The following is a 52860-nucleotide window of genomic DNA, read 5'->3' as shown; positions in this document are numbered from 1 at the left end:
GTGAGCGAAACCGAGATTCCAGCGCAAGAAGTTATATGTCTGGTCGTAGATGGTTTGATACGCTAGCTCCTCCCACGTAAGCAACCTCTCAAGGAAATCGGCAATCTTACCTGCGTTGTTTTTGAGCACAGTAAGGTATCGGCCAGGAACATAATCACGTAGTTCACTGATAACCGTGTCAACGTTGTGGCGCAGATAATAAACCAGCTTACGGATGGCCGCCTTGATCGCCGCCGTCTTGACACCCTTAGCTTCTACCCGACCATCTTGCCCTGGCGCTGGCTGGACGCTAATTCCTTTTCCAGCAGGAACTACGATATTATTATTTGCTTCAGCGGCAAACGCACTTATACCAGGTAAGAACACATTAGCTAACAAGACGAGCACAAGTATAAGACATAGTTTCTGCTTAATCGATCTCATCTGAATACCTCCTTATCTCGTATACTTTGGTTTAGTAACCCAAAAGGTTCACGAATTGAATCTTGGATGTGTCTCTGAGATAATCAACCCAAGCTGGTCAGAATCGCCTGAAATCATCCCGAGACACAACACCAATAGCGTCTCTCGCTAAAGTCAATCTTCTCAACCGAGCCAGTTCACCGAAAACCCGTAAAACTTATCGCCCTACCTTGACCCCTACCACCTACCCTTACATTTCTTCCGCTACCTGCCAATTCCTCCTGTAAAATAACATAATAGCAAAAAAAACGCAACGGGTACCTTTTGTGGCTTTTTGTCGAACTGCTCAGCAAACAGGGTCAAAAATTTTGACCAGACACGGTAGCCACTCCTGCCGGACGGCAGTAATTCTCACGTAAGCGAACGGCTCCGCTCGGTAATTCAGCCTGCACTGGTGGACGAGCCAGCATTCCACCGCTTTTTACCTACCCGCCGGGTCTGGGTCTTGCGGCCGGAAACCAAAGGCTCACCGTAAAGTATGTCATGCAGGGCCTTAAACCCGGCGAAATCCAGGAATACTGTGTAAGCCGCCTGAAAAACGCCGGCCTGCACGAGGAGATCTTTACCCCGCAAGCTCTGGAGGCCATTTACACCATCACCAAAGGATTGCCCCGGCTGGTTAACAATCTGGTGACCAGCTGCCTGATCTGCGCATACGGCAGGAAACAAAAGCAGATTGACGAGGATGTGGTGTACCAGGCAAGCCAGGAGCTGGAAGTTTAGGTGAAGAGGCGGCTCATATGTACAAAAGACTCAGCCTGGAATATTACTTTGCCAGTCGGTTTTTATGATTTACTGCCACTGGCACTCCAAATGGCCAGGGAACTGCACTTTACCCCGGAGGAAATGATTGAGGCAGTCTGCAAGGTGGCCGATAAGGCCAGGCATTACCCGCCGACAAAAAATCGGGCTGCCTGGTTTGCCACCGTATTCCGGGAAAAATTAGGTGAAGCCCGGGCTGAAATGCTGGCCATTAAAAAAAGGCGGCTGCTTTAACCGGAACAATTGGTCGGGGTGCCTGAAAAATGAGGCAGCCCGGCTTTTTGTTTGCCAACGTTATTTGAGAATTGTATTTGGGTTTACCTTTTTAAAGTGATAATTTCTTTGGTTTTTGTGGCTGGCCGACCTAATTTAATGTGATAATTTTTTCCGGTTTATTTTGAGAATCGACATTAAGACGTCCCGCTCTGCATTTCCGCCGCACGAGGTTTCTCCCGTCCGCCGCAGGCTACTCTTAAATCGCCACCGCCGCGGGTTATTTATTTTTCAGCTTCTTTATTTTAATTTCAAGGTTCCCGAGTTCATCCTCGACGACCACACGCACCACGGTAATGCCCCGCTCCCCGGCCAGGTGCCGCTCGCGGCCGTCCGTTACCGGGGCGCCGCCGGCGTCGAAAAGGACGCGCACCCGGGGTTGACGGGACAGACCGCGCACGGTTTCCACCACCACCCCTATCTCGCCGCTGCTCAGGGCCACAACGGTGCCGACCGGGTAGGCCGCTACGTTGTAAAGAAAAGCCCGCACGATCCTGAAGTCGAAGAGAAAACCGCCCGAGCCCGCCAGCATCTCCCACGCCTCGTGCACCGGCAGGGCGCGGCGGTAAACCCGGTCGGCGGTAAGCGCGTCGAAAACGTCCGCCACGGCGACGATGCGCGCGAACGGGTGAATCTCGTCTCCCCGCAGGCCCTCCGGATAACCCTGGCCATCGTGGCGCTCGTGGTGCTGGAGGGCCACGCAGGCCGGCGCATGGCCGACACCGGACAGGCACTGCAGAAGTTCGTAACCGCAAACCGTGTGCTGCTTGACGACTTCGAATTCCTCCCCGGTCAGGGGACCCGGTTTGTTCAGGATCTCCTCCGGGACGCGGACCTTGCCGATGTCGTGCAGGACCGCCCCCATGCCCAGGCGGAACAGCTCCTCCCGGCCGTACCCCAGGGTAATGCCCGTAATCAGGGACAGGACGCAGACGTTCACCGAATGGCCGAAAGTATAATCGTCCAGCGACCTGATATCGGCCAGGTTTACGACCACGGACTCGCGGCTCAAGAGCTCGTCAATGATCTCGTTGACCGCCTGCGCAATTTCCTGCACCCTGATGAGCGCGCGGCCAGCGGGCGCCCCCTGCGGCTCCTCTTCCAGCAGCAGGCGGACCTGCTTCATGGCCTGCACGCGGACGTCATCAGAAATAACGTCCTCAACACAGACACCGGGCAGCAGGCCGTCGTCGATGTACACGGCAGGAACGCCGTGTGCTTTAAGCCGGCGGATGTAACCCCGGCCCAGCACGGTGCCGGCGGCGACGAGCAGCCGCCCGCGGGAGTTGTAGATGGAGCGCCAGACCTTCATGCCGGGCCGCAGGGAATCAACGGAGACCTTCCGCACTTTTCAGTACCCCTCTCCTCGCGTTCTACAACAGGGTTTCCGGTTTATTTCAACAAGATCAGGCCTCGCGGGGAAGCCCGCCTTCGCCGTACCAGCCCCGTACGTCAGACGGAAAATGCCTCTGAAAACCGGCAGGCCTGTCCTGTCGGAGGAAGGAGTCGTCGCCCGGAGGGCGACCGAAATCTTCCGGAACGGGCTTGCCGGGTGAACCCGGTACGCCCCCTCTCCCGGGCAGGGCCCCCCCTAAAAAACGACCGGGACGCCGGCCCCGGTGTCCCGCGGCCGCGTCCCGGATCCCGGCGGGGTCCTGCTCCCCTGCAAAATGGCGGAAAAGAGGGGGGAAGAACGGCGCAGCGACGTTAAATTGTAGTTGCTTCTATCGTCAGCGTTCCCTGGTAACTCTGGGAAGGGGTATTTGCCGGTACGCTCAACCTGTAGCTGAAAGTGTACGTCGACCCGGACCCCGTCGTAGCCGGTTGGTTGTTCGCAACTACCGTAGACGTACCGGGAACTGCAGCCCAGTTAGTGGGGGACCCGTTATTGATCGAAAGTTGGTACTCCATGTTGTTTATCGCAATTGACTGACTGGGATTTGTCTGTCCAGCCAAGTTTGTTCCTGATAGCGCTACGTTGTAGCTGAAACTCGGAGACTGGACGGTGGCCACAACGGGGTTGTCTGCCGGCTTACCGGTACTCCCTGCTGTTACCAGACCAAAGTTGATGGAGGTACGGTCCAGGGTTAACGCTAACTCCTGTCCGACCGTAACATTTGTGGTAACATTCTGGATGGCGGCGTAGGCGACAATGCCTGCCATGAGGCTCACCACGAGGGCCACCGCGACCGCCACAGCTAAACGCTTCATCCTCATCGTTCTCTACCTCCCTGTTTTGTTTTTCGTTCCGCGAGGGATTGCCATCTCCCCCGCTGGCCATATTTTCCCGTTACTCACCAGGCCACCCCGCCGGTGCTGGACGGCACCGCCGCACTCCCCCCGCACCCTTACTTTCCCTTCTGCTCCCTGCGCTGCCCGCACCACCTCCCTTCGATTTAATCGCTGGCCTGCCGGCCCGGTCCTGCAGGCGCGGCGTCCCGCGGTTTTTACGAGAACTCCCTTTCATCCCCGCCGTCACGGGCGCTTTCCCCACGGGCAGAAACTGCCGGGCGAAAGCGGCAAGCCTACTCCCTGCTCCGTACCTGCTCCAGCTCTTCCAGCATGCGCTTCTTCAGGCGGCGCACGTAGAGCTGGATGGACAGGAACACCAGCACAAACGTGAGCACCACTGCCAGCACAACAGTATTGGGCACGCGGACGAACCAGGTCCGGTAGCGCTCGTAGCGCTCTCCTCCGTCCAGGGTCACTTCAATTTCGGCCTGGAAGTACCCGAGCCGCTTCGGGTTCTTCCATTCCACCACCAGCTCTTTTGTCACTCCCGGGAGGAAGTTGGTATATAAAAGGGGCTCTTCTACTGTCTCGTTGTTCAGCCAGTCGTAAATTTTCAGCTTCCCCTCGGAGACAAGATGCACGTTGCCCGTGTTGCTCAGGCTGAGCACGTACCTGCCCCCGTTCCATCTGGCTCCTTTAACCCAGTTTAACTTCCAGTCCCTGACGACGTTCATATTTCCCTGCGGGTCGGTTACTTTCACGTAAAAGGCAACAGAGAGGCTCGTGTGGACTCCCATCCCCGTCCCCTGTACTTTCTCTTTTGGCTGCACCGTGCGCACATTAACGGCAGCGACGTGCTCCCCTACCTCTGCATCCCGGGGGACGCGCACGACCACCCTGGCCGTCACCCACTTGTTTGGGGGCAGGCGGATCGGCCCCCCGGGGGTTACCTCAGCCCAGGCGGCCACCGAAAATTTCGGGTCTCCCGGTTCTTCTAAAAAAACTATTTGATTCCCGTGCCTCTCAAAATCCTTCACCCGCATTTCCACTACCTGTTCTTCCTCTGACACGTTCCTCAACATGACCTCTGTTTCCACCGTTTCCCCCTGCTTCGCCGTTACCTCAATAACGGCGGGAGAGATACTGATCCCGCTGGCCTCCAGGGACCCCGCCGGTACGGCTTTTGCCTCAAATGCCGCGAACATGACTGCAGCAAATAAAATAATACCCGCATAAAATACCCGCACCTTACACCTTCTCCTTCTTTTTGTAATTCGCGTGCAGCACAACGACTGGGCGGTCGTCACCCCGTTAAGACCCGGGGATAAGACCCTTTATACTAAAGAGGCATAATCTGCCATCAAAAGGGCAATACTTTTCTCAGCCAGCACCGCGCTCCGCCTGTTTGGCTTACGCTGGACCCGGTGTTGCCTTTGTACGGGCTCCTGCAGGCTGCCCGCCGGGCCAGCCCGGACTGGGCAAGACCGGCCTGGAGCCGGGCCCTGCGCAAACAAGCACGCATCCGCCGCCTCCTGGTTTATGTGCTATTGTTTTCCCTATGTGCCTTATGGACACATTATATGTGTCCTATTAGAAACTTGTCAATAGCAATCTTGCAGGGCTAAAGTTTCTATTAGAAACCTGCCGGGGTGATTATATGATCCAGTTTGGAGATGCTTTAAAACGGCTGCGCCGGAAGCTGGGCCTCAGGCAAGACGACGTGGCCAGGATGGTGGGGGTGGAACGCTCCACTGTTGCCAACTGGGAACGCGGGGCAAAGCAGCCCGGCCTGGAGACTCTGGTAAGGGTGAGTGAGATTTTCGGGGTTTCTCTGGACGAACTGGTCGGCGCCGCCAGGACCACCGCCCCCCTGCCTCTGGCCTGCTATTGCTCACTGGTTTCGGATCCCCTGGTAAGGCTTTTGGCCGAGCGAACCGGCGTACCGGCAAAAACTATCGCCGCTTTCATCACGGCGCTTCAGATTCCGGAGGGCATTCGGGAGAATAATGGGGGAGAGGGTCTGAAGGACAAAGCGGGCAACCATGATAAAGACGCCAGGTAGTTCTGGATCCCGGCCAGGATCAAGCAGAAACTTACCAGTGTTCAACTGTCGAGAAGCCCCGGTTTTTTAACCCGGGGATTAGGCGGTCACTTGTCTTTCCGGATAATCAGTTATAGAATGGAAAGCGGAATACCAGGTACACCTTAAGGGGTTACGAATCTCCGTGTCCGGCGGCCGCAACGGATGGTGCAGCCGGGGCCAAAGGCGTTACGGGCAGATATTCAAGGCCCGGCTGCGTGGGGGGACATTAATGTTCCTGCGGGCTATTCAGGTTACCGGAAAGCGGGGTGCAGCCGGGAAAGGTTATCCTTTCAACATCCCGGCCTTCCGGAATGCCCGGTTCCTCATGGCCACCCACTCGCCCATCCTGCTGGCCTACCCCGGGGTAACGATCTACAGCCTTCCTGCTCGATGGCTATATTTCCCGGCAATCCGGTCAGCGGGTTGGCCCCCCTGACCCCCGGGAAAGGTGACCAGCCAGAATTTCATGAGCATACCCTTCCGCAAGCTGGTTAACCTTTAGGAATACAAGCTGGGAGAATTGGGCATAAAGGTGGAAAAAAGACGAGCCGCTTCCCGGCACCTCGCGCAGGCCGAGGGGGTATTCGCGCCCGAGAGGCGGACAGTACAGAGCCCCAACCCCTGGCAGCCGGATCAGGCCGCCGTGGCTGTAGCCTGAAAGCTGAAGTTGAATGCCCGCACTGGCTGCATGGGGCGCGAAGTCAGGGGTATGGACCAGGAGGATTTTGAAGTCCCCGGGCGGTATGGGAGCCATCGCCCTCACCAGGTCGGGCCACCAGAACTACTGAAGGGACTTATTGAGACCTTCCCGGATGATGTCCCGGCCTCTTCCAGGGTGTTGGCGGCAAACAATTCCTCCATTACCCCGTCCAGCACTTCCAGGCTGGTCATCTCCCGGACTTTCTGCTGCAGGCTGGCAGATGCATCACCGAACCTCCTTCTGAGGTATTTGCAGATGGCGTCTTGTGCCTTCTCAACCTTACCCCTGGCCTCGCCGAAAGCCTCGCCTTCAGCCCTGCCTTTAATTAACCCGCGCATTTCTGCCTGCTGCTCCATCTCTTCAAGGGCTATTTCCAGATTCGTAATCATCACATCCACCTCGCCTTCAGCACGTGCCCCAGCCAGGCGGCAAACTGCCTGAATTCGTCCCGGCTCAGGTTTCTTAACCCGCCGGCCAGCTTCCACAGCCGCCCCATCAATTCCGACGTGGGTTGGCTGCCCGACAATCAGTAACGCAATTCCCCTGCCTTCCACGGCCAACGGCAGGGGCTGCTTCTGTTTACTTTTATATTTTATAAACCACCTGAAGTTCTCCCCTTTTGGATCGGGAGTTCTTTCCAGCCGAGGGTAATGGATACAGGAAAATGTCAATCCTCATTTTAATTTAGATTAATTTAGCCCAACCCCGGCCCATTTTCGCAGATTGAACAATCTGCATCAACCGTCTCTTCTTCCCCATTTTTTCAGCCGGCGTTCGCACTCGGCACGAGGCAGGCGGCTTCCCTTCGCCCGCATCTTTTCCAGCGCTCGGGCCGCTTTTTGGGGCGTAACGATCCGCTGTCGAACCAGTTCGTCCAGTATCCAGAGCGTCCCGTGCACGGGTACCTTCTCCTGTTCCGCGGCTTTCCGCAGGTGCCTGTCACCGGTTAGCAAAACAGCGCCCCTTGCTTTGGCCAGCGCCAGGGTAAAAAGGTCCACGCGCGAAGGCGCGGGATACCGGCTTGCTATTTGAATGACTAGCCGGACCTCGTCGCCGGCAAGTTCCTCCTGCTGCAATCCGAGGGATACCAGGGCTCGTCCATCGGGCGCCTGTAATTCGGCAATAATCACATCAGGGGCGATAAACCGGAGCGGCAGTTGGAACGCTTCGTGAATAATCCCGCCGGCATACAGGTCGATCCAGATGTTCGTGTCAGTCACGTGGATCCGCCGGGAATCCGCCATGCCGCTCGGCCACCTCCCGCCAAAATTCGGCCAGGGATTTGGCAAGCAGTTCGGCGGCACGGGATTCTGAGATCAGATCCTCCGCAAGCGCACGCATCACCAGCCGTTCCATCCGCTTTGGTTCCTCGGGGGGCAGAGCATCGCCGGGTTCTTTCTGGTACCAACCACGGCGGCGAAATTCGCGGAACAAATTCGTGGCGAGCGCTTCCGAAATGATACCCAAATCCTTCGCCCGGTAAATCCAGGCCTGCATACTGAGGCCGTATTTATGCTTTAAAAGGTGCAGTTCGTAGAGGCTAAGCGCCTGCCGCCTTTCCCCCAATTCGCGGCGCGCCGCCGGTGCGGGAACTAAAAAAGCACCGGCAAACCGGTGCGCCGCTTTCTCTGCACTCGCCCCTTTTTCGGGCCGGAGAATAATGTGCCCTAATTCGTGGGCCAAATTGAAGCGCTGGCGGTCGCCGGGAAGACTACGCCGCATAACAATAACCGGGGTGTTGTCCTCCATCGTGAAGGTGCAGGCGTCAAAGCCCTCCGCACCGTCCACCAACCCAACTTTGATCCCTTTATCCTCAAGAAGTTCGGTCAGGTTTTCGATGGGAGCCAGGCCTAACTGCCAGGCCGCCCTTAGCTCTTCCGCCACCCGCTCCGCTTCTTCCGGCACGGTAATCCTGGAATTTACGCCCTCCGGTGAAGCAAAGCCGCGTGCGTCGTCGCCGGGCGGGAAAAGCGCTTCAATCTCGAGATATCGTTCAAGCCACCCCTGGATTTGGGCAAGGACCGTTTGTTCTTGCTTGCGGCGCAGGGCAGAATTTTTACGGTAAGCCGGCACGGAAAGTTTCACCCTACGCGTCCGGAAAAAATATTCAACCTTGACCCCGAGCGCCTCTGCCAGACGGAGCAGGACACCGGAACCTGGTATGTCCAGGTCCCGTTCGTACTTTGAAATGGCCTGAGGCGACACACCCACCCGGTTGCCCAATTCCCGCAAGCTCAGTCCGGCGGCCCGCCGGGCCAGCCTGAGTCGTTCTCCGATCATCACCTCTCACCTCTCCGGTTTACATTCTATCAAAAATATTGCATTTTGTAAACCGAAGAATAATTGGAAATCAGGGGGGACACCATACTCAATTATCTGCTCAGTTCCTCGTCCGCCGAGGTCCTTTGGCTCCGCTCTTGCGCGGCCTCAGGGTCCGCGGCACTGCTCAAGGGATACTGCCAGACCTCTTCTACCAGCCCGGCACGGACGGGATTACGCTCCGCCATCAGGTGCAGGTATGCTTTGTATCCTCTTCGCAAAAGAATGTTTGCTGCCGCCGGTTGCCCCGCTGCGTAACGTGGTGGGGCACGCCGGGAACCACTACTCGCGCTGCCCTGGCCATGCGTTTGTCATCATACTACGAGCACAGGTCTCAAAGGCGTAATTCAGTATGGTGTCCCCCGAATTAACCGAATTAACCAGGGGTACCTGGCCAGAAGCTTTTCCGCTTCCGGCGTGCCCTTCGCCGCATTGATGAGCGCGGCGTCGGCAACGCCCGGCCAATAGGCAAAAAGCCCGTTCCAGGCCACGGCGCCATAATAGACGAAAGTAACTTCCTCGGTCACGGGCTCCATCTTTTCCACTACCTGGTTAAGGCCGCTGCCGTTCGGCAACACCCTGGAAAAAACAACCGCCAGTCAAAAGCCCAACCGGCCGTAAATTTTATCCCTGTAAAACTGAAATGCGCTGTTGTTCATTTTCCTCTTTTCCATGAGCATATTGAACCGGAGCATTTTTTCGGTCAGCTTTTTCTTTAAACCGGTCTTCTGCTCTTCCTCGTAACAGCAGTCGATCAGTTGCTGCAGGGTGACCATTTCTTTTTTCAGCTGCATTTCTTCGGGCAGCACCCCGGCGTTTTTCAGTATAATGTACCCGGCCCGCAATTCTTCAGGTACATGGGACAGGTCGTCCACCTCCAGGGGCCGCCCTTTACCCGCAAGGTTTGCAAACTCCCCCCTTCTCATGGCTTCCCGGATTTTCTCTTCCGCCAGTACGGCCAGAATGTCCATGAAATCACTCCTCCCGGTGAGCAGGCTCCGGCGGCTCTTAAAAAGGCCACGGCCTGAATATCCGCCCTCACGGGCGCCCGGCTGCGGCGATCCATTTATAGATAAGCCCGGATGATCATCAGGGAAACTATACCGCAGAAAACCGTTAGAAAAATGTTTTTAAATTTCACCGCCACCAGAAATGTGGGCATGGCGGCCAGAAGATAATGGTTATCAAGCCGGAAAGCCAGTTGACCATTTTGCACCAGCAGGCTGGGAACCAGCAGGGCCGAAAGCACCGAAACGGGCACAAATTCCAGCCAGCGGCGCAGTCCCGGCGGGATATGCTTACGGGAAAGAACGAGCAGCGGCAGTACCCGGGGCAGATAGGTCACCAGGGCCATACCGGCAATTATCCACAGCGTCTGCGCCATTTTTCCCACCCCATTCCTAAAGACGCCGCTATGAGCGTGGCCAGAATGATGTTCCAGCTGCCCTGCATAAAGTGGGACAGGATTAGGGATACGAAACCGGATACCACGGCAGTGGCGGCCAGCAGCCGGTCCTTCACCTGGGGCACCAGCAGGGCGATAAACATGGCCGGCAGGGCAAAGTCCAGGCCCAGTTGCCCAATGCCACTGACCAGACCGCCCAGCAGGCCGCCGATAACAGAACCGCTAATCCAGGCCAGGTAGGGCATCAGGTGGATACCGGCCAGAAACACCGTTGACCTGGAGCCACGGGACAGTTCCACGATATCCAGGGAAAAGGCTTCGTCGGTCAGACCAAAACCCAGGGCGGCCAGGCGGCCCATCCCCACCCGCTGCAGGTACGGCGCCAGGGATGCGCTGTACAGCAGGTGCCGGATGTTGACCAGAAAAGTGGTGGCGATAATGGCTGCCCCGCCGGCCCCGGCCGCCAGCATACCCACGCCGATGAACTGGGCGGAACCGGCATAAACCAGAACGGACATGAGCACGGACTCCACCAGCCCCAGGCCGGCCTGCCGGGCCAGAATGCCGTAAGCCACGCTGATGGCCAGATATCCCACCACCACCGGCGTGGAAACCAGCACCCCCCGGAAAAAGTCCGCCGTCTTCCCCGTACTGCGCCCCAGCGCAGGCGAGATTACCGGCTCCATTTGATTCGCCTGGCTCCCCTGTCCGGACAAAAGAAACCATCTCCCCATATATGTAATAACATTATTCCAAATCCTGTTAAGAGCCGGGAGGCCCTCATTAAGTATCGGCAGGTGATGGCCCTTCAGGATGCTCCCGAAGGGCCTGGATATACCCGTAATTGTTCGATCAGGGATTATTGTAACATGGAACTGATTGCTATGAAAACAAAAAAGGACCGGTAGGCGGATTAAACAACCCCATTATGTACACGATAATGCCTGAGGTGAAATGCTTTGAACAGGAAACTGGATTCACCCCAACCCCTGCCGGGCCGGAAGAAGCCCCCCCGGCCCTGGGACGACCGCAAAAAAGAGGGCATGAGCCTGGGTGAGCTGTTTAAGGAAAGAATAGAAGATATGGGGGAAAAATAAGTTCCCTCTCTTCCAGGGGAATGCCACCGTCTCCTACCGGAAAATGCTATTTAAAAAATACTTTCCACCTGAACCGTCAATCCGGCGATTACATGGGATTGAACCGTCCCCTGCTGCTCCACTTCCCGGTCCAGAACAAATTTTCTTCCCTGCAGGCAAAAAACCTGGACCGATTTACTATGGGGATCAACGATCCAGTATTCCCTGACGCCGCTCTTTTCGTAAACCTTATACTTGCTCCGCAGGTCGTAATAACCGGTGCCGGGGGAAAGGATCTCCACCACCAGGTCCGGGGCGCCATTTATCCGCTTCTCTTCGATAATGGACAGCCTCTCGTTGGAAATGAAAATTATGTCCGGCTGGTAGGTTTCCGTTTCCTCCAGGTAGACGTCAACAGGAGCGTATAAAACAATACCCAGGCCCTTTTCCAGGACAAAGCCCGCCATTTTAAATACCAATTTCATGGACACCATCTGGTGATATGGTGTCGGCGAGGGCGTCATGACCAGTTCCCCCCCAATCAGTTGATAGGGTGACCCTTCCGGAAGGCGGCAGTAGTCTTCGTAGGTATACCTTTGCCGGCCGGCCGCCGGCTCATCCAGGACGATGCTCATTTTTCGCACCTCCATTTCTCTGGTACCGGTTTTGGCATTGATCTTTGCCCGTAGCTTTTTCTTAATTTTACCTGAGCGCTGCTTTTTGCGCAAACCACCTGAACTCCTGGTTAAAAAATTTATCAACGGGAAACGGGTAAGCCCCATGCTAAATAAACCACACATTCCACATGCTGCGTCCAGGGGAACATATCCACCGGCTGAACCTCCTCCACCCGGTATCCTTTGCCGGCCAGATAGCCCAGATCCCGGGCCAGGGTGCCGGGGTCGCAGGAAACGTAGACCACCCGGGGCACACCCATTTTCACCACCGCCTCCAGGGCTTCCCTGCCGCAGCCCCGGCGGGGCGGGTCCAGAACCACCACGTCCGGGCGCAGGCCACAGGCGGCCAGGGCGGGAAGCCGCTCTTCCACCGCCCCCGGGTGGAATTCCGCATTGTCTATCCCGTTCAACACCGCGTTAAGGCGGGCGTCCCCTACCGCCCCGGGCACCACTTCCAGGCCGTACACTTTTTTTGCCCGCCGGGCCAGGAACAGGGCGATGGTACCCACGCCGCTGTAGGCGTCCACCACCGTCTCCCTGCCGGTCAGCGCCGCATAGTCCAGTGCCTGCCGGTACAATACCAGTGTCTGGACGGGGTTCACCTGGTAAAAGGAAGCGGGCGATATGCGGAAGGTGAGGTGATCCAGGCGGTCGGTGATGCATTTCCGCCCCGCCAGGAGCCTGTTCTCCCGGCCCAGAATCACCCCGGCCGGGCCGTCATTGATATTGCGCACCACCGAAGTCAGGCCGGACCTTTGGGACAGCAATTCACCGGTGAAAGCCTTTTCCCCCGGCCACTGCCCGCCGCCGGTCACCAGCACGACCATTATTTCCCCGGTAAAGAATCCCTTACGCAGGACCACATGGCGAAAAAAGGGTTTGTGGCGTTTCCAGTCATTGATCCCGCCGGGAGCGCCGTGCCCGTATTTATTCAGCAGATTTTCTATGACTTTCGCCACTTCATTGAGATCCCGGTCCACCAGCAGGCAGCCGCCCGGGCCATCTTGAAAAATGGGAACCAGGTTGTGGGAGTCACCTGCATAAAAGCCCAGCCGGTAACGGCCTCCCCTTTCCCCCACCTGTAGAACGACCTTGTTCCGGTAGTGCCAGGGATTATCCATACCGGCGGTGTCCCGGACGGCCACCCCGGAAAGGCCGCCAATGCGGGCCAGGCTGTCCTTCACCAGGCCGGTCTTCAGATGGAGCTGCTCCGCATAATCCACATGCTGCAGGCGGCAGCCCCCGCAGGCTGAAAAACGGGCACACCGGGGAGGGCGGCGGCCGGGGGAAGGCTTTTTCACCGCCAGCAGGCGTGCCCGGGCATAGTTCTTTTTCCATTCCAGCACTTCGGCCAGGACCGTATCCCCGGGAGCCGTTTCAGGAACGAACACGGCCAGCCCCCGGTACCGCCCCACCCCTTCCCCGGCATGGGTCAGGCCGGTTATGGATAGTTCAATTTGCTCCATCTTTTTCAAGGGAAATTCTTTATTCATAGGTATAACATTCCCACTGATACATTTCTTTAGAATCCGGGCCAATTCCATGTTCGCCGGCCGGATGGCTTTGCCGGCCACCGTAACCAGGGACACGGGAAATTTCGCCGCCTGACGGCAGATTTCCAGCACACTTTTCGGGGTGGCGTCGTCGTCAACAATAAATCTTCATTTTCGCCCCATCCTGAGAAACAGCATTTTCTCAACTACGCAATATTTTGCACCCGCTATACGTTATAATTAAAAACGAAGGGCCGCAATTCCTTGCGGCACCTGGCTTTTTCTGGAGCTGGTGGTCGGATTCGAACCGACGACCTGCGCATTACGAGTGCGCTGCTCTACCCCTGAGCCACACCAGCATTATTCTGTTGTTTCACATGAAAGACCCGGCCCGTGCGGGCGACAGGACACCGAACAACCGGTGCACTAAATATATTACCGCATAGATTCGCTCCTGTCAATCGGTACCCCACCCGGCCAGTGCTGACGCACCCATAATAGCTGCAGGTTTTGTCTGCCGGGAAATCGGGCATGTGTTTTGCCCGATAAGGGTTTCAGAGCCTGATATCCCTCAATAATCTATGCAGTGCCGGGCCTGCCATTCATGCCCTCAGCCGTGTTACCCGCCCGGTGGACACCCCTTTCACTCCCCTTTCAACGAATAGCGCCCGGCCGGATCGGGCCGGCAGCCCTCCAGCTCCAGCAAACGCCTTTTTAAAGGCAGGCCGCCCCCAAAACCCCCCAGAGAACCGTCCCGGGCGATTACCCGGTGACAGGGAATAACCAGCGGCACCAGATTCGCCGCCAGGGCGTTACCCACGGCCCGGGCCGCCCCGGGGCGACCCACGGCGGCAGCCACCTGCCCGTAGGACCACAGCTGGCCGTAACCTATGTGCCGGACAAATTCCAGTACCCGGGCGAAAAATAACGGATAGGGGGAAAGGTCAACGGCAATATTCAAAAAAGACACCGGCCGGCCCTGAAAGTACCGCTCCAGCCCACCGGCCAGCAGGGCAACACTTCTTTCAATTATTAGCCGGTGACTTGTCTCCGTACCTTCCGGATGCCCGTCAGTTGTCCCCTCTGATCCGTATTCTGCACCTGATTCTGAAACCTGATCACTTTGGGATGGACAACATCCTTCCCCGGGCCGGGGGACTATGCCGGGGTTTTTCCGGAACCGTCGCCCGGCTGCAGGCAGCACTTCCTTAACGGCCACCCGGGCCTCTTCCCTGGTGGGCCGGGGGAAGGACAGGGCCAGCAGGCCCTGCCGGCTCCAGAGGGTGCCGATCCAGCCTTCAGCCGTGGATAATAGATGAAATTGTTCCACAACATCACCACCAGAATATCATGAACAGATTGGCCAGGCTGTAAGCACCTGGCATGGGGTGGATATACTCCTGATATAAGAGGTTGCCCAACATGACATATAAAAAGAACCATTTCCGATAAGCGGCTCCAATTCGGAAGGAACCGGAGCCGGCCGGACCGGAAGAGGGCGGCTAGATAACCGGCACCGGCAATGTTCAAGATTGTCCCGATATTGCGGTAGCTGCTGACACCACCAATATAGCATAAAAACCCAATTATTACGGTTCGACAAACCCGGAGGCTTCATTCCGCAAGGTATCTTATGCTATGGAAAGGCCATGCACATTTACGCCGGCATTAAAACCCCCGTGTTACTTCACCGCCGCCCGGATGAAAATAGCCAGACCCGTGATGATAACGGCGCCGCCAATTAACTGCATGGGCGACGGTATCTGGTGAAAAATGAAATATGCCAGGACGGTGGCCCCCACCGGTTCACCCAGGATGCTCACCGAAACCACGGCCGCTTTTACATAGCGCAGCGCCCAGTTGAAAAGGGTGTGCCCGAAGATGGTGGGCACCAGGGCCAGCAGGAAAAACCACAGCCAGCTCAGGGGCGGGTATGGATACAGGGGGGTGGCCGTGCACAGGCACCCCAGGAGCAGGGTCAGGGCGCTGGCGCCGTAGACCAGGAAAATGTATGGCACCAGGGACAGATGATTACGCAAACCGCGGCCGATGAGCACGTACCCGGCAATGAAAACAGCCCCGGCAAAGGCCAGGATGTCCCCCCACAGGGCCTGCCCGCCCACCTGGAAATCTCCTATACCAACGATTATACTGCCGGTCAGGGCCATGGCCGCCCCCAAAAGTCCGATCCGGGCAATTTTTTCTTTAAAAATCAGGTAGCCGCCAACAACCACAAACAAGGGCTGCATGGTCACCAGCACGGTGGAGCTGGCAATGGAGGTATAATTCAGGGAACTGATCCAGGAAGTAAAATGCAGGGCCAGCAAAATGCCCGACAGGCAGGCCAGGACCACGTCCCGCCGCCCCATGGCCCGCAGTTCCCTGCGCCCGCCGGAAAGGGCAAAGGGGGCGATCATGAGCACGGTAAAGCCCAGGCGGTAAAAGGCGATGACCATGGGCGGGGCCGCGGCCAGCCTGGTAAAGATGGAAGAAAAGGCGGCCCCCACCACACCCACCAGGATGGCCAGGTAGGGGTTGATCGGGGCTCGCTCCATATCCAACCCGGCCGGTGTTGAACCATTGATAGCCGGGCCGTCAATGGTAACCTTACGAATTGCCGTCATAAAACCCTCGTCCGATTATCAACGTAATCAGACATTCCCCTTTCTTCGGAAAAGTCGTCGGTCGTCAGTTATGGGGAACACCTGGCACAAATGGACCGGAACAGGGTGGTGCTTAAATAGCGGTCGCCCCGGTCGGGCAGGATGGTCACAATGTTTCCCGCATCCATCATTCGGGCTATTTTCAGTGCCCCGGCCACCGCCGCGCCGCTGGACATACCGACAAAAAGGCCCTCCCGGGTGGCCAGCATTCTGGCCATTTCAAAGGCTTCGTCATCTTCTACGGTAATCTTTTCGTCCAGCATTTCCGGGCGGTAAATGGCCGGAACAATGGCCTCTTCCATGTTTTTCAGTCCCTGGATGGCATGACCCTTCACCGGCTCAACCCCTACAATTTTCACCCCCGGATTTTTCTCCTTCAGGTATTTTCCCGTACCCATCAATGTACCGGTGGTGCCCATACCGGCCACAAAAACGTCCACTTCACCCCTGGTTTGGGCCCAGATCTCCGGCCCCGTGGTTTCGTAATGGGCCAGGGTATTATTTTCGTTCTGGAACTGGTTGGGCATATAATATCTGTCCGGGTTTTCGCCGATAATCTGGTGCGCCTTCCGGATAGAACCATCGGTGCCTTCTTCCGCCGGGGTGAGGATCACCTCGGCGCCGAAGGCCTGCAGGATGCGGCTCCTCTCCATACTGACGCAGGCCGGCATCACCAGGGTAACCCGGTATCCCCTGGCCGCCCCGATCATGGCTATGGCAATGCCCGTATTCCCCGACGTGGGCTCCAGGATGATCTTATCCCGGGTCAGCTCTCCTGCTTCTTCCGCTTTTTTAATCATGTAGTAGGCCGGGCGGTCCTTGATAGATCCACCCGGGTTGCTCCCCTCGAATTTGGCGTAAATTTTTACCGCAGGGTTGCCGTTGGAAATTTTTAATTGTACAAGTGGTGTATTTCCGATGGCGGATAATATGTCCATACTGTCATCTCCAGGAATTTGTGATATTTATTTGCTGACAGAAACGTTTTCGGAAGCGGGGCGATAATAGCTGGCAGTGGACAGGACCCGGCCTGGAGGCCGCTTGTTCACAGGCTGACACCCTCCTCGATACGCGCCTGGCTGTCCCGTATGCTTTGAACATCCCCTTTGAGAGTTGTAACATCCTTCTGGATATTTTTCTGGCCTTCCGCGAGGGATTGCAATTGTTGCAATACCAGCTCCTGGAACCTGTCCTGTTCCACACCCATTCTCCTTTCATACATATTACCTTTCGGAGGCAGGGGGAAAGGTTACTGGCAATGCCGCCCAGCCATGAAACAATTCTCCCTCGCCGGCCCGATCTCCTTCTGCCGGAATTCTCCAGTGTCCATAAAACATTTGTGTTTCCCCGATTTTCTTAAGTATGTCAGGACAAAATTCCCCCGGGAATTTCGCCTGATTCCCCGGGCATGTCAGGACTAAAAAATACCCGTGGACAGGTAGCGCTCCCCGGTGTCCGGCAGCAGCACCACCACAGTCTTGCCCCGGTTTTCCGGCCGGCCGGCCACCTGCAGGGCCGCCCAGGCGGCCGCCCCCGCGGAGATGCCCACCAGCAGTCCCTCCTCCCGGGCCAGGCGGCGGGCCGTATCCATGGCCTGCCCATCGGTAACGGTAATTATTTCATCCAGCAGGGAGACATCCAGCACATCCGGCACGAACCCCGCCCCGATGCCCTGTATTTTATGCGGTCCGGGTTGCCCGCCGGAGAGAACGGGCGAAGCGGCCGGTTCCACCGCCACCACCCTGACGGAAGGTCTTTTTCCCTTTAAAACCGAGGCCACACCGGTGACGGTCCCCCCGGTACCCACGCCGGCCACAAAGAAATCCACCTCTCCGCCGGTATCCCGCCAGATTTCTTCCGCCGTGGTCATCCGGTGGACGGCCGGGTTGGCCGGGTTTTCAAATTGCTGGGGCATAAAGGCGTTGGAGTAGGATTCCACCAGTTCCCGGGCTTTGCGCACCGCCCCGCCCATCCCCTCATCACCCGGCGTCAGCACAATTTCGGCCCCGAAAGCCTGCAAAAGCATACGCCTTTCCATGCTCATGGTTTCGGGCATGGTCAGCACCAGCCGGTAACCCCGCACGGCACAGACCATGGCCAGGCCGACGCCTGTATTACCACTGGTGGGTTCAATGATCAAAGTATCTTTGTTAATCAAGCCCTTTTCCTCGGCGGCGCGGATCATATTCCAGGCAATGCGGTCCTTTACACTGCCCCCGGGGTTAAAAAATTCCACCTTGGCCACCACGGTGGCGGGAAGCCCGGCGGCCAGCTTGTTCAACCGGATCATGGGTGTGGACCCGATCAAATCCAGCACGCTGTCAAAAACAGGCACGGAGGTCATCCCTTTCAAAAATATAGTTTAAGACCCGTTGCAACCGGCTAAACACCGGAGGAATTTTAAGCCATTTTCCTTATGTCCGGGTACCGCTTTTTTATTTTACCCTTTTCAAACCCAACCGGGCAACCCGGTTTCGAACTGAAGACATATAAATTATCTTGCCCTTTCCTTCCCGCCGGCAGAAACAATCTTTTTATCCTTTTGGCCGGCTGGTAAAGTTAACTTGAGTACTGATGTAAAGCGATGGATATATACACAAAATCAGCCGCACCGGCATGTAAAAGGGAGAAATATTGATATATTTATCCCCTTTTACCTTTTAATGGTTAATATAATCAGTAATAATTATTGACAGCATCCCGTCTCTGTTTTAATTTTTAATCAGGTTGACCAAAAAGGTCCGGACCTCTTAGCCACAAACAAAAACCAAAGGAGGATGAAAAAATGTCGCTGATCCCCTGGAACCCGTGGCGTGAATTGCAGGAATTGCAGGATGCCCTGGACCGTGCCTTCAGCAGCAGGCTCAGACAGCTGCAGTTGCCCGGTGTGGCCGCTTCCTGGAAACCGGCGGTGGATGTTATCGACCGGGAGGACAGGCTGGTAATCAAGGCCGAATTGCCGGGGGTGAAAAAGGAAGACATCGATATCCTGGTTACGGAGGACCATGTATCCCTCAAAGGGGAGATCAAACGGGACGAGGAGATCAAGGAAAAGGATTATTTCCGGTCGGAACGCTTCTACGGCTCCTTCACCCGGACCATCCCCCTGCCCACGCCCGTAGAAAAGGAAAAAACAAAAGCCACTTTCAAGGACGGCATCCTGGAAATTGTTCTGCCTAAAGCCGGCGGGGACAAGCCCAAACAAATTCAGGTGACCATCGAATAGACTGGTGCACAGGTATGAACCCGTTGCACTTAAAGCAGGCCTTGCCGGCCTGCTTTTTTAGTGCAGCTTAGCAAAAACTGTCCACCACTTCCTGCCGCCTTTCTATGGCCGGGAGAGGCTGGCGTACCAGCGGACCATCCTTTGCCCGTATGGAGTTGTCCAATCCACCGACCGGCACCAGGGCAGGCCAGTTGATATTCATCCAGATCCCTGGTCCCCCGGCCGCCGATGGTAGTTTGTTCACAATGTACAGGGGCAAGAGATAATGTCTTGCCCCTGTATTCCTTGACAGGCAGTTAGTTTTCTTCCGTTTCTTCGCACAGTGCTTCCCCTGGTGCCCCGCAATGCGTGCAGGCGACCCGATCGGTCCGTTCGCCGTTTTCATCCACAAAGCTACAGGAGGCGGCGCCCATTGCTTTTCCGGACGGGTTTTCCTTCTCAGGTTCATACACATGGACTCAAAGGGAACAAACCCATTTTTTTGCCCATGACCAGGCATCCCCTATGCCTGCCAGACCCCGTGCAGGTTGCAGTGTTCCCTGGCGGTTACTTTTTGGGCTTTGATGCAGAATTCCGCCTCGGGTTTTTCGCCGGGCTTCAAGAACTGGCGATATACCACCCCGTCGGCAATTACTTCAATCCACTCGATATAGTGCTTCTCTTCCATGGGATGGGGCACACTGCCCACCTTGACCAGGAAACCACCGTCCGTCTTTTCGATTACCGGAACGTGCTTTTCCCTGCTGGCATCCACGGTATTCACCTTCATCAGCTGCATGGGCTGGCCGCAGCAGACCAGTTCACCCACCCCGGTGTGAATTACTTCCACCATGTTACCACAAACATTGCACTTGTAAACCTGGTTCAGTTCAGTCATCAGGATTGCCTCCTTTATTCTTTTTCCTTTTTGTAAAGGCGCCCGTCGATCCCGCCGGAATCGGGGCCGCCGCATTCGGGAATGTAGCAGGAAACATCTACAAACTCACAGGCCTCGCCACAGGAAGGGCATTTGTCGGGAGGTTGTTTTTCAAAAAGGGTATAGCCGCAGTTGGCACACTTCCAGGTCATAGGACATATCCTCCTTTCTTCTTAATGATATTTATTATTACTACGTAAAAATTGTTTTTCCTTCCTGGTAATGAAAAAATTTTTCAGGCTTAAGAAAATAAGCATATTTTATCACCAAATCGTATTCTCAATGAACCTGACAAATATGCCGTGCCACTATCATCTAAATCAGGGGATGCACAGCTTGCGGGCAGTTTCCGCAACCTCTTCCAGGGCGCCTGCTTTTTGTAAAATGTCCCCGGCTTTATCCACCCCGGCGTAACACAGGGTGGCCGAAAGTTCAATTTCCAGCATTTTAAAAAAAGCCTTCACCACCTGAACGGATCCGTCAAAAACCCCGGGCATGGTGGTGCCGCCGCAACTGATAAAGATGCCCCGGCGCGCCGGTCGGTTTTTTATACCGGGAATCACCTCTTTTTTTAAAATGTATTTGGCAGCCCAAAACTGCTGGGCACGGTCGATGAGCATCTTGGCCTGGGCACAAATCCCCATGAAAAAAACCGGTGCGGCCAGGATTAAACGGTCGGCTGCCAGGATTTTTTCATAAATCAGGCCGGCGTCGTCCTGCAGCACGCACCTGCCGGTGGGAAAGCAGCCGTCACAGGCCCGGCACGGGGCGTACCGGTAATCGGCAAGGTGCAAAAGCTCAGTGCTGCACCCTGCCGATTCGGCCGCCGCCAGGGCCTGTCCGGCCAGAACGGCCGTATTACCGTTTTTCCTTGGGCTGCAGGCTAAAGCCAGAAACCGTAACTTCATCAAAACAAACCTCCTTTGGCGAATATGTCTTTTCCTGCCCCGCAAGGGGGACAAACCCATCCTTTAAGGAGTTTTTCAAAGGGTGTGCCTGAGGGAATCCCCTTTTCCCGGCCACCTGCTTTTGGATCAGGCGGTTTTATATTGTTTGCGAGGCAAAACAACCGGTAAACCCGGGCAGTTGCCAGAGAATTCAGGAGCCAGAACATATACAAAGAATATGATAAAAAACTAGTAATAATCATTATCATACTACGTTCAATTACCTTCGTCAAATCCGCAAGTCCTTTCAATATTAATATTAATATTAATTTTAATATTATTAAGTTGGTTTTAACATGTTAAAAATACCCTCATCACACCAGATATTAATATTTGTTATTACTGGCAAATCTACCGAAAAATTTGGGCAATAAATAGGTAGCCCATATTACAGAATCCGCACTTATCTATAACAATTGACTTGTCCGGTAAATGTGAAGGTGATAGAATAATGGTAAAACCTGAAGAGGAGTGAAAATATGCCCGACAGCGAACTGGATATTCTAAAAACAGCTATAGTCAATGAAATGGAAGCCCTGCAGTTTTATATCCTGGCTGCCCAGCTGGTAAAAGACCCTGAGACAAAAGAGGCTTTTACCTTTCTGGCCGATGAGGAAGAAATGCATAAGGACCGTCTCACCGGTCTCTACCGGAAAATTGCCCATAACCAGCCTGTGGGGGAAGTGTTGATAGAAGAAACCCCTTCCCCGCACATTTTTGAACCGGGCAAGGCAAAACCGGAATCAAGTTCGCTGGAGGTTTCCCTATTTCATATTTGCATACTGATGGAAAAGGCGTCCATAGACTTTTACCGCCAGGCTGCGGAGAACAGCCGGCGGGAAGAAGTCAAAGCCCTCTGCCGTCAGCTGGCGGACTGGGAAAACAGCCACCTGGAAATTTTACAGAGAATTTATGATCATCTGAAAGAAGAATGGTGGCGGCAACAGGGATTCTCCGCAGCATAGGTTTATGGCTGCAGGTCTTACTTTATGAAAAAACTTCCTCCGCGGTTCAAGCCTGGAGGAAGTTTTTCTTTAACCACTATTATTTAACCACTGTCACCGGCACCTTGACATCATGCAGCCCTTGATAGGTACACTGCCCAGAACCACGGCTCCCCGTGGCATTTTAGATTTGCTTCTCCGCCGCCTTTCGCTCCAGGCGCAAACCGCGGTCATCGCCCGTAAGGAAGATGGTGTCCCCCGGCAGCACCTCGCCTTTGACCATCAGGCGGCTCAAGGGTGTTTCCACTTCCTGCTGGATCAGGCGCTTCAAGGGCCGGGCACCGTAGGCGGGCTCGTAGCCCTTGTTGGCCAGGTAGTTCAGGGCTCCGTCGTCCCACTCCAGTTTGTTGCCGGTGCCGCCCTGGATACGGTCGGCCAGCCTTTGCAGCATCAAAGAGGCGATCTGGCGCATGTGCAACTGGTTCAGGGCGTGGAAGACCACGATTTCATCCACCCGGTTAAGAAACTCGGGCCGGAAGTGCCGGCGCAATATACCCAGCACCTTCTCCTTCATGGCGGCGAAGTCCCCGCCCCTTTCCTGGTGCTCCAGGATTTCCTGGCTGCCGATGTTGGAGGTCATGATCACCACCGTGTTGCGGAAGTTCACCGTGCGGCCGTGGCCGTCGGTGAGCCGGCCGTCGTCCAACAATTGCAGCAGCACGTTGAACACGTCGTGGTGCGCCTTTTCAATTTCATCCAGCAGGATCACCGAATAGGGCTTCCGGCGCACCGCCTCGGTGAGCTGGCCCCCTTCCTCGTAGCCCACATATCCCGGGGGCGCGCCGATGAGCCGGGCCACAGTGTGCTTTTCCATGTATTCGGACATATCCAGGCGAATCATGTTCCGCTCGTCGTCAAAGAGGGCTTCCGCCAGGGCCCGGGCCAGCTCCGTCTTGCCCACGCCGGTGGGCCCCAGGAAGATGAAGCTGCCGATGGGCCGGTTGGGGTCCTTGATTCCCGCCCTGGCGCGGACCACCGCATCGGCCACCGCCCGCACCGCCTCGTCCTGGCCGATGACCCGCCTGTGCAGCTCCTCGTCCAGGTGGATGAGCTTTTCCCTTTCCCCTTCCATCAACTTGCTCACCGGGATGCCCGTCCAGCGGCTGACCACCCGGGCAATGTCTTCCTCGTCCACCTCTTCCTTCAGCAGCATGCCGTGTTTCTGCTTGCCCGCCAGCAGTTCCTCCTCGGCCTTCAGGCGGCGCTCCAGTTCGTTCAGCCGGCCGTATTTCAACTCCGCCAGGCGGTTTAAATCATAGGCCCGTTCGGCCTCTTCCATCTGCTGGCGGGTTTCCTCGATTTCCTTCTTGATCTGGCGCACCCGGCCGATGGCCTGCTTTTCCACCTGCCACTGGGCCTTCATGGCATCGGCCTCGGAGCGCAGGTCGGCCAGCTGCTTTCTGATTTTCTCCAGGCGTTCGGCCGACGCCGGGTCGCTCTCCTTCTTTAAAGCCGCCTCTTCAATTTCCAGCTGCATGATCCGGCGGGTGATCTCATCCAGGGCCGCCGGCATACTGTCGATTTCCGTGCGCAGCCGGGCCGCCGCCTCGTCCATCAGGTCGATAGCCTTGTCCGGCAAAAAGCGGTCGGAAATGTAGCGGTCCGACAGGGTGGCTGCCGCCACCAGGGCCGCGTCCTTAATGCGCACCCCGTGATGCACTTCGTAGCGCTCCTTTAAGCCCCGCAGGATGGAAATGGTATCTTCCACCGAAGGCGGGTTGACGATTACGGGCTGGAAACGCCTTTCCAGGGCGGCGTCCTTTTCCACGTGTTTGCGGTACTCGTCCAGGGTGGTGGCGCCGATGGTCCGCAGCTCCCCCCGGGCCAGCATGGGTTTTAACAGGTTGCCCGCGTCCACCGCCCCTTCGGCGGCGCCGGCCCCCACCACGGTGTGCAGTTCGTCGATGAAAAGGATGATCCTTCCCTCGGACTGCTGCACTTCCTTGAGCACGGCCTTTAAACGCTCCTCAAACTCGCCCCGGTACTTGGCCCCGGCGATCAGCGCCCCCATGTCCAGGCCCACGATGCGCTTGTCTTTCAAGCCTTCGGGCACGTCCTGGGCCACGATGCGCCGGGCCAGGCCTTCCACAATGGCCGTTTTACCCACCCCGGGCTCGCCGATGAGCACCGGGTTGTTCTTGGTGCGCCGGGAAAGGATCTCGATCACCCGGCGGATTTCGTCGTCCCGGCCGATGACCGGGTCCAGCTTGCCCTCCCGGGCCAGGCGGGTGAGATCCCGGCCGTAGCGCTCCAGGGCTTCGTAGGTTTCCTCCGGGTTTTCCCCGGTCACCCGCTGGTTGCCCCGCACGGCCCTCAAGGCCGCCAGCAATCCCTCCCGGGTCAGTCCGGCCTGGGTGAACACCTCCACCAGTTCCCTTTCCCCTTCGGAAAGGAGGGCCAGCAGCAGGTGCTCCACACTGATGTAGTCGTCCTTCATCTCCCGGGCCTCTTCCTCCGCCCGGCCCAGCACCCGGGCCAGGGCGTTGGACAGCCGCAGGCTCCCTTCATAGCCGGTGACCACGGGAATCCGCCGTAAAAGCTCCTCCACCCTGCGTTCCAGGGAAGGTATATTCACCCCGGCGCTCTCCAGGAAGCGGGGGGCCATACCCCCCTCCTGGGCCAGCAGGGCTGCCAGCAGGTGTTTGCCGCTCACTTCCTGATGACGGCGCTGCGCGGCCAGCTGCTGTGCCGCCGCCAGGGCCTCCCGGGACTTTTGTGTATAACGGTTGATATCCATGAAAATATCACCTCCGAAATAAGGCTAGTGTGACAGGGGACGGTTCTTGTGTGACAGTGTGCATCTGTGACAGGGGACGGTTCTTTGACACATCTACCTGAGACAAAGAGATCGTCCCCACGGCTAGCCTGGTTGCCTCGCCCCCCTGGTTATCCTAACCACGGGGATCGTCCCCAATGGTTGTCCCAAAGCGTGACAAGGAACTGTCCCCTGACACACTGACACACCACCGGCCGCAACAACCCGCCGGTGGTTCGTCATAAAAAGGTTCTGCGCAGCCGCTCCAGCTCATCCTCCAGTTTTTCCATACGCTCCAGCAAATCCACGATGACGGCCGCGCCGGTGAGATTGACCCCCAGGGTGCCCCGGAGGCGAAAGATTTTCTGCAGCCGGCGCACCTGGTCCGGGGTAACCATACCCCGGCGCACTTCCAGGATGCCCAGGGCCACCAGCCTTTCCAGCATCTCCGGGTGCAGGCCCAGGCTGCCCACCGGTATCCCGGCCGGCTCCCCTTCCAGATTCAGGGTATGACAGTAAATTGAAAGGCTGTACTTTTTCATCATCTTTGCACCCCCCCGGTACGCAGGGCGGCCAGACGCCGGTAAAGATCCTTTTCTTCCTCCGTAGGCGCTGCGGGGATGTCGATGACCACCCGTACGTACAGGTCCCCCCGGACACCATTTTTCCCGGGCAGGCCCTTGCCCTTCAGGCGCAGGCGGGAACCGGACCTGGTGCCGGCGGGTACCCGCATGAGCACCGCCCCGTCCAGGGTGGGCACGGTCACCTTATCCCCCAGCACGGCCTGATGGGGCAGCAGGATGACACTGGTTTCCAGGTCGCTTCCCTGTACGGTATATACCGGATGGGGAAGGATATGCACCTTTAAGTACAGATCTCCCCTCTCGCCCCCGGCCAGCCCTTCGCCGCCCTGCCCCTTCAGGCGGATGCGGCTGCCCTCGTGCACCCCGGGGGGGATCTTGACGGCCAGGGTCTTTTCCCCTTCCCGGACACCGGTGCCGGCGCAGGCGGGGCAAAAGCCCCTTCCCCGGCTGCCGCTGCCGCCGCATTCCGGACAGATTTCGCGCTGGGAAATCTGGATGGTCTTTTCCCCGCCCCGGTAGGCCTCTTCCAGTGTCAGCTCCAGCCGGGCCTCCACGTCCTCCCCCCGCAGCGGGCCGGTGCGGAAACCGGTTCTGGCTACCCGGCCAAAGGGGGCGCCCCCGAAGAGAATGTCAAAAAAGTCGCTGAAGCCGCTTTTGGGGGTCCCTTCCCCGCCGCTGGTGTAAACAAAAAAGTCACCCATGTCCGGGGGCGGTTCGAAGTTATCCCCGGCCCGCCAGTTAGCCCCCAGACGGTCGTATTTGGCCCTTTTTTCCGGGTCACTTAAAACCTCGTAGGCCTCGTTGATCAGCTTGAACTTTTCCTCAGCTTCCTTTTTATCTTTACCCGTGTGCAGGTCCGGGTGATATTTCCTGGCCAGCTTCCGGTAGGCGGCCTTAATTTCCTTTTCGGTGGCCTGCCGGCTTACCCCCAGAATTTCATAGTAATCCTGAAATTGTACCCCCATATGTTTCACCTGCCTGAGGCTGCCGGGCTACCAGCACCCGGGCCGGACGCAAGATTTCCCCGCTAAAACGGTAGCCCCGGGAGACTTCCCGGGCCACATGTCCCGGCGGGTAATGGCCGTCGGGTATAAAACCCACCCCTTCGTGTTCCTCCGGGTTGAAGGGCCGGCCTTCACTTTCCAGCACCTCCAGGCCGTGGCGGCCCAGAAGGTCCAGCATCTGCCGGTAAACCATGGCCAAACCCCTGGCCACCCCCTCATCGGGAAGCTGGCCGATGGCCCGCTCCAGATTGTCCAGCACCGGCAGCAGGTCCAGTATAAGGGCCTTTTTCCCCTCCAGGCTCTTTTCCCGGACTTCCCGCTCCACCCGCCGCCGGTAGTTGTCAAAGTCGGCCAGGGTGCGCAGATGGCGGTTTTTTTCTTCCGCCAGTTCCCGGCGCAGTTCAGCCAGTTCCTTTTCCGGCATGCCGTTTAATACCTGTTCCTGCCCCGTCATGGGCATTCGCTCCTTTCCAGTAACGTCCCCTCCACCGGGGAGGGGACGTTACCCTACGCCAAACCGGACACTCAAACCAACAATAACAGAGTCAGACTCTGCTTGGGTGATGACGTTAGTTACGACATTGTCTGGCTCACTACCATGGTGGTTTACTTCTCCTCATACTCGGCGTCCACCACATCGTCGCCCTGCGAGCCTGCTCCACCGGAGCCGGCAGAAGCGGCGCCCCGGGAACCGGCGCCGGCCGGTCCGGTGGACCGGGCCGCCTGCAGGAGGGCCTGGGCGGCCTGCTGCAGGTCGCCGGAGAGGGAGCGGATGCGCTCGATGGGTGCGTTTTCCTTCAAGGCCGCCTTCAGGTCGGTCACCAGCTGTTCCGCCCGGGCTTTGATGTGCACCGGCACCCGGTCGCCCACTTCCCTCAGCTGGCGGTCCACCTGGTAGGCCAGGCTGTCGGCTTCGTTGCGCACCTCCACCTCCTGCTTGCGGCGCCTGTCCTCCTCGGCATACATCTGGGCCTCCCGGACCATCCGGTCGATCTCGCTCTTGTCCAGGTTGGAAGAACCGGTTATGGTCACCGTCTGCTCCCTGCCCGTGGCTTTGTCCCGGGCGCTCACTTTCAGGATGCCGTTGGCGTCGATGTCAAAGGTCACCTCAATCTGGGGCACACCCCGGGGAGCCGGGGCAATGCCCTCCAGCTTGAACTGGCCCAGGGAGCGGTTGTCCCGGGCCATTTCCCGCTCGCCCTGCAGCACGTGGATGTCCACGGCCGGCTGGTTGTCCTCGGCGGTGGTGAAAACCTGGCTCCGGCGCACGGGAATGGTGGTGTTGCGCTCGATAATTCTGGTCATCACGCCGCCCAGGGTTTCCACCCCCAGGGACAGGGGCGTCACATCCAGCAGCACCACGTCTTTGATTTCCCCGGCCAGGACGCCCGCCTGGATGGCCGCTCCCACGGCCACCACTTCGTCGGGGTTGACCCCCTGGTGGGGATCCTTGCCGCCGGTCATCTGCCGCACCAGCTGCTGCACCGCCGGAATGCGGGTGGAACCGCCCACCAGGATCACTTCATCGATATCCTTCTCCGTCAGTTTGGCATCGGCCAGGGCCCGCTGCACCGGCCCCCGGCAGCGCTCCACCAGGTGGTGGGTGAGGTCGTCAAACTTGGCCCGGGTGAGCTTCATCTCCAGGTGCTTGGGACCGGTGGCATCGGCGGTGATAAAGGGCAGGCTGATGGTGGTCTCCAGGGTGCTGGAAAGTTCGATCTTGGCCTTTTCCGCCGCTTCCGTCAGCCGCTGCAACGCCTGTTTGTCCTGGCGCAGGTCGATGCCGTAATCCTTTTTGAATTCCTCCGCCAGCCAGTCCACAACGGCCTTGTCGAAATCGTCCCCACCCAGGTGGGTATCCCCGCTGGTGGCCTTTACCTCAAAGACCCCGTCGCCCACTTCCAGGATGGAAACGTCAAAGGTACCGCCGCCCAGGTCAAAGACCAGGATGGTTTCGTTGGTCTTCTTTTCCAGCCCGTAGGCCAGGGCCGCCGCCGTGGGCTCGTTGATGATCCGCAGCACATTCAGCCCGGCAATCTTGCCGGCATCCTTGGTGGCCTGCCGCTGGGCGTCGTTGAAGTAGGCCGGTACGGTAATCACCGCATCAGTGACCTTTTCACCAATGTATTTGGACGCGTCGTCCACCAGTTTCTTTAATACCATGGCTGAAATTTCTTCCGGGGCGTAAGTCCTGCCCCTTGCCCGGAAGCGGACCGCATCATTGGGTCCGGGTTCCACTTTATAGGGCACCAGTTTGGACTCTTCGGTCACCTCGGAATAACGGCGGCCGATAAAACGCTTTACCGAATAAAGGGTGTTCTCGGAATTCAACACCGCCTGGCGCTTGGCCACCTGCCCCACCAGGCGCTCCCCGTCATCTTTGAAGGCTACCACCGAAGGGGTGGTTCTGGAGCCTTCCGCATTGATAATCACCGTGGGCTTGCCGCCTTCCAGTACAGCCACCACCGAATTGGTGGTCCCCAGGTCAATACCCACTGCCTTACCCATTATTCAACCCTCCATTCATTTGCCAGAATGATTATGCCAGAATTATGTTGTTAGGAATTATTACGATTATATTAACATAAGCTGGTCGGTTTTACAAGAGGCTGGCGAAAAATTTTCTTGCAAAATTTATGCCCGATGACAAAAAGTCCCCATGCAGGCATCTGGCACGGGGACTTCCCTTTAAGTCCTTTTACGGGCCCGTCTGATTTACATGGGAGGCATGCCGCCGCCCATGCCGGGCATATCTTTTTCCTTTTCCGGCTTTTCAGCCACCAGGGTTTCGGTGGTCAGGATCATGGCCGCAATGGAAGCGGCGTTCTGCAGGGCGGAACGGGTGACCTTGGCCGGGTCCACAATACCGGCTTCGATCATGTTCACATACTCGCCGGTGAGGGCGTTGAAGCCCACGCCGTCGGGCAGGGACTTGACTTTTTCCACCACCACGGAACCTTCCATGCCGGCGTTGTTGGCAATCTGCCGCAGGGGCTCTTCCAGAGCCCGGCGCACGATGTCCACACCGGTCTTCTCATCCAGGGTGGTGGTTTCAATGCCATCCAACCCCTTGATGGCTTCCACGTAGGCCACACCGCCGCCGGAGACAATGCCTTCCTCCACGGCCGCCCGGGTGGCGTTCAGGGCGTCTTCGATGCGCAGCTTCTTCTCCTTCATTTCCGTCTCGGTGGCCGCACCCACCTGAATGACGGCCACGCCGCCGGCCAGCTTGGCCAGACGCTCCTGCAGCTTCTCCCGGTCGAAGTCGGAAGTGGTTTCTTCGATTTGCTTCTTAATGGAAGCAATGCGGGCGTTGATCTTATCCTGGGATCCGGCGCCGCCCACAATGATGGTTTCTTCCTTCTTCACCCGCACCTTGGAAGCCCGGCCCAGCATATCCATGGTGGCCTTGTCCAGTTTCAGGCCCAGTTCTTCACTGATGACCGTACCGCCGGTGAGGATGGCAATATCCTCCAGCATGGCCTTGCGCCGGTCGCCAAAGCCGGGGGCTTTCACGGCGCAGCAGGAAAGGGTGCCCCGCAGCTTGTTCAGTACCAGGGTGGCCAGAGCTTCCCCTTCCACATCCTCGGCAATGATCAGAAGCGGCTTGCCGGACTGGACAATGCGCTCCAAAATGGGCAGCAGGTCGGTCACCGCGCTGATCTTGCGGTCGGTAATCAGAATGTAGGGATCGCTCAAGTTGGCTTCCATCTTGTCGGTGTCGGTGATCATGTACGGGGATATGTAACCCCGGTCGAAATTCATCCCTTCCACCACTTCCAAAGTGGTGCCGATACCCTTGGATTCCTCCACGGTGATGACCCCGTCCTTGCCCACCTTTTCCATGGCTTCGGCAATCAGTTCACCAATGGAAGGATCGTTGGCGGAGATGGACGCCACCTGGCTGATGGCCGTCTTGCTTTCCACCGGCTTGGCGGCGGACTTCATGGCCTCCACCGCTTTTTCCACCGCTTTTTCAATACCCCGCTTGATGATCATGGGGTTGGCACCGGCGGCCACGTTTTTCAAGCCTTCCCGTACAATGGCCTGGGCCAGCACAGTGGCGGTGGTGGTGCCGTCGCCGGCCACGTCGTTGGTCTTGGTGGCCACTTCCTTGACCAGCTGGGCACCCATATTCTCCAGGGGATCGGTGAGCTCAATTTCCCGGGCGATGGTCACACCATCGTTGGTGATCATGGGCGAACCGAACTTCTTCTCCAGAACAACGTTACGGCCCTTGGGGCCCAGGGTAACCCGCACCGCATCGGCCAGGGCGTTTACGCCCCTTTCCAGAGCCCGGCGGGCGTCTTCCCGGAAAATAATCTCTTTACCAGCCAATGTCCTTTACCTCCTTGAAAATAATGGTCAGGCATCAGTTGCCGGGTTAAACAGCACTCTCCCGGCAGGTGCCGGAACCAACCCGGCTGATGGATTATCAATGTTTTTCGAAGGAACTATCGTTCCCGTGGGGCACTCTTTCCGGCCAGTTGCCGGACCCCGGTTACTTTTCAATCACACCCAGGATGTCCGCTTCCCGCATAATCAGGTACTCTTCACCGTCCAGCTTAACCTCGTTGCCGGCATACTTGGAGAACAGGATCCTGTCCCCCACCTTCAGGTCAATGGGCACCCGGGTACCGTTTTCCAGCAGGCGGCCGGGACCCACTGCCACCACTTCGCCTTCCTGGGGCTTTTCCTTGGCAGTGTCGGGGATGACAATACCCCCCTTGGTCACTTCCTCGCTGGGCAGCGGCTTGACCACTACCCGTTCACCTAACGGTCTGATCACCAAAAACCCCTCCTTGTAAGATTGGTACTGGTTTGACTTTGGCTCATTGTTAGCACTCATTTTAACCGAGTGCTAATACCCACGTACTATAATATAAAGCAGGGAAACTAAAAGCAACTACCCTGACATGACAAAATACCCCCTTACAGCCTGTTGAGGGAAATTATGAGATGATTTCTTCTGTTTTCTCCCGGCAGCGGGCGGAGATGCCCTATGAAAACATTTCTTAGCTGCCCTAGCAACATTTTCCCCGGGAAGAAAAGGTTTTATACATCAAAATCTGCCCGCCCCGGGCGGCTGATCGGTTAAAGCCAGTTATTGAATCATCCCCGCTTCCTCCGGCCGGTATTCCCTGAAGCCCGGCAGCCCACCAGGACCGTGGCGTTCCGGCCATTTCCCGGGTTGGGCCTCGTCTCAAGCATTTCTGCAGCAGGGATTCAAGAGTCAATCCGCTTACTTTAATTCTGCTGCTTCCCTTCCGCACTCCCCGCCCCGGCCGGTGAGGATTTCCAGGCCGTGAGGCAGGGCCGGCAGGACGGCCTCCAGGCACTCCCGCACCCCTCTGGGGCTGCCCGGCAGGTTGATGATCAGGGTGCGGTGGCGGATGCCGGCCACCGCCCGGCTGAGCATGGCCCGGGGGTTTTTTTTCATGCTCTCGGCCCGCATGGCCTCGGGGATACCCGGCACTTCCCTTTCAATGACCGCCCGGGTGGCTTCCGGGGTGTTGTCCCGGGGGGAAAAGCCCGTCCCGCCGGTGGTCAGGACCAGGTCCAGCCTGTCCCGGTCCACCATGGTGATCAGGTTTTCTTTCAATACTTCCAGGTCGTCGGGCACCAGGCGGTAGGCTACCACTTCCCCGTCTATGGCCGCCACCATTTCCCGGATTACATCCGCACTCTTATCCTCCCGCTCACCGCGGGAACCCTTGTCGCTGGCCGTAAGTATACCAACTCGCCACATGGCAGACACCTCCAAATAAAATGCTTAACGCCGAACTTGCCCCCGGGCGCCGGGAAAGATACAATAATTATGTACTTTAGCCCGGGGGGTAAAATCCATGACTTTATCCGGCACCACCACTGTACCGGTTAAAAAAATTGCCGGCCGGAATGTGCAATCCACCACGGACCAGGTGGTCAGGGAAGTACCGGTGACCCTGTTTCTAAACGACGAGGAACTGGTGACCCTGGTCTGCTCCCCGGACCACCTGGAGGAGCTGGCGGTGGGTTTCCTGTGCTCCGAGGGCATCCTGAGAAAACCCGGCGACCTGAAGGGGATCACCGTTCACCGGGACGACGGCCTGATCTGGGTGGAAACCACCGGACCGGCGCCGGCCCGGGAGGGCTTTTTAAAGCGCTATCTCACCACCTGCTGCGGCCGCAGCCGGTCTTCCTTTTATTTTATCAATGACGCCCGGGGGATAAAACCGGTCACTTCCCCCCTGCAAATACCGCTGGAACGGGCCCTGGCCTTCGCCCGGGAAATGGAGGGGAAGGCCGCCCTGTTCCGGGCCACCGGCGGCAGCCACGGGGCCGCACTCTATTCCCGGGAAAAGGCCCTGTTTTTTTATGAGGATATCGGGCGGCACAATGCGGTGGATAAAATTTTCGGCCGGGCTTTCCTGGACGGCATTGCCCTGGGAGACAAGCTGCTGGTGTTCAGCGGCCGGGTTTCTTCGGAAATACTGATCAAGGTGGCCCGCATGGGCATACCGGTGATCATCGCCCGGGGAGCGCCCACGGACCTGGCCCTGGCCATGGCCCGGGAGACGGGCATCACCGTGGCCGGCTTTGCCCGGGGGGACAGGATGAACGTGTACACCCACAGTGAGCGCATTATCGTTTAATCTTAAAAACACCCCAGCTCGCAGGCTTTGATCTTGATGTCCAGGGCGTCGCAGGCCGCACCCACCTGGCGCACGGGAACCTTCAGTTCCCGTGCCAGCGCCCGGGCGGCGGTACAGGTCAGCCGCCCGTCCACGGCGGCCTTTTTCACCGCTTCCAGCACCCGGGGATCCACGGAAACGGTTCCTTTTTCCTTCATTGGCTTTATACTCCTTTCTGAAAACTAATCGCCGGTGCCCGGCACCTCCTGTTCAGTTGTTCAGTGAAATTCATCCTGAAAAGGTTTCACCCTGTATAAAAGAGCCGGAGATTCCCGGTGCCACTGTTCACCAGTTACACCGTGGTATAATCATTATAACCCCATCGGGTGTTTTAGAGAACCCTCCCATCCCTCCGGGAAACAAGCCGGGGCAGGAAAAAGAAAACCAGGCCCCGGAAAAGGACCTGGCATGATAACTGTTCTTTTTCTAAGCGGGCACTATTGAGCCCAGCTTGCACTTGGCCAGGCACTCGCCGCAGCGGATGCACAGGGACTGGTCAATGGAATGGGGTTCCTTTTTCTCCCCGGAAATGGCTCCCGTCTCGCAGGCTTTGGTGCACATCTGGCAGCCCTTGCATTTTTCCGGGTCCACCTTTAATGGCGGAATTTCCACTCCGGCTGCGGCAGCCGCGTCCTTCACTTTCGTGCCCGGGGGCACCACAAACTGCACACCGTTTAAAGTGATGACAACTTCTTTGGGCTTTTTGGCTTCGGCCATCCTCTCCATCTCCCCTGCATGAGATTATACTTCCTTATTTACAAACTATTTCTACAAAAGACGGCCGATCCCTGCCGTATAAGACAGATCCAATAAATACTTTGCCTCAAGGACCTGACAACTCCGGCAACATCCCCCGGTTTACCCCCGGTATTAACGAACCGGGGGAATGACCACAGCTTTCATCAGAATCCACCATGCATTGTATAAACCTGAGGGTTATCCCTTCAGCTTTGCCGCCTCTTCTTCCCGCAGGTAGCGGCGCAGCACTTTGCCCACGATGGTCTTGGGCAGGCTGTCCCGGAATTCGATGGACCGCGGCACCTTAAAGGCCGCCAGCTTGCTGCGGCAGTATGCCAGCAGCTCTTCTTCCGTGGCCGTCTGCCCCTGTTTTAACACCACGTAGGCCAATAATAGTATGAATAACTATCTGTCAAAGAACCGTCCCAGACCTTGACTTAGTCCCGGACTTAGTCCATAATTACCTTTAAGGGGTGAAATTATATGGGAATGCAGGTAAATATCCACGAGGCAAAAACACACTTTTCAAAAATTTTAAACCGGGTGCTGGCCGGAGAGGAAGTGGTTATTGCCAGAGCAGGCACGCCTGTGGCGCGCCTGGTCCCGGTGTCAAAGCAGACTGCCCGGCGTTCGCCGGGTAGTGCTAAAGGCAAGATTACCGTTGCCCCCGATTTTAACGAACCGCTGCCGGAAGGTATTTTAGGGGAGTTTGAAAAATGAGAATGCTGCTGGATACCCACGTGTTCCTGTGGTGGATTACCGACAATCCCTTATATAGACTATTCCAGGACCATGTCACGGGTTTAACCCCAATCTGCCACTTTTGCCCGGTGAACCGTCAATAATTGGTCCAGATTTCGCTTGTGCTATAAATAATGAATGTGTCGACACTTAATAGCATCAGGCGCTTTTATCTTCGTTTCACCTGTACTACGAATAACGAATGCGGACATGCGCTGACAACATTTCCCATAAACGTTAATGATACTCCACCGTTACGTTCTTACCCATCCCCTGCAACACCCGGATCAAATCGCTGATGATATATTGTTTATAAACAAATATGGCCGGTACCCCGGGCTCCGGCCGGGCCTTGTTCACTGCCGTGCCCACAATAAAATGCACGCTGTCGGCGGACAGCAGGATGAAGGCCAGGCGGCTGGCCCCGTCCCGGCCCCGTAAATCCGCCGGTTTACCCTTCTTAAGATACTCCAGGGCGTCCACCAGGGTCACCGCCCCCTCGGTGACCAGGTCGATGCCGGCAATGGTGCCGGCGGGCGGCACCCGGTCATTCCCGGTGGTCAAATCCACACTGAGCTCCCGGCCCAGCACCCGGGCCACCATATTGCCGGTGGTGCCGCCGCAGACCACCTTGACGCCGGCGGAGCGCATCAGTTTATCCACCACCACCACGTCATCATCCATATTCCCGGGAGGGCCGATGAGCACGGTCACATGCTGCGGCCGGCGGATCTTGACCACGGCCACACTGGCGTCATCCCGGGGTTTTTCCCCGTAAATGCGGTAACAAAGCCGGGCAATGTCCCCGGCCCAGTCCGCTGCGCTCCTGGCCGGTGAATAAGTGCCGGCCAGGTAAACTCCCACACGGTGCTGATCCCAGGCCATGTGCAGGGTGCGGCCCAGGCCAGCCTGGGTAATCCCGTCGGTGACCATCACCAGCCAGTCCTGCTCGCCAACGGTAAAAAAGCACTCCCGGATGACCTTGCCGCTGATGACCCTTTCTTTTCTTTCCAGGGAACGCAGGCTGTTATTCCGGCCGGCATAGGCCGGGGGATTCTCATATTCCACCAGGTAGGCGCGGCCGTCCCGGTCCACCTGAAAGATGGTGAAGGTGCTGTAGGCCAGCTTCCTCACCTTGCATATGGGCAGCGTCTGGGCGAGGGTCTCAATAACGTCGTCAACCCTGGCACCCATCTTCAGCATGGTGCCGGCCGTTTTAGCGGTCAGGCCGGAAAGAATGTTGGCCTTCACCCCGCTGCCCAGGCCGTCGGCCACCACCACGATATGGTCCGTATTTGTTTTAATTACTTCAATGGTATCGCCGCAAATTTCCTCACCGGCTTTGGTCAGCCGGGCGGTACCCGTATCCACACAAATAGCCATGGGGCTGTGTTCCCCTTTCGGTTAGACAGACTCCTTTTCCATCAGGTCAATCAGTTTGCTCAAAAGAACCTTGGTCTCGGCGGTGGTTTCTCCCAGCAGGCCGGCAATTTCCTGGGCCACGGTCATCTGTTTGTTGATCACTTCCCGGGCCCGGGTAATGGTCTGCACCTTCACCAGCTCGAAACGCTCCTGCTGCCTCTTATCGGCGGTAATGTCGACCAGAATGCCCACCACGGCCCTCTCACTGTCCAGGGGGAAAATGATGTCCCTGGTGATCAGATCCAGTTCGGGGTGGGAGTGGATGCGGTTCAACATTTCCCCCGTTTCCAAAACTTTGATGAAGTTTTCCGGGTTGATGAATTTATCCAGGGGCTGCCCCAGCATTTCCCGGGCCGGGCGCCTGAACATGCGCTCGGCGGCCGGGTTGACCTCCTTAATCACCAGCCGGTGGTCCACAATAATCAGGGCGTTGGGCATGGCCGCCATCACCAGGTTGGAAGTGGATTCGGCCCGCTTGCGCATGTAGGGAATGCACATCTGCACTTCCGCATTGCCCTGGTAGACGGCTATGGCCTTGTCCCGGCAGGAATCATAGCCGCAGGCGCCGCAATTCAACTCGTCCTCCGGCTGGTACTTGCCCGTGCGGGCCAGGATCCGCCGGATGGTCTGTTCATCGGGCAGGGGCAGGGAAACCCGCCGGTCGGCATATTCCCTGTGCATGAGGGACGGGGGCAGTTCCGGCCCTTCGCCGGCCGTGGGCCCTTCCCGGGCGGCCCTGGCCCGAAAGTATTCCCTTACCTTGCGGCGGCGGGTAAACAGATCCTGCTCCCGGCACAGGGAAAGGGGGCCGTCGATGCAGCCCCCCCGGCAGGCCAGCAGTTCCATCAACAGAGGCGGCCGGGGGATGGCGTTCCGGGATAAATTGTCTAAAAAAGACATGCAGTTCTGCAGACCGGTGATGGTCAGGTACTTTTCCTCTTCCCGGGTGTCCGCCTGCAGGGTGGCGATCAGGCCCCCTTCAATGGGGAATAGCCTGGCCAATCCCGGCCGCGGCCCGTCAAAATCACCCGGGGGCAGATCTGCGGCATCAATTCCCTCCTCCTGCATCCATTCATAGAGTTCATCAAACCCCAGCACATAATCAATGGCGTCGTCTATCCCCTCCACCCGGGCCTCGGCCTTCTTGGCCACGCAGGGGCCGATAAACACCGTGCGGTACCCGGGATACATCTTTTTCATCAGGCGGCCGTGGGCGATCATGGGCGATACCACCGGCGCCAGCATGGGCAAAAGGCCGGGATAATACCGCTCAATCAAATTGACCACCACCGGACAGGCGCTGCTGATCAGGGGGCGGTCGAAACCCGGCTGCCGGTGCGTCCGGGCCACCAGTTCGGCCCCCAGGGAAGTTTCCTGCACCCGGGCAAATCCCAGCTTTTTCAGCAGGGCCGGCATCTGCCCGGGATCCTCCAGGGGAAAGGCGGCCACAAAGGAGGGGGCCACCCCGGCGGCCACGGGTTGCCCTTCCCCGATGACCCGGCGCACCTGCTCCAGATCCGAAACCACCTTTTTGGCCTTCTGGGGGCAGGAGAGCACACAGCGGGCATCCTGCACGCACAGCTCGTCAATCACCCGGGCGTGCAGCGCCCCCGACTCGCCCCCGGTAAAACGGATGGCCTTCACCGCGCAGCTGCGCAGGCAGCGGTAACAGTCCCGGCAGCGGGCTTCGTTGGTGGTAATCAGTTCCATAAGGCAGCCCTTCTTTCTTTCAACTATAGGGGTTTGACCCCAGCATTTAGAATAACGGTAGTGGATGGTGGCCGGCTTCTTTAACTACAGGGGTCTGACCCCCTGACAGGGTTTTATCAAACCGGTAATGACCCGGCTACTGTGCCGCTGGTGGCGGTTTTACTGACCAATTACGTTGCATTCCTTTGCCTTTATCTGTTAACTCAATCTTCTGGTAAATTTGTGACAGATCTCACTAGTATTTATTTTAACAGATGCCGGTGAACAAGTGAATCCCCTTCCGCTAAGGGGTATGATATAATGGGAATACGGAAAAGTCTCGGGCCGGTAAAAATTGGACCCAAAGCTAAAATTCAAACCGTTTTCGATGGGAGCGAATTTTATGCTGCCAGGTAAAATCCTGTCCGATCTGCCATCGGTTTTCAGTGCGTTTCCGGAAGTTGCGGCCGTATACCTATTCGGCTCCTACCCGGCACACCCGGAGCAGGCCAGGGATGTTGATCTGGCCGTTTTGTTAAAATGGCCGGTAAAAAGCCCGGTCAATATTTATATGGCTCTTTACCCCCATCTGGCTGAAATATTTTCCCCCCTGGAAGTGGATCTTCTTTTTTTAAATACCGCTTCCCTGCCGGTGTGCTTTGAAGCGCTCAGCACCGGTATGGTCGTTTACTGCGCGGACGATGAATTGCGCACGGATTTTGAGTATGCCATTTCCGGCCGGTATATGGATTTCAAGTACCACCTGGAAAAGGCGCGGGATGAGCTTTTTGAGGAATTTAAGGAGGGGTGCCCTCTTGTTTAATAATGCCCTCATTACCGAAAGAATGGGAATTATACACAGTTCGGTAAAACGCCTGGCCGCCCTGGCTCAAATGCCTTTGGATCAGTTCAGTAATGACGAGGACGCCGTGGACATCGCCGAAAACAGACTGCGCCGGGCTTTAGAGGCATTGTTTGACCTGGGCCGCCATCTGGTGATCAAGTCCGGGGCAGGAGTGCCGTCAGATTATCGCTCGGTGATCGAAAAGTTAAAGGACGCCAAAATACTTCCCGGTGAGTTCGCCCATAAAATAATAGGAATGGCCGGTTACCGGAACCGCTTGATTCACGATTATAATAAGATCACGCCGGCGGAGCTCCATGAAATTATACAAACCAGGCTGGAAGACTTCACATTATTCTGCCAGTACGTTGTTACGTACCTGCAACAAATCCCCAAAAATATTCCACATACTTCGGGAAGGGACAGACCTTTTTAGGGGATCTTTGGTAGGGCGGGTAACCCTTCCATTTGCGTGCAAGCAGGGGATTTAGTGCCTGAGCGCAATCGCCTGCCGCAGTTCTTTTTCGGTGGTTATTTCCAGGATCTTTTCGGCCAGCGCCTCAAGCTGGGCCAGTTCCAGGGAGTTGATTCTTTCTTCAATGTCCTGGGGTACCGCACCAAGTCGCTTTTTGATTAGTTTTAACAAAATCAGGATGATTCCTTCCTGCCTGCCTTCCTGCCGGCCCAGCTGGATTCCCTCACGCCGGCCTTTTTCCACCAGGCCCGGGTCGTAGAATGTTTTAATCATGTTCTTCACCTCCTGATCGATCCGGCGGTAACCACCATATTTACCGTACAGGTATTCCATAATATTGAGCATTATGGCCTGCATTTCCCCGACGTCTTCGGGGGTGATCTTTTCTTCCTCCAGGGCCAGGGTAATTGACCAGGTCGTCCTGGATGAATTCCGTGCTGCCGTAGCTTACTGCGGCCGTTTCGGAAAGATGATCATTATACAGGGCATTCAGCATGTGCAGCAAGGGCTTTTTCGACAGGTGAAACAGCCTTTTGATCAGTTCGTCCATTTTGATGGCGGTGGGCTGAGTGTTCATTTCCACCCCTGCCGGGCGCACAAATAAAGTCCCGGGTGAAACCACCCGGGACTTTACTTATTCCTGTGTACCGGCGTCCTGCGCCTGGCCGTACATGGTCGGTATGGGCGGACCGGTTACATTTCTAAAACGGTGGCTGTGGGGCGGCCGGCCGCTGATGCTGGTCACCCCGCGAAACTCATGGACATGCCCCCCGGCAGTGGCTATACCCGGACCGGTTTCCACGTCTATCAAATGGTCATGCCCCAGCTCCACCGTAGTGATCACACGGATACGGTGGGTGTGGGCCAGACCCTGACCGACAGCCGGACCGGTATAACCCTGGTAACGGTGCAGGTGACCGTACTCGTAGGATGTCTCTCCGGAAAAAAAGTGGACGTGTTGACCGTCAGGCATTGGCATCCCCCTTTTTTCACTATAATATTAAAGAAAAAAGGTTGGCGTTACCAATATTACTATCTTTTGTTATATCCTGCCCTGTTCCGACCGGCAAGAGGGGCAACATAAAAGAGGGCGCAGGCGGAAAGAAAACAGCGGGCAAAAACCGCAGAACACTTATTTTCCAGGGCTTCAATCCTTTCTGTAGAGGCCCTAAAACGGAAACGGAAATCAATTTTTCAGCCCTATCGCTAGAAAAATTTCGGGGCTCGCCAGACCCGCAACCCCTACCCCCGCTGGAAGGACCCACCCCTTGCCAGACCGCCATTGCAAAAATAAAAGAGCCCGGAGGCTCATTCAGTCATTTACATTACCCATTGACACGTGTTTTTATACGTGTTATAATCTGCTCGTGAGGTGAGGGTGAGTAAAACATATTCATCCAAGGAACTAATCCGCATGGTGCAGGAAGCCGGCTGGGTGCTTGTCAGAGTCAGCGGCAGTCACCACCAATTCAAACACCCAACAAGGCCAGGATTAGTCACTATCCCTCACCCGAGAAAAAGCCTGCCGACTAAAACAGTCAAGAGTATCCTTAAGCAAGCAGGTTTAGATAAGTAATAGCGTAATTTCCTGAAAGGAGGCCCTGGTTATGGCCAAAGACAGATACATCTATCCTGCCATCTTTGATTACGCGGACGATGGCATCTCGGTAGAGTTCCCCGACTTACCCGGATGCTACACCTGCGGCGACAACGATGAAGAAGCCCTTCGCATGGCCAAAGAAGCATTAGCCCTTCACTTATACGGGCTGGAGGAGGACGGCTATCCCATTCCCGAACCCAGCCCTGTAAACAAACTAAAAGTGGAACCAAATCAGGTTGTCGTTCTCGTCGAAGTCTGGATGCCCCCCTTCCGCGACGAAATGAAGCATCGGGCCGTCAAGAAGACGTTGACCATACCTAAATGGCTTGATGATTTAGCCCGGGAACACAATGTGAATTTCTCTCACTTACTGCAAAATGCCCTAAAAGAGTATTTGGGCATAAACGAAAAGCAGCCATAGCTTGCCTTGCCCTCTGCCTTCTTCTGGAACAGAAAATCATCCAGCACTTCCTCCCACGTCCGGCTTGCCTGCTTTTGTAATTTGAGCACTTTTGGCATACTTCCCCTTCCCCCCTTTTGCCGAATCCGTTGTTGCCGGGAAGGGCGTTTCAGGAACAACGGATTCAAAACAAAAGGCCCTTTCCGGCAATTCGGAAAAGGCCCGTAAATCATGGCTGGCCTCCCAGGAGGGATTCGAACCCCCGACCCACGGATTAGAAGTCCGTTGCTCTGTCCAGCTGAGCTACTGGGAGAAATTTGGAGCGGGTGATGGGAATCGAACCCACGTACCCGGCTTGGAAGGCCGGTGCTCTACCATTGAGCTACACCCGCTCGAAAACAACTGTTCAGTTGCAGTCGCACTTATAATTATAATCGAAAAAGGCGCCGGAGTCAAAAATTTTTTTCGTCAACGGCAAGCCCGGATGGTTGATTTGTTTCCCAGTCAATTCCAATCCGTCAACCCATATCCAACTTAGCACAAATTAATTATCATCGCCTGCCGGGTATATTCTACATAGCATACTTTTTAATGATTCCGAACCGGTTTCCGGATCATAATCCATCTCACCGAAAGCCAGGTTGATACTTGATTTTTTCCAACCATGTTCAGGTGGTGCTTCCTCAGGAAACCACCATGCATATTGAGCGCAGACCACATTCTCAGCTATCCCATCAAATAGTTTGGCCCGCATTTTTACCCGGCCATGGGGGGTCTCAATCCAAACCCAGTCACCCTCTGAACACCCTATAGATGCAGCAGTTTTAGGGTTTATTTCTACCAGTGGGTCTGGATTTCTACGGCGCAGCGAGCTTATCTGGCGGCCTTCGCTATGGAAGTAATCGGCTATTTTAACCCCGCCAATCAATATCAGAGGATACTTTTCGGCCAATTGAGGTGTTGAAACTGGTGAAAACGCTGGTTCACGATAGATTGGGAGAGGTGAAATTCCCATTGAAGCCAGGGTATCAGAATATATCTCAAATTTTCCTGAAGGCGTGCGAAAAAAGTGTTTCTCTTTCTCATAAGCATAATATCTGGCCTTACCGGTCAAAATGCCTTTTTCGCAAAATTCTTCAAAACTCAGACCGGTGCCTTTCAGCATCCAGTCGGTAAGTTCCTGGTGGTTGCGCCAGGGAAAAGCATCATGCATGCCTAACCGATGGGCCAACCGGATCATGACCTCTTGGTCATCAAGTGTATCTCCGATCTTAACCACCTTTTTCCGGGGAAATACGCTAAAAGTATGGGCACCCGAGTTATGGACCTCATCGTACTCCAGCCAGGTTGAGGCTGGCAGAAACAAATCGGCAAAATGTGCAGTAGGAGTTATGAAGAAATCGGAAACTACTATGTATTCGATTAGTTTTAAAGCTTCTTCTATTAACAATGAATTGCTCATGGTGAGCAGGGGATTAGCCCCCATAATCCATAAAGCCCGGATACGATATGGGTCATTGTTGACGATAGATTTCCAGAAGGTTGGCGGATGAATAACCGGACTCAGGGGATACCGAGAGCCTTTTAATTCGGCCATCAGTTTGAGTGCTGCCCCCTCCCCTTGTTTTTGGCCAAGTCTCCTGAGTAAAGGGTAAAAATTGTATTTCAAAAAGTCCAGAAATTGAAGGGTTCGATCCTGGATAAATCTTTTAGTTGAAGATATATTTTGTTTTCCATGATTTCCATCCAAGGCATACTGGTAATTCTGCAAGGGCATAAAACGAAATCCAGCGAAATCCATATCCAGGTACGGAAATTTAACGCGCAAGCCCTGGGGGCGTTCGAATACAATGTCTCCACCAGGTACATGTAAATTACCCGTGATTGCCCGCAGTATCAGCAGCGAGCGGGCCGTATGAAAGTTGCACATACTATGGTCGACGGCATTTCCCCATTGCATACAAGCTGGTTTGACAGTAGCGTAAGTGCGGGCTGCCGCTCTGATATCTTCAGCTCCTACCCCAACTATTTCTTCCGCCCATTCTGGCGTGAAAGGCTTTATATGCTCTTTGAGACGGTCGAATCCTACGGTGTAGTTATTAACAAACTCCCTATCGATCAAGTCTTCAACGATGATGACGTTGATCATAGCCAACGCCAGTGCTCCATCGGTTCCAGGTCTTAATTGCAGCCAGTGGTCGGCATTTTCCGCCGGGGAAATGCGTCTGGGATCTACTACTATTACTTTTTGGGCATTTTTTATAACCTTTTGCAGCAGTGCCCCACACATTCCGTCAGACGAATTATGCCCCTTGGGACCAGTGATGTTGCATCCCCATATAAGTACACATTGAGGTTCCACTCCACCCTGACCGTAAACGTCGCACACCGGCATCTCAGACATCCCTTGTGTAAATATATTGGCGTAAACACGTGGCCAGAAACAAATATGACCTACGCCGGTGAAGTTGGGCGTCCCGAAAGCGTTGGCAAAACGAGCCCCCAGGTTTTCATAAGGTCGTCCTGTTCCGTGCATCATAGCGAAATACTGTGGCCCGCTCTCGCGTTTTATTTTGAGCAGCCGCTCCGCCATCTCATCCAGCGCTTCATCCCAGGATATTGGCGTCCATTTGTTTTCACCGCGTTTGCCTGCTCTGCGCAACGGCTGCAGCACCCGGTCAGGGTGATACAGCAATTCTACCGAAGCAGCTCCCTTGCGGCAGATGTAGCCATGACTGGTAGGGCTTTCCGGATCTCCCGTAATTTTTACTACCCGTTCTCCTTCCATGTGAACCAGAACTTGACATACTCCGTGGCACATGCGGCAGGCTGATTTGATTATCCTGGTATTTTGCATATTGCACCTCCGGCCAGCCAATATAGCTGGTTAATTATTGTGCCTTTTAATTGAAAATCGTTGCCTGATTGGCAATCGTCAAGATATTAAACACTTAGAGTGTGTCGGGCAAGATACTAGGCCTATTAATGTCCCGATGGTCATGACGGTGGCTTCTCCTATGCCTATGGTCAGAAATAACAGATGATATATCCGTTTTTTCAGGTCGCGGCGTGAGATTATGGCGTTCTGCGGGCATGCTTTGACGCATTTCAGGCATCCTATACACTGTTCGGCCTCATCTAATATGGGCATGCTTATGAAAGATGATATTTACTTTACCAAGCACTTCTTTTGGGCAGGCCTCAATACATTTGCCGCAGGCATTGCAGTTTTTCGTATTTATCAAGATATGATCCGTAGCTTTGCCCATTTTGCCAACCCCTTTCCTGGTATACTACGGGGCTTTCCAGAGTGAATGGTGTTTATCGGTGTATGCTTTGGAAACTCGGCCGTCCCGTAATACCCGGGCTGAATCAGGATTGACGAAAATCGAAAGAAAGCCATGACCGATGACCATTATGGTGGCCAGGCATCCCAGCAGTCCATGAACGCACCAGAACAGTCCCTTTCTGCCTGCCAGACTGTGAGAGCCGTGTTCCATAACGACGGCACTGACCAGCAAGCCAATCAACACCAGTAAGATCGACCAGTAATATATCTTTTGCCCGGCATTAAATCGTCCGGCCGCTAGTGGTTTAGGATCATGGGAAAAATATCCGCCCATCTTCAGCAACCAAGGCCAATCATACCGCTTGAACAATGCGTCAGGAACCCATCCAAGTAAAGTTATCAAGGCAATAAGGAAAAATATGAATCCTAACCAGCCATGAAATGGACCTAAATGGCTCAGTGCGGTGCCTGGAACAACTTGCATGAAACCAGTAGCCGCCAAAGTAAGGAACCCGAGCAGCATCAGCCAATGGGAAATCCATTCCCGGATCCCGAATCTGCGCACCAGGGTACCTGGGCCGATTCCTTTGCCCGATACTGTATGGGGTCCGAAAGTCATGTAATAGAGCAGGCAACCTGCAATGGATAGGCTGATAGCTGCTATCCACACCAACATCTTATGCTCCGCGTAAAAATCGATCACATCAGTTGCCTCCTTTTTCGGTTCCATAATGATGACGGTGGTTTATAAAAAATTCGCGGTATGCTTTGGCGGTAAGCAGGCTTTTCACTTTTTCCAATCTAATCTGAATCTCCTTGAGTGGCTGATGTTTTTCTCCGGCGTACCGATTAAAGATCCGGTCATGAACAAGCTCGGCTTCACGTCGGGACAACCGCAAAAAGTCCCCATACAGCATAAGATCCTCCAGATCTAACCCCATGGTTATCAATTCTTTCAATGCCCTGGCGATAGCAAGGTCGAAGCCGTCAAATAGTCTGTTTTCGGTTTCGGTAGGCTGTGAAATAATCCCGATAAGACTCAATTGATGTAACTCCTTTTTCGTGAGGCCGGTCTTAGCCAAGAAAGAATCTTCATCAAAGTGTTCGTCGCTACCGCCGTTTCGAGCCTGAAGAAACAGCTGATTAAACATAAGCAGGTGATCTTTTTCACCGAGATCTTGGCCTTCACGTTTTGCCTTTAGAATTTCCTTAATCACTGCCAGGGGTAGGTAGTATTTTTCCTGCAGTTCTTTGATGAAGCGGATATCGTCCACCGTTGATCTATCGTAATAAGCCATGTTTTTGCTGCTGCGTACCGGTGGCAGCAATAGTCCCTCTCGGAGATAGAAGTGAATTGTCTGCTTGGATACGCCGGATAATCGTACCAAATCGCTCATCTTACATTCTTTGGACTCTTGTGTCATAGCATACTCTCCTACAATTTTTTGTGTAAAGTATATATCAACACTATGTACGCGTCAAGACCCAGCATGAGACCTCACACTCCTTTAGCTTGATTTTTGGTGTTTTTTGGGCGCGCGAGGTCTCATTTCTTTTTCAGGGGGCTGATCCCCTTCTGGTGCCTACTGAAATTTTTAGGGCCTTCGTCACCCCATTCTCCGCCCGGTGCATTATCGGCATCCCCTCCACCAGCAGGTAACGGAATGGGTAAAGAATGCGAAACCCGCCCCATAGACAAGAGAAAACCCATGAATGAGAAGTCCGCTGCCCTGGACATCCTGAAACTGTTTTTACAGTGGCAACAACCTGGCAATTAAAATGATAGTCAAAAATAAAAAAGGTATTGACAGCCGCAAGAGACTTTGTTACAATTGGATCAAGCAAAGGGTAAATAAGCACGGCCGAATCGAAAAACGATAGGCCGGTTGTCTCTGGTAAGTACCGGAGGCAACCGGCCTTTTTCATTCCCCGCCCGTGAATGCCATCACAATCCCCGGGCTTGAGGAGGATAAATATGGGTGAGGAAATGGAGGTCGTCGAAAATGTAACCACCAGGGAAAAACAGCTCATTCAGTTCATCCGGGAACTGGGCTGGGGAGAGTTAAGGATACGGGTGGAAAACGGCCAGCCGGTATTAATCTACGAAGCCGTCAGAATTATGAAGCTGGAAGAAAAATCTGTATCTCTTTATCCCCGGAGAAAAAAATAACCTTTTGGGTGCAAAAGTACCGGGCATATATATTCCGAAAAACGAAAGAACAATCATTTAAGGCCGCAAAACTCCGGAAAGCCCGGCGGGTATTTCCGGATGAAAAAAAGCGGAAAGGAGGTGAACCGTAATGGGTAAGACCCTGGTCAGGATTTTCATCGTCCTGTTCTGCTGCGGCTCCTTTGTAACCTGGGTCTACTTCCTGGCTGCAGGAAAAGTGGCGGGTAAGATCGGCTAATGGATGTTCTTTAAAAGAAAGGAGGTATTATTTATGGAATACTTCACGTGGACCGCTTCCCTGGCCAAAACAGCCCCGCTTACCTACGCCATAGTCACCGTGGGAACCATGGTTGCATTGGGCGTAAGCCTGGGGGTTCTGGCCGACGTAGCTTTTAAAGCCATGCACATTGATCTGGGCAAGTACAAGAAAGAATACGAAGAGGGCGGAGAATCCCGGTAAAAAAGAAATGGAGGTGAGTTTATATGGTTCACATGCCCATTAGCGGCGTGGAAATGGCCTGGTGGCCGCTTCTGTTGATTGGTTTCACTGTCGGTGTGGTAGGCGGCTTCTTTGGCATCGGCGGCGCCTGGCTGGTCACACCGAGCCTGAATATTTTCGGATTTCCGATGATTTATGCCGTCGGTACCGATATGACCCACCTGGTGGGTAAATCCATCGTCTCCACCTTCAGACACTGGAAGTTCGGCCATGTCAGCGTAGTCATCGCCTTTGCCATGCTTATCGGCACCTTCTCTGGAATTGAAACCGGCGCTCAGCTGCTCTTATGGTTAACTAAAAAAGGACTGGCCGGTTCCGTGGTGCGTTACGCGTATATGATTTTGCTGGTATCCATCGGTACCTTTATGCTGTCGGAATACCTGAAGGCCAGAAAGCAGGAAAAGGAAACGGGTAAAGCTGTTAAGGACATCGTTGGCACCAGCTGGTCCCGCTGGATCCAGGAAACCCTGGATATATGGCCTACTTTTTACTGTGGCACGGCCAAAATGAGAATTTCCCTCTGGGCCATCCTTTTCGTCGGAGTGGTCACCGGTTTTGTAGCCGGCATTCTGGGTGTAGGCGGCGGCATTATCCGGGTCCCGGCATTGATTTATCTGATGGGCGTGCCCACTAAAATTGCCGTGGGTACAGACCTGTTCGAAGTTATGTTCTCCGGCGCTTATGGTTGCTTCACCTACAGTATGAAAGGTAGTGTAGAACTCCTGGGTGCGGTGATCATGCTTCTCGGCGCCGCTGTGGGCGCCCAGTTCGGCACAGTAGCCACAAAATATGTATACGGCATCACCATTCGCCTGGTGTTTGCCCTGGCCACCTACTTCTGCCTGGCATCGGTTGTAATCAAGGAAATCGCCTCCCGGTTCGAACCCGTATACAAGAAAGGCATTGAAACCCTGCTCGCTCAGCAGGGATTTAACAAAGCGCAGATCTCGGCCATGATTTATAAGAAAGATGTTATGCACCACTATATGGTAGATGTGGCTCACCGGCCCGACTGGTACGCGGCCTTTATGAAAAGCTACCTGTGGACCCAGTGGGGCGGCATAGTGATGCTGACCGCCGCTTCTGGCATCTGCCTGTATATCATTGTACAGCTGGTTTTGGGCATCCAGAAGGAAAAGAGGGCAAAGGAAGCGGCGGCGAAAGCCAATATCGGAGCATGATTTTTCCAATAACCGCGGAAGGTCCCGGAACCTTTGTTCCGGGACCTTTTCATTTTTTCTTAAAGACCGGGATCCCGCGGCCGCCAGATAACCTTTGGATTATCGGGGTTCCAGTAGGCATCACAGCTCAGGCAACAATATTTGCCCAGGGGCGGGATAAAACAAATAACCGCGCCACAGAGTAGTGCTAAAGGAATTATTATCCGTCCCATAGGGTAGAGAAAACCGAGGAGATAACAGAGAATGGAACCGCCGCCGCCCACACCCAGTCCGGCAGCGATCCTGAGCATACGCCCGGTAGTGGTGTCCGTAGAACCACAGGCCGGGCAAGGTGGCGTTTTAATTTTGAAAAAGGGTAAACGCATCGTTCATTCCCCCCTTGACCCTGTTCTAGTGAGCACATTCACATTTTGTCACCGAAACACCCCCTCTTTTCCCCCAGCCAAAAACCACATCTCGCTTCAGTTCTTATTTCATTATCTCAAATCAGACCCCCCAATTCAAGGGAAACTTAAAGGGTTGTGAAATATTTAATTATTGAAAAAATGGTTTACTTCTACTTTTTTTCTTCTTATAATATACACACATATATAAACGGGTTATGGGGGCTGAGAAAAATGTGGAACGAAAAAGGGTGGGATTGCCGGGAGGAACTGGAAAGCAGTAGTCTATTGGATGATGTAATGAGTATCATCGGCCTGTTTCTGGTATCGGCACTGGGAGTTGTTTATCTGGGCTTTTTGTTCGGACCCATCAGGTAGTTTGGGGAAAGCATTGGCAAGACAGGAATATCCGCCCGTGGAGGCCGCCTGTTTGCAGGCGGCCTCCACGCTGTTTTTACTCTCTCACCATCGTTCCATCCCGGTGCAAAACAATCAAGGCGAACCGGTGGGCATTCAAAACTGCCGGGCGAACTCCCGGAGGGCAAATAGCCCACAGGCAAACAGAAGGAAAAAAACTCCCGCATTCCCACCGGAAGATAGGGGCGTAAAGCCACATTTATTTTTATCGGTACAAACTATCTTCACTTTAATTCTGCATGATCCCAAATAATAGGAAATATGATAATAAATTCCATTATTCCATGTTTGTTCATAAAACATCCAGCAAATGCCTTTGGCTTGTTCCGGCGGCACGGAAGCCGGGCGTTCCCCCTCGAAGGTAATGAAATGAAAACCTTCTATTCCTTTTCCGCCTTACTGGGAAGCTTGTTTTTGCCTGCTTTTACGAAAGGAGGACACTTCCTCTTCCAGCTTCAAGGTTTTTATTGCCTCATAGATCAGCACCGGCTGCCCGTTTTCCACCCGCAACCTGACTTCTCCCCAGCCCAATTGACGGATAAAACGAATCAACTGTAATTCCCGGTTGGTCAAACCTTTCGGGGAACTGCCTTCGTTTGTCATCCCCTTCCCTCCCCTGGTCAATTTACCGGCAGGAAAACGCAACACCGGTTTTCCACCAGTGCCCGGTGACCATTAACCCTCCTGGACATCATCCTTTCCCTGGTAAAGTATAGAGTAGTGCATTATTTCACAAAAACTTTACCATGGATAATTGTTCTTGTCAATACGGACAACTTTTCTTAATATTGCTTCTATTTTCCCACACCCCATTGGGACCTTTCGCCGGATCAAAGGCCCGGTGAACCGGGCCGGGCAAAACTGTCGACAACCGGGTCATAAACCGGCAGACAGGGCCTTTTTCACCGTTTCTTTAAGGTTATTCATTTGAAAGGGTTTGGTCACATAACCGCTGGCGCCCCTTTGCATGGCTTCCAGGGCCGTGGACATGCTGGTAAGGGCGGTCATGACCAGCACCGGCACACTTTTATTATTTTGCCGGATGTTCTCCAGAACCTCCAGGCCGCTCATGCCGGGCATCATAATGTCCAGAAGCACCAGATCCACTCCCCCGCCGGCCAGAACGGTCAATCCCTCGGGACCATTGCCGGCGGTAATAACATCGTAACCTTCATCCGTCAAAGCCTTTCGCAACGCCCAGCACATTCCCTTTTCATCATCAATGACCAGTATCCGCGCCATTAATGATCCCCCCCACGCCGTTATTTTTCGCCGGCAGGAATACGGTAAAAGCCGTACCCTGACCGGGATGGCTTTCCACTGCAATGGATCCCCCATGAATCCGGACAATTTCCTGGCTGATGGCCAGGCCCAGACCGCTGCCCCCGGTTTTACGGGTGAAAAAGGGCTGAAAGATATGCTGCAAATCCTCCTGGGAAATGCCTTCGCCGGTATCCCGGAAAACAACACAAACCCCCTCCCCGGCGGTAGAGGTTTCTATGGTCAGCCTGCCGCCACCGGGCATGGCCTGCACGGCATTGATCATCAGATTCAGGAAAACCTGTTTGAGCTTATCCCGGTTTCCTTTCACCGGCGGCAAATCTTCCGCCAGATCCGTTATTAACTGAACGCCGTTCTGTTTGAGCAGGGATTCACCGGAAAGGGTGATTTCCGCCAGCAATTTGTTCAGATCCACCGGCTCCATGGCATCACCGGGCCGGCCGAAGTTTAAAAGTTCCTCAATCAGTTTATTATGCCTCCGCACCTGTTCTTCCAGTATGGCCAGAGGTTCTTTCATTTCAGCATTTTTTTCCAGATCGGGCTTCACGGCTTCCAGTATGGACTGCATAATACTGATGGGCGTCCGCAGTTCATGGGCGATCTCCGTAACCAGCCGGCCCAGGGTGGCCAGGTGCTCTGAACGGCGCAACTGCTCCACCAGCCGTTCCTTCTCAGCCAGGTTTTCCGCCAGGTGATTGACCGCCCGGCCAATAACCCCCAGTTCCCCGGGCATTTCCGGCAATCTGACCCCCAGGTCCTTTTCCAGGGACAGCAGGCCGTCCTTCAAACGGCCCACTCCCCGCACCAGAGTCATGATGGTAACCAGGGTGGCCACCACGGCAAAACCGAACGCGCCCAGGGTAGTGTAACGGATGAGCAAGCGCAGCCGGGCGCTGCGGGCGAAAATGGGATGGAGCCGCTCTTCCACCCAGACCACGGCCACCACTTTTCCCTGGTAATGCACCGGCACCAGGTACTCCAGAAAGCGATCGTCCCAGGTTTGTCCCACCCTGGTGATGGGTTTGTCCGCGGCCAGGGTGGCCTCGATACCCTCCTTAACCTCCATGAAAATCCGCCTGTACCGTTGTTCGGACGTTTCGGGAGCCCGCAGCCGGTATTCGTGGAGAAACCCCTGCACACGGATCCTTTGCTCACCGGTCAAATACAGCCCGCAGCGAATCCCCGGGTGGCTGCCGGTAATCGACGTGGTTAAATGGTCGAACTGAGCAACCAGCAAATCGGTTAGCTCCCTCTGGAGATCCACCCGTCCTTGCTCCTGCAGGTTTATTTCCATCTCCTGGCCCAGGTAGTTCCCCATCCAAACCAGGCGGTTCTGCATATCGTTAAACAGCTGATCATCGGTCCGGGAGGCAAACAGTATATCGTAAATCATTACCAGCACGGGAACAACCAGCAGTATGGCCACGATACCCAACACTTGCAGGCGAATGCTCTGGGGCCGGAACCGCAAACGGAACATCTAGCCCACCCCTTTTCCCGTCCGGGAAAACTTCCCCCGCTGATAAACCAATCCCCATCTTGTGAAGTATTTCGCTAGGCCGGGAAACATTCCTTCTTCGAGTAAAAAAATATTGGGGAAACGAAAAAAGTGTTGACAGGGGATTGTGCCTGTGCTAACATATAAGCAAAAGGGAATAGGCCGAATCGAAGTACGATAGGCTGGTATTTCCGGCAGTATGCCGGGGTGCCGGCCTTTTTGTATTAGACCGTTTTCAGGGAGGGGATCATTATGAACAATAAGAACCCCATGCTCACCACCAAAGAAAAATGGGTGGAAACCGCCTCCCTTATTGTGGATGTAACGGGTGTGTCCCTGATCATCTCCCTGACGGCCGCCCTTTATATGAAGGCATTCTGCAACGGCATTTACGAAAGGATTGCCGGCAGCGCCCTGAAACTGGCTGAGGCACTCTGGTAATTCTCCCCCTCCCCCACCAGACCCCCATAACCCGTGCTTGTCGACCATTAGCCGGGTTAATAAAATATCCCAAACCTCCTCCAGGGGAGGTTTTTTTTTGGCGGACCGGAAAAAGTGGTTCGGGCCGGAAATTAAAGCTGCCGTCGCTCCAGCTCGCAAAAACCGGCGCTCACTTCCCGCCCGTCTATAACCAGCAAACCGCAACCCGGACCGTAATCCTGCCGGGGATGATAAACGCTGCCCGGGTTGAAAAACAAAATGCCCTCGTGCGCCTGGTTGTAGCGCACGTGGGTATGGCCGAAAACTACCACGTCCGCCTGCAATTCCAGAGCGCGGTACATAAGTTTTTGCAGGGAATAGTGCACCTGATAGAGATGACCGTGGGTAAGGAGTATCCTTTTCCCCGCCAGCTGCAGCAGCTCTTCCGCCGGACCGCTCTTGAGCGGATCGCAGTTGCCGGCCACGGCCTTAACGGGCACGGGAATTACCCGGGCCAGCTGACCGGCATCCCGGTAGTGGTCCCCCGTATGGAGGACC

Annotated in this window: 68 protein-coding genes and 3 tRNA genes (2 of these 71 running past the window's edge); 19 read left to right on the top strand and 52 right to left on the bottom strand. The window is 55.3% G+C overall.

The window, feature by feature from the left end; all coding sequences use genetic code 11:
• A protein-coding gene (locus tag GFC01_RS02735) for a hypothetical protein (protein ID WP_152945099.1) crosses the window boundary here: on the bottom strand, positions 1–423 show its 5' portion. It extends 60 nt beyond the left edge of the window; 423 of the gene's 483 nt are visible here — the first part of the coding sequence; it begins with the start codon at positions 421–423; its stop codon lies beyond the left edge, outside the window.
• A gap of 522 nt (positions 424–945) precedes the next feature.
• On the opposite strand from GFC01_RS02735, the gene GFC01_RS02730 reads away from it, so the two are divergent.
• Together GFC01_RS02730 and GFC01_RS02725 are read left to right on the top strand one after the other, a co-directional pair.
• Positions 946–1185, top strand: a complete 240-nt coding sequence (locus GFC01_RS02730) for an AAA family ATPase (protein WP_152945098.1) — start codon at positions 946–948, stop codon at positions 1183–1185.
• A gap of 90 nt (positions 1186–1275) precedes the next feature.
• The gene (locus GFC01_RS02725; RefSeq protein ID WP_243137168.1) at positions 1276–1458 is read left to right on the top strand and encodes a hypothetical protein; all 183 of its coding nucleotides are present in this window, start codon (positions 1276–1278) and stop codon (positions 1456–1458) included.
• A gap of 259 nt (positions 1459–1717) precedes the next feature.
• On the opposite strand, the gene GFC01_RS02720 is transcribed toward GFC01_RS02725, so the two are convergent.
• The 3 genes from GFC01_RS02720 to GFC01_RS02710 form a co-directional block, all read right to left on the bottom strand.
• The gene (locus tag GFC01_RS02720; protein WP_341473712.1) at positions 1718–2749 is read right to left on the bottom strand and encodes an HD-GYP domain-containing protein; all 1032 of its coding nucleotides are present in this window, start codon (positions 2747–2749) and stop codon (positions 1718–1720) included.
• A gap of 455 nt (positions 2750–3204) precedes the next feature.
• On the bottom strand, positions 3205–3714 hold the full coding sequence (locus GFC01_RS02715; protein WP_152945097.1) for a hypothetical protein: 510 nt from the start codon (positions 3712–3714) through the stop codon (positions 3205–3207).
• 308 nt (positions 3715–4022) lie between these two features.
• Positions 4023–4976, bottom strand: a complete 954-nt coding sequence (locus tag GFC01_RS02710; RefSeq protein ID WP_152945096.1) for a fimbrial biogenesis chaperone — start codon at positions 4974–4976, stop codon at positions 4023–4025.
• A gap of 410 nt (positions 4977–5386) precedes the next feature.
• On the opposite strand from GFC01_RS02710, the gene GFC01_RS02705 reads away from it, so the two are divergent.
• Complete coding sequence (locus GFC01_RS02705; RefSeq protein ID WP_152945095.1) at positions 5387–5791, top strand: helix-turn-helix domain-containing protein; 405 nt, start codon at positions 5387–5389, stop codon at positions 5789–5791.
• A 553-nt stretch (positions 5792–6344) separates the two neighbouring features.
• Positions 6345–6470 carry a hypothetical protein gene (locus GFC01_RS19665; protein WP_279233422.1) on the top strand — a complete coding sequence of 42 codons (126 nt, stop codon included), beginning with the start codon at positions 6345–6347 and terminating at the stop codon, positions 6468–6470.
• 101 nt (positions 6471–6571) lie between these two features.
• Here GFC01_RS19665 and GFC01_RS02700 read toward each other — a convergent pair whose 3' ends face one another.
• From GFC01_RS02700 to GFC01_RS02665, 7 genes are all read right to left on the bottom strand, one after another.
• A complete protein-coding gene (locus GFC01_RS02700) occupies positions 6572–7072 on the bottom strand; it encodes a DUF4351 domain-containing protein (protein WP_194174768.1) in 501 nt (166 codons plus the stop codon).
• Positions 7073–7249: 177 nt separating this feature from the next.
• Positions 7250–7756: a PIN domain-containing protein gene (locus GFC01_RS02690; RefSeq protein ID WP_152945092.1), complete on the bottom strand. Its 507-nt coding sequence runs from the start codon at positions 7754–7756 to the stop codon at positions 7250–7252.
• Entirely contained in the window at positions 7725–8792 is a 1068-nt protein-coding gene (locus GFC01_RS02685; RefSeq protein WP_152945091.1) for a helix-turn-helix domain-containing protein, read from the bottom strand. The genes GFC01_RS02690 and GFC01_RS02685 overlap by 32 nt, the downstream gene beginning before the upstream one ends.
• A gap of 386 nt (positions 8793–9178) precedes the next feature.
• On the bottom strand, positions 9179–9367 hold the full coding sequence (locus tag GFC01_RS02680; protein WP_152945090.1) for a hypothetical protein: 189 nt from the start codon (positions 9365–9367) through the stop codon (positions 9179–9181).
• A 63-nt stretch (positions 9368–9430) separates the two neighbouring features.
• A complete protein-coding gene (locus GFC01_RS02675; protein ID WP_152945089.1) occupies positions 9431–9802 on the bottom strand; it encodes a DnaJ family domain-containing protein in 372 nt (123 codons plus the stop codon).
• A gap of 95 nt (positions 9803–9897) precedes the next feature.
• Positions 9898–10215 carry an AzlD domain-containing protein gene (locus GFC01_RS02670; protein WP_152945088.1) on the bottom strand — a complete coding sequence of 106 codons (318 nt, stop codon included), beginning with the start codon at positions 10213–10215 and terminating at the stop codon, positions 9898–9900.
• Positions 10194–10952 (bottom strand): AzlC family ABC transporter permease, encoded by a 759-nt coding sequence (locus GFC01_RS02665; RefSeq protein WP_194174767.1) that lies wholly within the window; start codon positions 10950–10952, stop codon positions 10194–10196. The genes GFC01_RS02670 and GFC01_RS02665 overlap by 22 nt, the downstream gene beginning before the upstream one ends.
• 243 nt (positions 10953–11195) lie before the next feature.
• On the opposite strand from GFC01_RS02665, the gene GFC01_RS02660 reads away from it, so the two are divergent.
• A complete protein-coding gene (locus GFC01_RS02660) occupies positions 11196–11333 on the top strand; it encodes a hypothetical protein (RefSeq protein ID WP_152945086.1) in 138 nt (45 codons plus the stop codon).
• Positions 11334–11383: 50 nt separating this feature from the next.
• On the opposite strand, the gene GFC01_RS02655 is transcribed toward GFC01_RS02660, so the two are convergent.
• The 8 genes from GFC01_RS02655 to cysK (GFC01_RS02620) form a co-directional block, all read right to left on the bottom strand.
• Positions 11384–12040: a Uma2 family endonuclease gene (locus tag GFC01_RS02655; RefSeq protein ID WP_243137166.1), complete on the bottom strand. Its 657-nt coding sequence runs from the start codon at positions 12038–12040 to the stop codon at positions 11384–11386.
• A gap of 29 nt (positions 12041–12069) precedes the next feature.
• Positions 12070–13578, bottom strand: coding sequence for a 23S rRNA (uracil(1939)-C(5))-methyltransferase RlmD (rlmD, locus tag GFC01_RS02650; RefSeq protein ID WP_341473711.1), 1509 nt, complete (start codon positions 13576–13578; stop codon positions 12070–12072).
• A 188-nt stretch (positions 13579–13766) separates the two neighbouring features.
• Positions 13767–13841, bottom strand: a tRNA-Thr gene (locus GFC01_RS02645).
• A 284-nt stretch (positions 13842–14125) separates the two neighbouring features.
• Positions 14126–14812 (bottom strand): methylated-DNA--[protein]-cysteine S-methyltransferase, encoded by a 687-nt coding sequence (locus tag GFC01_RS19920; protein WP_207707572.1) that lies wholly within the window; start codon positions 14810–14812, stop codon positions 14126–14128.
• A 352-nt stretch (positions 14813–15164) separates the two neighbouring features.
• Complete coding sequence (locus tag GFC01_RS02635) at positions 15165–16037, bottom strand: DMT family transporter (RefSeq protein WP_152945109.1); 873 nt, start codon at positions 16035–16037, stop codon at positions 15165–15167.
• Positions 16038–16174: 137 nt separating this feature from the next.
• Positions 16175–17083: a cysteine synthase A gene (gene cysK, locus GFC01_RS02630; RefSeq protein WP_152945085.1), complete on the bottom strand. Its 909-nt coding sequence runs from the start codon at positions 17081–17083 to the stop codon at positions 16175–16177.
• Between the two features lie 107 nt (positions 17084–17190).
• Entirely contained in the window at positions 17191–17346 is a 156-nt protein-coding gene (locus GFC01_RS02625; protein ID WP_152945084.1) for a hypothetical protein, read from the bottom strand.
• Positions 17347–17562: 216 nt separating this feature from the next.
• A complete protein-coding gene (gene cysK / locus GFC01_RS02620) occupies positions 17563–18489 on the bottom strand; it encodes a cysteine synthase A (RefSeq protein WP_152945108.1) in 927 nt (308 codons plus the stop codon).
• 441 nt (positions 18490–18930) lie between these two features.
• Here cysK (GFC01_RS02620) and GFC01_RS02615 point away from each other — a divergent pair, with 441 nt between their 5' ends.
• Complete coding sequence (locus GFC01_RS02615; RefSeq protein WP_152945083.1) at positions 18931–19371, top strand: Hsp20/alpha crystallin family protein; 441 nt, start codon at positions 18931–18933, stop codon at positions 19369–19371.
• A gap of 67 nt (positions 19372–19438) precedes the next feature.
• Here the strand turns inward: GFC01_RS02615 and GFC01_RS19660 are convergent, their stop codons facing one another.
• The 5 genes from GFC01_RS19660 to GFC01_RS02600 form a co-directional block, all read right to left on the bottom strand.
• Complete coding sequence (locus GFC01_RS19660; protein WP_279233421.1) at positions 19439–19573, bottom strand: hypothetical protein; 135 nt, start codon at positions 19571–19573, stop codon at positions 19439–19441.
• 300 nt (positions 19574–19873) lie between these two features.
• Positions 19874–20248, bottom strand: a complete 375-nt coding sequence (locus GFC01_RS02610; RefSeq protein ID WP_152945082.1) for a desulfoferrodoxin — start codon at positions 20246–20248, stop codon at positions 19874–19876.
• Between the two features lie 14 nt (positions 20249–20262).
• Positions 20263–20439 carry a rubredoxin-like domain-containing protein gene (locus GFC01_RS18695; RefSeq protein ID WP_194174766.1) on the bottom strand — a complete coding sequence of 59 codons (177 nt, stop codon included), beginning with the start codon at positions 20437–20439 and terminating at the stop codon, positions 20263–20265.
• A gap of 168 nt (positions 20440–20607) precedes the next feature.
• Positions 20608–21195 (bottom strand): flavodoxin family protein, encoded by a 588-nt coding sequence (locus tag GFC01_RS02605; RefSeq protein ID WP_152945081.1) that lies wholly within the window; start codon positions 21193–21195, stop codon positions 20608–20610.
• Positions 21195–21401 (bottom strand): rubredoxin, encoded by a 207-nt coding sequence (locus GFC01_RS02600; protein WP_152945107.1) that lies wholly within the window; start codon positions 21399–21401, stop codon positions 21195–21197. Before GFC01_RS02600 ends, GFC01_RS02605 begins: the two co-directional genes overlap by 1 nt.
• A gap of 312 nt (positions 21402–21713) precedes the next feature.
• Between GFC01_RS02600 and GFC01_RS02595 the strand changes: the two genes are divergently transcribed.
• Complete coding sequence (locus GFC01_RS02595) at positions 21714–22199, top strand: ferritin-like domain-containing protein (protein WP_152945080.1); 486 nt, start codon at positions 21714–21716, stop codon at positions 22197–22199.
• Positions 22200–22362: 163 nt separating this feature from the next.
• On the opposite strand, the gene clpB is transcribed toward GFC01_RS02595, so the two are convergent.
• From clpB to mog, 8 genes are all read right to left on the bottom strand, one after another.
• Entirely contained in the window at positions 22363–24975 is a 2613-nt protein-coding gene (clpB, locus tag GFC01_RS02590) for an ATP-dependent chaperone ClpB (RefSeq protein ID WP_152945079.1), read from the bottom strand.
• A 257-nt stretch (positions 24976–25232) separates the two neighbouring features.
• Positions 25233–25538 carry a chaperone modulator CbpM gene (locus GFC01_RS02585; RefSeq protein WP_243137165.1) on the bottom strand — a complete coding sequence of 102 codons (306 nt, stop codon included), beginning with the start codon at positions 25536–25538 and terminating at the stop codon, positions 25233–25235.
• A complete protein-coding gene (locus GFC01_RS02580) occupies positions 25535–26542 on the bottom strand; it encodes a DnaJ C-terminal domain-containing protein (RefSeq protein ID WP_152945078.1) in 1008 nt (335 codons plus the stop codon). Before GFC01_RS02580 ends, GFC01_RS02585 begins: the two co-directional genes overlap by 4 nt.
• Positions 26514–27035 (bottom strand): nucleotide exchange factor GrpE, encoded by a 522-nt coding sequence (locus GFC01_RS02575; RefSeq protein ID WP_194174765.1) that lies wholly within the window; start codon positions 27033–27035, stop codon positions 26514–26516. The genes GFC01_RS02580 and GFC01_RS02575 overlap by 29 nt, the downstream gene beginning before the upstream one ends.
• A gap of 152 nt (positions 27036–27187) precedes the next feature.
• Positions 27188–29089: a molecular chaperone DnaK gene (gene dnaK / locus GFC01_RS02570; RefSeq protein WP_152945076.1), complete on the bottom strand. Its 1902-nt coding sequence runs from the start codon at positions 29087–29089 to the stop codon at positions 27188–27190.
• Positions 29090–29296: 207 nt separating this feature from the next.
• The gene (gene groL / locus GFC01_RS02565; protein WP_152945075.1) at positions 29297–30919 is read right to left on the bottom strand and encodes a chaperonin GroEL; all 1623 of its coding nucleotides are present in this window, start codon (positions 30917–30919) and stop codon (positions 29297–29299) included.
• A gap of 163 nt (positions 30920–31082) precedes the next feature.
• Positions 31083–31370 carry a co-chaperone GroES gene (gene groES, locus GFC01_RS02560; protein ID WP_341473710.1) on the bottom strand — a complete coding sequence of 96 codons (288 nt, stop codon included), beginning with the start codon at positions 31368–31370 and terminating at the stop codon, positions 31083–31085.
• A gap of 453 nt (positions 31371–31823) precedes the next feature.
• Entirely contained in the window at positions 31824–32330 is a 507-nt protein-coding gene (gene mog, locus GFC01_RS02555; RefSeq protein ID WP_152945073.1) for a molybdopterin adenylyltransferase, read from the bottom strand.
• Positions 32331–32427: 97 nt separating this feature from the next.
• Here mog and fdhD point away from each other — a divergent pair, with 97 nt between their 5' ends.
• Positions 32428–33216 (top strand): formate dehydrogenase accessory sulfurtransferase FdhD, encoded by a 789-nt coding sequence (gene fdhD, locus GFC01_RS02550; protein WP_152945072.1) that lies wholly within the window; start codon positions 32428–32430, stop codon positions 33214–33216.
• 2 nt (positions 33217–33218) lie between these two features.
• Here fdhD and GFC01_RS02545 read toward each other — a convergent pair whose 3' ends face one another.
• From GFC01_RS02545 to GFC01_RS02535, 3 genes are all read right to left on the bottom strand, one after another.
• Positions 33219–33413: a hypothetical protein gene (locus tag GFC01_RS02545; RefSeq protein ID WP_152945071.1), complete on the bottom strand. Its 195-nt coding sequence runs from the start codon at positions 33411–33413 to the stop codon at positions 33219–33221.
• 268 nt (positions 33414–33681) lie between these two features.
• Positions 33682–33972 carry a 4Fe-4S binding protein gene (locus GFC01_RS02540; protein WP_243137164.1) on the bottom strand — a complete coding sequence of 97 codons (291 nt, stop codon included), beginning with the start codon at positions 33970–33972 and terminating at the stop codon, positions 33682–33684.
• Between the two features lie 219 nt (positions 33973–34191).
• Positions 34192–34374, bottom strand: a complete 183-nt coding sequence (locus GFC01_RS02535; protein ID WP_341473715.1) for an AMP-binding enzyme — start codon at positions 34372–34374, stop codon at positions 34192–34194.
• Between the two features lie 102 nt (positions 34375–34476).
• On the opposite strand from GFC01_RS02535, the gene GFC01_RS02530 reads away from it, so the two are divergent.
• Positions 34477–34713: a type II toxin-antitoxin system Phd/YefM family antitoxin gene (locus tag GFC01_RS02530; protein ID WP_152945069.1), complete on the top strand. Its 237-nt coding sequence runs from the start codon at positions 34477–34479 to the stop codon at positions 34711–34713.
• A gap of 258 nt (positions 34714–34971) precedes the next feature.
• Here GFC01_RS02530 and GFC01_RS02525 read toward each other — a convergent pair whose 3' ends face one another.
• Both GFC01_RS02525 and GFC01_RS02520 read right to left on the bottom strand, forming a co-directional pair.
• Positions 34972–36117: a SpoIIE family protein phosphatase gene (locus tag GFC01_RS02525; protein WP_152945068.1), complete on the bottom strand. Its 1146-nt coding sequence runs from the start codon at positions 36115–36117 to the stop codon at positions 34972–34974.
• A 21-nt stretch (positions 36118–36138) separates the two neighbouring features.
• The gene (locus GFC01_RS02520) at positions 36139–37866 is read right to left on the bottom strand and encodes a [Fe-Fe] hydrogenase large subunit C-terminal domain-containing protein (RefSeq protein WP_152945067.1); all 1728 of its coding nucleotides are present in this window, start codon (positions 37864–37866) and stop codon (positions 36139–36141) included.
• Positions 37867–38248: 382 nt separating this feature from the next.
• Here GFC01_RS02520 and mntA point away from each other — a divergent pair, with 382 nt between their 5' ends.
• Positions 38249–38668: a type VII toxin-antitoxin system MntA family adenylyltransferase antitoxin gene (mntA, locus tag GFC01_RS02515; protein WP_152945066.1), complete on the top strand. Its 420-nt coding sequence runs from the start codon at positions 38249–38251 to the stop codon at positions 38666–38668.
• Complete coding sequence (gene hepT, locus GFC01_RS02510) at positions 38661–39125, top strand: type VII toxin-antitoxin system HepT family RNase toxin (protein ID WP_152945065.1); 465 nt, start codon at positions 38661–38663, stop codon at positions 39123–39125. Before mntA ends, hepT begins: the two co-directional genes overlap by 8 nt.
• A gap of 51 nt (positions 39126–39176) precedes the next feature.
• Here the strand turns inward: hepT and GFC01_RS02505 are convergent, their stop codons facing one another.
• The 3 genes from GFC01_RS02505 to GFC01_RS02495 are packed head-to-tail and all read right to left on the bottom strand — an operon-like array spanning position 39177 to position 40137.
• Positions 39177–39509, bottom strand: coding sequence for a DUF4351 domain-containing protein (locus GFC01_RS02505; protein ID WP_194174764.1), 333 nt, complete (start codon positions 39507–39509; stop codon positions 39177–39179).
• Complete coding sequence (locus GFC01_RS02500; RefSeq protein ID WP_152945063.1) at positions 39478–39741, bottom strand: hypothetical protein; 264 nt, start codon at positions 39739–39741, stop codon at positions 39478–39480. The genes GFC01_RS02505 and GFC01_RS02500 overlap by 32 nt, the downstream gene beginning before the upstream one ends.
• Before the next feature lie 57 nt (positions 39742–39798).
• Positions 39799–40137, bottom strand: coding sequence for a YmaF family protein (locus GFC01_RS02495; protein WP_194174763.1), 339 nt, complete (start codon positions 40135–40137; stop codon positions 39799–39801).
• 399 nt (positions 40138–40536) lie between these two features.
• Here GFC01_RS02495 and GFC01_RS02490 point away from each other — a divergent pair, with 399 nt between their 5' ends.
• On the top strand, positions 40537–40740 hold the full coding sequence (locus tag GFC01_RS02490) for a type II toxin-antitoxin system HicA family toxin (protein ID WP_341473709.1): 204 nt from the start codon (positions 40537–40539) through the stop codon (positions 40738–40740).
• 31 nt (positions 40741–40771) lie between these two features.
• The gene (locus tag GFC01_RS02485; RefSeq protein WP_152945060.1) at positions 40772–41185 is read left to right on the top strand and encodes a type II toxin-antitoxin system HicB family antitoxin; all 414 of its coding nucleotides are present in this window, start codon (positions 40772–40774) and stop codon (positions 41183–41185) included.
• 215 nt (positions 41186–41400) lie between these two features.
• On the opposite strand, the gene GFC01_RS02480 is transcribed toward GFC01_RS02485, so the two are convergent.
• From GFC01_RS02480 to GFC01_RS02455, 7 genes are all read right to left on the bottom strand, one after another.
• Positions 41401–41477 (bottom strand) — tRNA-Arg (locus GFC01_RS02480).
• Positions 41478–41482: 5 nt separating this feature from the next.
• Positions 41483–41556, bottom strand: a tRNA-Gly gene (locus GFC01_RS02475).
• 152 nt (positions 41557–41708) lie between these two features.
• Positions 41709–44021 (bottom strand): molybdopterin-containing oxidoreductase family protein, encoded by a 2313-nt coding sequence (locus tag GFC01_RS02470; RefSeq protein WP_152945059.1) that lies wholly within the window; start codon positions 44019–44021, stop codon positions 41709–41711.
• 78 nt (positions 44022–44099) lie between these two features.
• Positions 44100–44315, bottom strand: a complete 216-nt coding sequence (locus GFC01_RS20125) for a 4Fe-4S dicluster domain-containing protein (protein ID WP_207707571.1) — start codon at positions 44313–44315, stop codon at positions 44100–44102.
• Complete coding sequence (locus GFC01_RS20120) at positions 44299–44433, bottom strand: 4Fe-4S binding protein (RefSeq protein WP_207707570.1); 135 nt, start codon at positions 44431–44433, stop codon at positions 44299–44301. Before GFC01_RS20120 ends, GFC01_RS20125 begins: the two co-directional genes overlap by 17 nt.
• Positions 44434–44457: 24 nt before the next feature.
• The gene (locus GFC01_RS02460) at positions 44458–45156 is read right to left on the bottom strand and encodes a cytochrome b/b6 domain-containing protein (protein ID WP_194174762.1); all 699 of its coding nucleotides are present in this window, start codon (positions 45154–45156) and stop codon (positions 44458–44460) included.
• Between the two features lies 1 nt (position 45157).
• Positions 45158–45877 carry a MerR family transcriptional regulator gene (locus tag GFC01_RS02455; RefSeq protein WP_152945057.1) on the bottom strand — a complete coding sequence of 240 codons (720 nt, stop codon included), beginning with the start codon at positions 45875–45877 and terminating at the stop codon, positions 45158–45160.
• A gap of 551 nt (positions 45878–46428) precedes the next feature.
• Here GFC01_RS02455 and GFC01_RS02450 point away from each other — a divergent pair.
• The 3 genes from GFC01_RS02450 to GFC01_RS02440 all read left to right on the top strand — a co-directional run bounded on the left by GFC01_RS02450 (position 46429) and on the right by GFC01_RS02440 (position 48303).
• Positions 46429–46623 carry a hypothetical protein gene (locus GFC01_RS02450; protein ID WP_152945056.1) on the top strand — a complete coding sequence of 65 codons (195 nt, stop codon included), beginning with the start codon at positions 46429–46431 and terminating at the stop codon, positions 46621–46623.
• A gap of 271 nt (positions 46624–46894) precedes the next feature.
• A complete protein-coding gene (locus GFC01_RS02445; protein ID WP_243137162.1) occupies positions 46895–47083 on the top strand; it encodes a hypothetical protein in 189 nt (62 codons plus the stop codon).
• Positions 47084–47106: 23 nt separating this feature from the next.
• The gene (locus GFC01_RS02440; RefSeq protein WP_152945054.1) at positions 47107–48303 is read left to right on the top strand and encodes a sulfite exporter TauE/SafE family protein; all 1197 of its coding nucleotides are present in this window, start codon (positions 47107–47109) and stop codon (positions 48301–48303) included.
• 59 nt (positions 48304–48362) lie between these two features.
• Here GFC01_RS02440 and GFC01_RS02435 read toward each other — a convergent pair whose 3' ends face one another.
• A complete protein-coding gene (locus GFC01_RS02435; protein ID WP_152945053.1) occupies positions 48363–48668 on the bottom strand; it encodes a hypothetical protein in 306 nt (101 codons plus the stop codon).
• A gap of 252 nt (positions 48669–48920) precedes the next feature.
• On the opposite strand from GFC01_RS02435, the gene GFC01_RS02430 reads away from it, so the two are divergent.
• A complete protein-coding gene (locus tag GFC01_RS02430; protein WP_152945052.1) occupies positions 48921–49064 on the top strand; it encodes a hypothetical protein in 144 nt (47 codons plus the stop codon).
• Positions 49065–49116: 52 nt separating this feature from the next.
• Entirely contained in the window at positions 49117–49356 is a 240-nt protein-coding gene (locus GFC01_RS02425; RefSeq protein ID WP_152945051.1) for a hypothetical protein, read from the top strand.
• 143 nt (positions 49357–49499) lie between these two features.
• Here GFC01_RS02425 and GFC01_RS02420 read toward each other — a convergent pair whose 3' ends face one another.
• From GFC01_RS02420 to GFC01_RS02410, 3 genes are all read right to left on the bottom strand, one after another.
• On the bottom strand, positions 49500–49706 hold the full coding sequence (locus GFC01_RS02420; protein WP_152945050.1) for a hypothetical protein: 207 nt from the start codon (positions 49704–49706) through the stop codon (positions 49500–49502).
• A 273-nt stretch (positions 49707–49979) separates the two neighbouring features.
• Positions 49980–50345 carry a sigma-54-dependent transcriptional regulator gene (locus GFC01_RS02415; protein WP_152945049.1) on the bottom strand — a complete coding sequence of 122 codons (366 nt, stop codon included), beginning with the start codon at positions 50343–50345 and terminating at the stop codon, positions 49980–49982.
• Positions 50323–51864 carry an ATP-binding protein gene (locus tag GFC01_RS02410; RefSeq protein WP_152945048.1) on the bottom strand — a complete coding sequence of 514 codons (1542 nt, stop codon included), beginning with the start codon at positions 51862–51864 and terminating at the stop codon, positions 50323–50325. Before GFC01_RS02410 ends, GFC01_RS02415 begins: the two co-directional genes overlap by 23 nt.
• 270 nt (positions 51865–52134) lie before the next feature.
• Here GFC01_RS02410 and GFC01_RS02405 point away from each other — a divergent pair, with 270 nt between their 5' ends.
• Positions 52135–52323, top strand: a complete 189-nt coding sequence (locus tag GFC01_RS02405) for a hypothetical protein (protein ID WP_152945047.1) — start codon at positions 52135–52137, stop codon at positions 52321–52323.
• Between the two features lie 131 nt (positions 52324–52454).
• On the opposite strand, the gene GFC01_RS02400 is transcribed toward GFC01_RS02405, so the two are convergent.
• On the bottom strand, positions 52455–52860 hold the 3' portion of the coding sequence (locus GFC01_RS02400) for a YfcE family phosphodiesterase (protein ID WP_152945046.1). It continues 83 nt past the right edge of the window; only the last 406 of its 489 coding nucleotides appear in the window; the start codon falls outside the window, past its right edge; its stop codon occupies positions 52455–52457.

It is taken from the genome of Desulfofundulus thermobenzoicus (genome assembly GCF_009428905.1).
GTDB classification, from domain to species: Bacteria; Bacillota; Desulfotomaculia; order Desulfotomaculales; family Desulfovirgulaceae; genus Desulfofundulus_A; species Desulfofundulus_A thermobenzoicus.
This window is presented reverse-complemented; position numbering and strand designations above follow the sequence as displayed.

Coding starts and splice junctions, on each gene's coding strand:
- GFC01_RS02730 (WP_152945098.1), top strand. CDS start 946: ATGCAGGGCCTTAAACCCGGCGAAATCCAGGAATACTGTGTAAGCCGC.
- GFC01_RS02725 (WP_243137168.1), top strand. CDS start 1,276: ATGGCCAGGGAACTGCACTTTACCCCGGAGGAAATGATTGAGGCAGTC.
- GFC01_RS02715 (WP_152945097.1), bottom strand. CDS start 3,714: ATGAGGATGAAGCGTTTAGCTGTGGCGGTCGCGGTGGCCCTCGTGGTG.
- GFC01_RS02705 (WP_152945095.1), top strand. CDS start 5,387: ATGATCCAGTTTGGAGATGCTTTAAAACGGCTGCGCCGGAAGCTGGGC.
- GFC01_RS02690 (WP_152945092.1), bottom strand. CDS start 7,756: ATGGCGGATTCCCGGCGGATCCACGTGACTGACACGAACATCTGGATC.
- GFC01_RS02685 (WP_152945091.1), bottom strand. CDS start 8,792: ATGATCGGAGAACGACTCAGGCTGGCCCGGCGGGCCGCCGGACTGAGC.
- GFC01_RS02680 (WP_152945090.1), bottom strand. CDS start 9,367: ATGGAGCCCGTGACCGAGGAAGTTACTTTCGTCTATTATGGCGCCGTG.
- GFC01_RS02675 (WP_152945089.1), bottom strand. CDS start 9,802: ATGGACATTCTGGCCGTACTGGCGGAAGAGAAAATCCGGGAAGCCATG.
- GFC01_RS02670 (WP_152945088.1), bottom strand. CDS start 10,215: ATGGCGCAGACGCTGTGGATAATTGCCGGTATGGCCCTGGTGACCTAT.
- GFC01_RS02635 (WP_152945109.1), bottom strand. CDS start 16,037: ATGGAGCGAGCCCCGATCAACCCCTACCTGGCCATCCTGGTGGGTGTG.
- cysK (WP_152945085.1), bottom strand. CDS start 17,083: ATGGACATATTATCCGCCATCGGAAATACACCACTTGTACAATTAAAA.
- cysK (WP_152945108.1), bottom strand. CDS start 18,489: ATGACCTCCGTGCCTGTTTTTGACAGCGTGCTGGATTTGATCGGGTCC.
- GFC01_RS02615 (WP_152945083.1), top strand. CDS start 18,931: ATGTCGCTGATCCCCTGGAACCCGTGGCGTGAATTGCAGGAATTGCAG.
- GFC01_RS19660 (WP_279233421.1), bottom strand. CDS start 19,573: ATGAATATCAACTGGCCTGCCCTGGTGCCGGTCGGTGGATTGGACAAC.
- GFC01_RS02610 (WP_152945082.1), bottom strand. CDS start 20,248: ATGACTGAACTGAACCAGGTTTACAAGTGCAATGTTTGTGGTAACATG.
- GFC01_RS18695 (WP_194174766.1), bottom strand. CDS start 20,439: ATGACCTGGAAGTGTGCCAACTGCGGCTATACCCTTTTTGAAAAACAA.
- GFC01_RS02605 (WP_152945081.1), bottom strand. CDS start 21,195: ATGAAGTTACGGTTTCTGGCTTTAGCCTGCAGCCCAAGGAAAAACGGT.
- GFC01_RS02600 (WP_152945107.1), bottom strand. CDS start 21,401: ATGTTCTGGCTCCTGAATTCTCTGGCAACTGCCCGGGTTTACCGGTTG.
- GFC01_RS02595 (WP_152945080.1), top strand. CDS start 21,714: ATGCCCGACAGCGAACTGGATATTCTAAAAACAGCTATAGTCAATGAA.
- clpB (WP_152945079.1), bottom strand. CDS start 24,975: ATGGATATCAACCGTTATACACAAAAGTCCCGGGAGGCCCTGGCGGCG.
- GFC01_RS02585 (WP_243137165.1), bottom strand. CDS start 25,538: ATGATGAAAAAGTACAGCCTTTCAATTTACTGTCATACCCTGAATCTG.
- GFC01_RS02580 (WP_152945078.1), bottom strand. CDS start 26,542: ATGGGGGTACAATTTCAGGATTACTATGAAATTCTGGGGGTAAGCCGG.
- GFC01_RS02575 (WP_194174765.1), bottom strand. CDS start 27,035: ATGACGGGGCAGGAACAGGTATTAAACGGCATGCCGGAAAAGGAACTG.
- dnaK (WP_152945076.1), bottom strand. CDS start 29,089: ATGGGTAAGGCAGTGGGTATTGACCTGGGGACCACCAATTCGGTGGTG.
- mog (WP_152945073.1), bottom strand. CDS start 32,330: ATGTGGCGAGTTGGTATACTTACGGCCAGCGACAAGGGTTCCCGCGGT.
- fdhD (WP_152945072.1), top strand. CDS start 32,428: ATGACTTTATCCGGCACCACCACTGTACCGGTTAAAAAAATTGCCGGC.
- GFC01_RS02545 (WP_152945071.1), bottom strand. CDS start 33,413: ATGAAGGAAAAAGGAACCGTTTCCGTGGATCCCCGGGTGCTGGAAGCG.
- GFC01_RS02540 (WP_243137164.1), bottom strand. CDS start 33,972: ATGGCCGAAGCCAAAAAGCCCAAAGAAGTTGTCATCACTTTAAACGGT.
- GFC01_RS02530 (WP_152945069.1), top strand. CDS start 34,477: ATGGGAATGCAGGTAAATATCCACGAGGCAAAAACACACTTTTCAAAA.
- GFC01_RS02525 (WP_152945068.1), bottom strand. CDS start 36,117: ATGGCTATTTGTGTGGATACGGGTACCGCCCGGCTGACCAAAGCCGGT.
- GFC01_RS02520 (WP_152945067.1), bottom strand. CDS start 37,866: ATGGAACTGATTACCACCAACGAAGCCCGCTGCCGGGACTGTTACCGC.
- mntA (WP_152945066.1), top strand. CDS start 38,249: ATGCTGCCAGGTAAAATCCTGTCCGATCTGCCATCGGTTTTCAGTGCG.
- GFC01_RS02505 (WP_194174764.1), bottom strand. CDS start 39,509: ATGCTCAATATTATGGAATACCTGTACGGTAAATATGGTGGTTACCGC.
- GFC01_RS02500 (WP_152945063.1), bottom strand. CDS start 39,741: ATGAACACTCAGCCCACCGCCATCAAAATGGACGAACTGATCAAAAGG.
- GFC01_RS02495 (WP_194174763.1), bottom strand. CDS start 40,137: ATGCCTGACGGTCAACACGTCCACTTTTTTTCCGGAGAGACATCCTAC.
- GFC01_RS02485 (WP_152945060.1), top strand. CDS start 40,772: ATGGCCAAAGACAGATACATCTATCCTGCCATCTTTGATTACGCGGAC.
- GFC01_RS02470 (WP_152945059.1), bottom strand. CDS start 44,021: ATGCAAAATACCAGGATAATCAAATCAGCCTGCCGCATGTGCCACGGA.
- GFC01_RS20125 (WP_207707571.1), bottom strand. CDS start 44,315: ATGCCCATATTAGATGAGGCCGAACAGTGTATAGGATGCCTGAAATGC.
- GFC01_RS20120 (WP_207707570.1), bottom strand. CDS start 44,433: ATGGGCAAAGCTACGGATCATATCTTGATAAATACGAAAAACTGCAAT.
- GFC01_RS02455 (WP_152945057.1), bottom strand. CDS start 45,877: ATGACACAAGAGTCCAAAGAATGTAAGATGAGCGATTTGGTACGATTA.
- GFC01_RS02450 (WP_152945056.1), top strand. CDS start 46,429: ATGGGTGAGGAAATGGAGGTCGTCGAAAATGTAACCACCAGGGAAAAA.
- GFC01_RS02445 (WP_243137162.1), top strand. CDS start 46,895: ATGGAATACTTCACGTGGACCGCTTCCCTGGCCAAAACAGCCCCGCTT.
- GFC01_RS02440 (WP_152945054.1), top strand. CDS start 47,107: ATGGTTCACATGCCCATTAGCGGCGTGGAAATGGCCTGGTGGCCGCTT.
- GFC01_RS02435 (WP_152945053.1), bottom strand. CDS start 48,668: ATGCGTTTACCCTTTTTCAAAATTAAAACGCCACCTTGCCCGGCCTGT.
- GFC01_RS02430 (WP_152945052.1), top strand. CDS start 48,921: ATGTGGAACGAAAAAGGGTGGGATTGCCGGGAGGAACTGGAAAGCAGT.
- GFC01_RS02420 (WP_152945050.1), bottom strand. CDS start 49,706: ATGACAAACGAAGGCAGTTCCCCGAAAGGTTTGACCAACCGGGAATTA.
- GFC01_RS02415 (WP_152945049.1), bottom strand. CDS start 50,345: ATGGCGCGGATACTGGTCATTGATGATGAAAAGGGAATGTGCTGGGCG.
- GFC01_RS02410 (WP_152945048.1), bottom strand. CDS start 51,864: ATGTTCCGTTTGCGGTTCCGGCCCCAGAGCATTCGCCTGCAAGTGTTG.
- GFC01_RS02405 (WP_152945047.1), top strand. CDS start 52,135: ATGAACAATAAGAACCCCATGCTCACCACCAAAGAAAAATGGGTGGAA.